A 56,478-nucleotide genomic window follows, 5' to 3' on the forward strand; every position below is an offset into this window, starting at 1 on the left:
ATCATTTTTGGCATAATAAATGGCAGAAACGTCGACTATTTTTGGGTTTATGAAGTACGTTTCTGCCACAGATATTCTATCAGATTTTAAAAAGACTGTCGACAGTCACTTTGTCAACAGTCTGAAGGATGGTACCTATACCATCCTTGCGGACAGTGACACCTATGCCAGAGCGAAGGTGCTTTATACGCTGCAAAAGCGCAGCTATGACAATCTCGCAATCACCTATGGCAGCAGCTTCCTGAGTCTGGAGCAGGGCGTTGTGGAATTTGCGACAGCCAAGGACTGCACGCTGAATATCACCTACACCAATGATGCAAACAAGGAGGAAGGCTATACCAACGGCTGCTATGGCATCGATGCGGCATTTCTGGAATACAATCCTGGAACGCAAAAGGTAAAGTTTCGTCTGTCCGGTGTTACCGGATGGGCAGATGCAGCCGATGTCACTATCTATCCCATTGAGCAGGTTCCCAATGTTTCCTCGTTTACGGTAAAGAACGGCGTTTTGCAGCATCAGCTGAAATCCTCGCTTGCAACCGCTGCCTATGACAACATCCTGCAGCTGGGAAGCGCCCCGCAGCAGCTCAGCGAGGGGGTTACCTACTATAGCTATGATACCCATTATTTCTATGATAATTACGCTGTGATGATTGAAGATTATCGAAACAACAGCTTTGCGCATGCAGTCAATGCCAATGCCCCCTACTATAATTATTATCAGTATCTGAACCATCGTTCCACCAGCGCCTATTCGCAAAAGGATGTGGACGATTATCTGAAACATACGTTGGCTCTGCAGCATACGATTACCGCCTTTTATGATAAGGACAACTATATCCACGACGTGCTCACACAGTCCCTGCTTTTACAGGCGGAAGCTGCCTTCTTCCAGTATCAGAATCAATTCGGAGCACATGCACTGATGATGCTCTCTCTGGCGGAGAATGAGAGTGCTTTGGGAAGAAGCTACCTTGCCTATACCCGCAACAATCTGTTTGGACATGCCGCCTATGATTCCGCTGTAGAGGAAAACGCCTCCCGCTATACCAGCACCGCAGGCAGCGTTTATTCCCATGCTCTGCATTATCTGTCCAATGCGTATTTGAATCCCAGCCAGTTTCAGTTTCACGGCGGCTTCTTTGGAAATAAGGCGGGAGGCATGAATGTATCCTATGCCTCTGATCCCTACTGGGGAGAGAAAGCAGCACAGTATTTTTATGAAATGGATCATGCCATGGGGGACAAGGATCACAACCGCTATGCACTGGGCATTGTAAAAAACACCGGTGTTTCCATATACAAAAACGCAGACAGAAAAAGTGAGGCTGTCTACAGCATCAAAAAAGGCTATGATGCAGCTTTGATCCTGCTGGAAAAGCTGGAGAACAAGGATGGCGTCTGGTATCGGGTGCAAAGCGATCCCTCACTTGACAAGCAGCAGAAGCAGCTGGAGGGCGGCTACAGCTTCAAGGATAGCTACGGCTTTGTGAAAGCGGAGGATCTGTCCACCATATGCAACAGCAAATACATACAGGATAAGGCCTATGTGGATATCACCTTTGATGCCAACGGCGGGACCTTTTATCCCGACGATAAGAAAATCGTTTTGCAGGTGGAAACCGGAAAGACGCCGGTCGTACAGGCACCGGTCAAGGATCACGCCCTCTTTGATTCCTGGGATATCAAGCCCGAGCCCGCAAGGGAATCACTGACCTACAAGGCAACATACAAGGATGTCAAGCAGATCGTATTGACACAGATGCCGCTTACCACCTATGATGTAAACGAATCCCTCGATGTCAGCGATGGCAAAATCCGCGTGGATTTTGCGGATGGTACAAGCAAGGAGGTTTCCATGACCACCGATATGGTGGAGGGCTTCTCCAGCAAAAAGACAGGAACGAAAACACTGAAGGTGACCTATGCCGGCTGTACACTGAATTATGAAATCAGGGTATCCGATGAGCTGACAAAAAAGCAGGAAAACATGCAGCAGCGAGCTGCGGCGATCATCAAGCTGTACGATGGAAAAACCGATTTGAACGATGAGGCACTGCAGGAGCTGGAGCAATTCCGCAAGGATGTGACCGCATTTCCTCTCACACCGCTTGCAACGGAACAGATACGCCTCATCGACCGTATTCTGCAGGAAAATCTGAATCCCCGCTACAGTGTCATCATCAAGGATAACAGCCATGATTTGCAGGTATCCGGTCTGTCGATGGCACGGACACAGGAAACCAGCTTCCTCAATACCCTTCTGCCGAAAACTATCGTCATGAAGGTAAAGGATTCCATAGATGAGGAGCAGAAAGCACTCGCAACGAAAGTAGCCAAGGCAAATGGCACCAAGGTCGAGCAAGCCTTCTCTATTGAAGGAACGGATGATTTCTCCTCCCTGAAGCTGAAGCAGGAGGCAGTGTTCTCCATCAAAAAGCCGAAGGACAGTAAAAACAAACGGTATCGTATATATTATGTGGATGGTCAGGATGTCTATCAGATTCCTACCGAGCAAAGTAAAAGCCGTATTCGCTTTACAACGGAAAAGCTGGGCAGCTATGTTGTGGTATCCGCGAACCAGCGCAGCATACAGGAAGCAGACGATATGACAGAGGTAAATACGATTGCGCTGAATGGAACTAATTATATCCTGCGCTATATACTATTGCCGTGTCTGTTGCTGGCACTGCTCGTATGCCTGTTAATCACGGTGTATGTATACCGCAGACGGCATCCGAATCTGCGCTTAAAAAAGCCATGGAAAAGGGGGAAGCTGAAAAAAGCGCAGCATAAAGCAGATACAGAGGATAAGCAGTAGGAAAGAAAACAGAAGAAATCACGTGCTTCCTTGTGATTTCTTTTCATTTGACATACAATACTATATGAGGTGATCACACATGAAACGTAATGAAATAGATGCACAGCTGACCTGGGACCTGCGCTTTCTCTTTGGAAACCAGGAAGCCTTTGAAGCCCAGTATGCACAGGCACAAAAGGAGGTCGGGCTGCTGCAATCCGCCCTTCCCTCCCTTACGGTTGACAAGGACAGCTTCATCAGCTTTATGGAGCATCAGGAAACACTGGAACGCTATCTGGATAATCTTATCAGCTATGCGAAGATGAGCTGTGATGTAGACCCTGAGCACACACAAAATCAGGAAAATCTGGCACGCAGCTATACCCTGTATCAGCAGGTGAGTCAGGCCTTATCCACGCTGCCCCTGGTGCTGATTCAAAACAGGGAACAAATCGAGCAGTGGCTGGAAACCGAGGAATGCAGAGACTTCCGTTATCCGATGGAAGAGGTGTTTCGTACCATACCACACCGACTCAGCGAGGAACAGGAAGAACTGCTTGCACAGGCGGGAGAGCTGATTCGCAACCCGCAGGAAACCTTTGAGAGCTTCCGTTTGCAATTCGAGCCTGTCCATGTGGATGGAAAAGAGGAATTTTTGAATGAAGGAACCTATCAGCAGTTTTTGAAAAGCCGTGATCCCATGGTGCGAAAGGAAGCCTTTGAGCATTTCTTCACCGCCTATAAGACCTATCAGAATGTGTTTATGAATCTGTTGAGCGGTCATGCCAGAGGTCAGATATTTGAAGCCAGATTACGCAATTTCTCAAGTGCACTGGAAGCCTCTTTGTTTGCGGATGGTGTTGACCAATCGCTGTTTGACAAGGTGCTTTTCATGGCAAACGAAAAGTACATCGATGGCATTCACCGTTATTTTGCTGTACGCAAGCAAATCAGCTCGCTTGCAGTACAGCATGTGTACGACATTCAGATTCCACTGGTGGATACAGTGGATATCAGCTATACCATCGACGAAAGCTTCGATATTCTCAAGCATGCCCTTGCACCGCTTGGCGAAGACTATGTGCAACTGCTGGATCAGGCAAGAGAGGAGCGCTGGATTGACTTTCTGCCATGTGCCGGTAAACAGGGCGGAGCATATTCCGGGGGAACCTATGATTCCCGACCATATGTACTGACCAATTTCACAAACGATTATCCATCTTTAAGCACGCTGGCTCATGAGCTGGGACATTCCATGCATTCCTGGTATTCCCGTCACCATAACCGGCCAATGCTTTCCCATTATACGATTTTTGTCGCCGAAGTGGCATCCACGGTTAATGAAATCCTGTTGAACCGCTATCTGCTGGATCACAGCGATCGTGAGGATGAAAAAGCATATCTTCTTTCCAACCTGCTGAATCAGCTGGTTGGTACGCTCTATCGCCAGCCGATGTATGCGGAATTTGAAAAACAGCTGTATGCCATGCTGGAAAACAAAGAAGCGGTTTCTTCACAAAAGCTGACCTCCCTGTACATGGAGCTGTCCAAGAGGTATTATGGAGATGCCGTGGAGGTGGATGATCTGCAACGCTATCATTGTTATTATATACCGCACTTTTATTACAATTTCTATGTATATAAATACACTCTGGGAATGTCTGTAGCGATTAGCTTTGCGAAGAAGATTCTTGCCGGAGAGACAAAGGATTATCTGGAGTTTCTTACGAAGGGCGGCAGTGAGTCACCGCTGGATGAGCTGATGCATGCCGGTGTTGATCCAAGAGTAGACAGCGTATACGATGATGCCTTCACCTTCTTTGAAAAAACACTGGATGAATTTAGTGATCTGATGAAGATCAATCGATAATCCTTCCAAAGCATCGCATCGCAGAAACCCTTGACGCTTTTCACTGCTATACCGATTCGCTGAAAATGATTCCTCTATAAAGCTGAAAAAGAATGCACAATCCATGGATGGTAAGCGTCCTGCAGGATGTTGCATTCTTTTCTTTTGCTGTATCGTCGTTATGTTTCTCTTTGCCTCTGCTTCAATTTAATATATAAATATCGGCTCAAGGTGCTCTTTGATGAAATCCATGCTGTCTTTTGCTCTTGGATTGAATCGGCACATGAGAGAAACAACAAGCTGCTCTTTGGTATTTACATATATGATGTTTCCCCCATCCCCCATTGCCGCAAACACATCTTTCTGCTCATCGATCCACCACAAATAGCCATATGGCAGATTGTGCTTTTTCCAGCGGCTGTGTTCCTTTGTACTTTGTTCAATCCAGTGTTTTGATACTAACTGCTTACCTTCCCATACACCGCCATTCAAATACAGCTGACCGATGTCCGCCATCTCCTTTGCCGACAATGCCAGTCCCCAGCCTGCTGATTGCAGTCCCTTCGCATCTGCTGCCCAGCCACTAATGGAATCTGCCTGATTAAATGCCATCTGTTCCTCCTTGCTTTTAAAAATCAGATCCCTTTCCACAGAGATATGCAACGGGGCAAACAGCTTCTCCTGTGCAAACGCAAGCACAGATTGTCCGGTCGCCTTTTGCAGTATGCCGGTTAGAATATCCAATCCAATCAGCGGTGTGTATCGAAATTGCTTATTCCTTCCCTTTAGCTGATCGAGTGAAAATTGCAGCCAGTCATCACTTGTAAAATATTTTATATACGGAGGAATTCTGTATTTGTATGCCGCGGTCATAGTGATGATATCCTCCAATGTTACCTCTTTTCTGGCACTGTCCTTTTCCTGTGCTACATCTGGAAAAAAATCCAGAACCCGCTTTGTTACATCGTCGATATATCCTGCATCTATTGCAATACCCAGCAATATGGATACGATGCTTTTGGTCACAGAATACACATGCATTCTGCTTTCAAAGGTACATCCCTGAAAGTATGCCTCATACACACGCTCTTTGTTTTTCAATACGTTTATACCGCAAATATTCTTGTATTCACGGTTGATCAATGCTTCCATTTCTGTTATTTTCATCTGCTTCATCCGATTCCCTCCATCTGCTTCTGTCTCTATCTTACAGCCTTCCCTCAGGGCAAGGTCAAGGGGGATACGGTGGAAAGCTGCAACAGCGCATCAGGAAAGTATTTCGTTACCTCATCAACGAATTCGCTTGTTTTCTTATTAAAAGCCTTATAGAGATACCCTTTTTAGATTGTGCGAAGCTCTTTCAGCCTATCCTTCCTACACAAGACTTTTGCGCAATACTGTATACTCTATTGGCTTGCTGTGCTAAGGAAAGGCCCCAAAGCGTTTTCCCGCAACTCTTTTCACAAGCCGCAACAGCTCTACTATATCGAATGAGCAAAGAAAAGAAAAGCCTGTGGTACACAGCATACGCACAGGCTTTCCTTCATAATCAAAAGCAAAGAAATTTACGTTTTATCAGACTGCCTCAATATGAGAATTTATCATAGTATTCCATATCCTCAAGAACGGTGATATCCTCAATCGGATTTTCATCCAGACGAAGCTCATACAGATTCTTCAGCTTACTCAGCGGTGTCACATCCGTGACATAATTCGCCTTTAGGGTTAAGGAGCTCAGATAAATGCATTCCTCCAACGGAGACAAATCCATTACGCCATTGTGATCGAGCCGCAGGGAGCTTAAATTGATCAGCTTCTTCAGCGGAGAAAGATCAGTGATGACATTGTTGTATAAATCAATCGTACTCAGATTCGTCAAATCCTTTAACGGCGTCAGATCAGAAATATTGTTGTGGGAAAGCCCCAGACATTCCAGATTGATCATATCCTCAAGAGAATCGATATTGCGAATATCGTTGTTTCCGACATCCAGGGTCGTCATATGCTCACAGCCCTTTAAAACCTCGATATGCTTAATATGATTGTTGAAGACATTCAGCTCCACCAAATCCTTTGCATTCTTCAAGAATTCAATATCCTTCAGGAAACAGCAGCTGGCCTTGAAATAGCGAAGCAGCTTCATTTCTTTTAAGATTTCCGTATGCTCCACACGGTTTTCGCTGATGTCCAGCTTTTCCATTTTTATCAGGCCCTTTAGATTGCGCAGGTCCAAAAGACCGCTTTGTGTTGCGCGCAGATCCTTTAAATTCTTCAGCTTCTTTAAGAATGAGAAATCCTTAATGTGATCAAAGGATATATCAAGAACCTCCAAATTCGGAAATTCCTCCAATATACTTAAATCACGCAGATATTCACAATTTGAAATATTCAGCGTGCGCAAGGAATCCTTCATATACTGCAACGGAGATAAATCACAGAACAGATTGGTCGATAAATCCAAAACCTCGATGTGCTTCAAATAGGTCAGATCGGCAATGTCATACAGCCACATCTTGTTCATATGAAGCTCCTTCAGCTCATCCAGCATACCGAGAATGCTGAGTGGGAACGGACCGTTTTCAATTCCGACATACAGCTTCTTCAGCTTCTTAACATTTTCCAGATACACCAGATTGTCGACCTTGCTTCGTTCCAGATTCAATTCCTCCAGATTGATCATTCCTGCCAGTGCACTGATATCCATCGTATACAGGTTATTGCGCGAAATGTCCAGCCGCAGCAGCTGCCGGAATTCTCTTAGCGCCTGAATGTCACGCAGCATATTCTTGGACAGATTCAAAACTTCAATCTCTCGCAAATCACGGATCGGTGTCAGATCCTCAATGGCATTTCCGCAAAGGTCCAGATAATTCAGATTAGCCGCATATTGCAGTCCTTCCAGAGAGATGATTCCACTGCTTCTGGCAGAGAGTGTCGTCAGCTCTTCCAGCTTTTTTTCTGTGATATCCGCTTCCTCGATCTGCAGGGTTCTGGCGATTGCAGCTCGCAGCATTTCATCCTGTATGATCATAAACATTCCTCCGTTTCTTTTCTTGTATGCCTATATTATACCCCAAAAGATTAAAATCTGAAACAGCTTACACAAAAAAACACGAATCATGAAAAAGAGAAAAACAAATCCTTCCAATTAACGAAATAATGATTGACTTTCGGTTTTGAAAGTGATATTGTTTAAGAGTAATAAAAAGCAATAATTATGATTTCACAAGTCTGGAATTGTATTTATGTGTTTCAATGTACGAATATCCAGTTTTGTGATTTTTTTATACATTGGAGGGCTTCTTATTGACACACGTATAGGAGGTACTAAAATGAGTACAGGTAAAGTAAAATGGTTTAATGCAGAAAAAGGTTATGGATTCATCACTTCTGATGAAGGTAAGGACATCTTCGTTCATTACTCAAGCATCCAGAGCGACGGATTCCGTACACTGGAAGAAGGACAGGCTGTAAACTTCGACGTTGTTGAAAGCGATCGTGGACAGCAGGCTGCTAACGTAACTGTAGCGTAAGCAAAACCGTTCTTGGATCATGACCTCGTGCATGATCCTTTTTTTTGACTGTGCATATCCTGTACGGAAATGATACAATAGAAGAAAGGATGTGATGTCATGGATCGCTTAGAACTTATCCGTGAACAAACGGATGCCGTTATTCAAAAGCTGATCAAGGAAGAGGAACGCAAATTTGCATATATCCACACGTACGGTGTTGCACAGGCTGCTGCCATGCTGGCTACTTTGCGAAAGCTGGATGTGGAGCTGTGCTGTATCGCGGCTATGCTGCATGATATAGCGCTTTATGCACTGAATTGTCCGCATTTGGGGCACGCACAGCGCAGTGCGGAATATGCGAAGCAGCTGCTGGAACAGATGGAGGTATTCAGTGAAGAGGAAATCCGAATACTGACTCATGTGATTTCCGTGCATTCCGATAAAATGAATCGGCATGACGGGCCAATTTCAGAGCTGCTGAAGGATGCGGATGTTTTGCAGCATTATCTGTATAATCCGAAAATTGAGTTGTCGGAAAAAGACAAGGTACGGCTGTTTTATCTGCTGGAGGATTTGAATTGCGCACAGGCAGAAAAATAGCTGTCTATAACTGCAAAACAGATTACGTGAAAAAGGAGTATTCATAGGGGAATGTCCCTTGCATACTCCTTTTCCTATTCTAATCTCCCTTATTCTCCCCTGATCGATTCCTTTATAAGCTTCTTTCCTGTATACAGGATTCCTGCTGCTTTCCTAACGCTATAAGCTCACCTCTGTATTTTCGTGCTTGTGGCGGTAACAGATCGAGCATTTCTGCATGAGAGGAAAGGAAGCAGCCATGGTATTCCCCAAAACAAGCATACTGATCCAGGTACCCTCGCGCAGCATTGTGAAATCCAGAGAGTACACAACAATAAGCAGCAGACTACAGCTGACAAAGACAGCATCTGCACTGCAGCGCAGAAAATTGAAGGGCTTTTGATATTTCTTTGAAATCACGGTAATCAACTGTTCAAACGGTTGCTTCACAAGATCAGCTGCCATGGTGAGTGCCACACCGAAGGACACAAGGAGAATCCCCACAGCCAGAAACACCCATTGCATAGGATACGATGCAGGCCGAATATCTGCAAGAAACGCTATATCATAACAGGTGAGATTGATGATGATTCCCTGCATCCAGCACACCGGAAGCTGCAAAACCTGAAGCTTATCAAATTCCTTTTGCTGTATCAGCAGCTGTAATAAAACACATAGCAGATAAAAGCACATAAGAAGTGTACCGCTTTTCATGCCACTGATAAGTGAGACACATTGTAGAAAGGCTGTCAACGCAGTTTGTCCAAGACCGGATTTCATCATGAATGAAAGTCCCAGAGCTACCCCTGTAACACCGAGCAGCATTTCTGCGAATTGCTCTATTTTCCAAACGTAAGCCATATACACCCCAAGCTAATGGGGTATGAAATCGATATTTTCATCCGGGCAGCTTTTCAGCATCGCATATACATGGGCACTGCTTTCCATTTCTTCAACAAGATCAAACGCATGATACACATCCTCGGCTCCGGCAACGATTCCGTGATTTTTCAACAGCAATATCCTCGGCTTCGTCCCTGTTTTATCCTTGAAATGACGAAACAGTGCATCACTTCCCGGCGGCGCATACGCAACACATGGGATATTTCCTTTTGTTTGCATATACAGATAAGGTGTATATGCAAACAGGTTTTTGACATGAGATTCTGTATCTGTATAACAGGACAGTACGCTAGCATAGAAGCTGTGTGTGTGAATCACCGCCTTATATTCCTCGCTTTCCCGATACAATGCCAAATGCATGGGATATTCCTTGCTTGGCTTTCCATACAGAATTGTTCCCTGCATATCCACCTGTGCGAAATCTTCCTGTCGCAATCTTCCAAAGCAGCTTCCGCTCCTTGAAATATACATACGATGCTCATGGAGAAAGCTGATATTTCCTGTTGAGCCGCTAACCAGTCCTTTCTGAAACAAGGTATGCGCACTCCAGATAGCGGCATCCAGCTTTTCCTGTAATTCACTCATGTGTGTTTCCTCCGATCGCCTTGATGAAGAAATCCTCTGCACCGAAATTACCGGATTTCAGAATAAGAGTAAGGCGCTCATTCTTCAATGGAATCAGTTCAGGAACACCGGGATCAACACTTTTTCCGATATGAAATCCATCAAAGCCCAGCTGCTGTATGACAGCCCCGGAGGTTTCTCCGCCCGCAACTACGATACGTTCATATCCGAACGACAAAGCAGCACTGCTTATCTCCCCCATGATCTGTTCTATGCACTTCGATGCTTGATCGAAGGCTTCATCCTTTTTTAGCTCACGCATATCCTGTTCCACCGCATCACTGTATATCAGCACCGGCTGTGCCTGTTGGTTTGCATATGTCAGAATGTCTTGGGCGGTAAGCTCTTTATTCATCACACGGTTTGCATTTACAGGATAACAGCAGCCATGATGCTTTCGGAAATACGCAATCTGCCTTCTGGTAGCAGCCGAACAGCTTCCACATAGCAAAATCGTCCGTCCGTGCCTCCGTGTCTGATTTTTTTCCGGATGCAGCAAAGCATCGTTCTCTAAAACATAGGGAAGCAGGCCGGATCCCCCGGTAAGAACAGGCAGCTCCTTAAACGCTTCCGCTATCCGTATTCCATCCTGCTCTGTTTCATAATCCGGTACGATATAAAACCTCTCATATCTGCATTTCAACGCATGTATCGTTTGTTTCCATTCTCCCTCACAAAGCTCCTTCTGCCGCATAATAAAGCAGGGGTATTTGCTTTGCGGCTTCATCAGATTGGGGATATAGGAATCCCACATTGGATTCAAGGGATGATTTTTCAACGGACTATCACTTAATTTTTCACCATTGACGTACAAATTTCCATCCTTTACTATGCGCTGATTCACAGGTAAGGAGGGGCATAGAATTGTAAAGGGCTGTGCTAGATATTCCAATAAGAAATCAGCTACAACTCCGATATTCCCCTGAGGAGTGGAGTCAAAGGTTGAGCAGTATTTGAAATATATTCGTTCACATCCGTTTTCCTTTAGGAAATCAACAGCCTTTTTTACTTCCGCAACAGCCGCATGGGGAGTAACGCTCCTTGTTTTTAAAGCGATAACAGCCGCATCACATACCTGCAGCTCGTTTGGAACTGCATTGTACATGATGGTTTCAGCACCGCTTTTTTCTAAAAAGCTGGCTGCGTCCCCTGCACCTGTAAAATCGTCAGCGATAACACCGATTTTTATATTTTTCGTTTCCATATATAGCTCCTTTTTCGGTAAGAAAATGCTTTCCCGTTTACAGGAAACAGTTCCCAGTTCAGGAACAACTTCCATACTACGGGAACTGCTGTACGCTTCCTTTACCCCCAGGCCTTTCCAGCCTGATCAAATAATTCAACATAATGAGCCAATCGATCCTTATACCCTTTTTTGAAGGCAGGAATCAGCTTCCATTTATCAAAATTCGGATCCTTGATGAAGCCCTCCAGCTCCTCTTTTCCTGCAACGATCAGCTCAGTAGCCAGATTAACCTTCTGAATTCCTGATCGAACTGCTTTTCTGAGATTTTCATCCCCTGTTCCACTTCCGCCATGCAGAACAAGCGGTGTATCTCCACATGCTTCAACGAGCTGTTTTAATCGCTCGAAGTCAATATGTGGTGTCCCTGTGTAACGTCCATGTGCAGTTCCTATGGCAACTGCCAGACAATCCACACCGGTTTCCTTGATGAAATCTGCCGCTTCGTTTGGAACGGTAAGATTATTGACACCGTCTACAGCATAATTGTTTCCCATACCGACATGCCCCAGCTCGGCCTCTACACTGATTCCCAGCGGTTTGCACATTTTTACGACTTCCTTCGTCTGTTCCACATTTTCTTCATAGGATAGGCTGGAACGATCAACCATGATGGATGTAAACCCGGAATTGATACCGAGCATGATATCCTCATAGGATTTTCCATGATCCAGATTGATTGCGACAGGTACTGACACCTTTTCTGCAAGGTCTCGTATCATATGTATAAACCAGGGAAGATCCGTGTGAATAAACGCATTGACATCTACAATCATGGGCGCATGGTATTCCTCAGCCACCTCCAGCACAGCCCTTACCGTATCCTCACTTTGTACATTGGGGGCGGTAACACCATAGCCTCCTTTCTTTGCATGATCGAGTATTTCTTTCATTGTAACTAACATAATAAGCACCCTTACCTTTCGTTATCCTCCGGCCTGCAGTTATCACCCTGGCCATATATAAAGACGATTTCTACGCATCCTCCTTCATCATAGTGGAAAGCATGCCATTCATTTTCCGGAATATGCAGAATCATCCCCTCCTCTAATGCAATGGTTCTTTGCAAATGATGCGCATCACTCCCCCAGGATACATACCCGTTCACCGACTTTGTGATGATCACGGTTTCCTCTGCATGTGCATGCGGCTCCATGATGCCATACTCTTTTTTGTATAACGCATATCCCACTGTCATTTTATCGCTGTCAAAGCAGCTGTTTTTACCAACTGCGCGTATCAGTCCACGTCCGCAAAGTGCATCCACGGTGATGCTATTTTTATTTATATACTCCATACAGACTCCTCGCTTTCCCTACTCATATCTCCTGCAGCTGCTTAAGACCCAATGGCAGACTCGTTACTATTTTCTCTCTGCCCTGCGTGATATACTGTATCGCATTCGCCATACTTGCCTGTGCCAGTACGATCACATCATATGTGTTCCAGTGCTCCTGTATCACTTCTGCGATTTTTTGATCATGCCGTTCTCTGTCAATTTCATATAGTTCAAACACATCGGGTATCAGGATACAGGTGACACTTTGCTCCTGTGACTTCCGCTTGCTTCTAATCAAATCGGATGTCGGCTCCAGCGTACTTTTCACCGTTCCCAGAACGAGGATGTTATTTCCTGACTCCACCGCTTGATCTGCCATTGGCTCATCGATTTTATATAGCGGTATATCCAGAAGCTCTCTGGCGATATCCGCTGCTTTGCCAAGCGAAGAACAAGCCAGTAAAAGCGCATCGCTGCCATTGTTTTTCGCAATACATGTATATTGGATAAATCGCTCTATTACGGATGCACTCATTCTCCCGCTGCACTTTATATCATTTAGTAAAGAATCATCCAACATGTTCACAATATCAAATTTATCTGGATACAGCTCCCGTATCATTGCGGGTATCGTAGTGGTTGTCGCAAGGGTGGTGTGCAAAATCGTCAATTTCTTTCGCATATAGATTTCCTCCTTTTCCCGTCATGAATATTTCATTTTGAAGTCTAAACGATATGCACCACAGCCATCATAAGGGAAAGAACAAAGATTCCGACCATGATCCAGTTGATATTTACATTTTTATCAAGCAGTTTTTTACAACCGAACGTCAGCAGGAGCGGAATAAGTCCTAAAAATAAGGTATCCAAGGAGGACTGTAATGCGACCGCTTCTCCACCAGGAATCGGAATGGAAATCGCTGTTGTAAATTTTACAGTAGATGCTGTCATTGCGCCAACCATAATCAGACCAAGTATACCGGCGCATTTTGTCAATATCTTTAGGGTACCATTCTGATACATATTCGTGATAAAGCTGGAACCGCTGATAAAGCCGACATATCCCAAAGAGAAGCGCAGTGCCATCGTACAGCCGTTATAAATCAGAAAGAAGAGAATCGGCCCAAGAATAGAACCCTGCAACGCAAAGCTGATACCAATTCCTGCCGCGATGACACGTACGACACTGAACAGCAGGGAATCTCCGATTCCTGCCAGCGGCCCCATAAGCGCTGCTTTGATTGCGACGATAGAGCTTGTATCAAAGTCATCTACTTCACTGTTTTCTTTTTCCATGGAGGCGACAAGTCCTGCCAGGAACGGATAGATAGCATTGGATACATTACAAAATTGAACATGACGGTAAAGTGCTTCTTTTTTCTTTTCCGGCTGATCTTTATAATAACGGTTCAGTGCCGGCATGATCTGCCACAAGAATCCGATTGCCATCTGTCTGGCCTGCCCGCCTACCCGTGAACAATGTGCATTTAGTGAGCGCCAGCAAATGGAGTTGATCATTTTCTTATCTTCTCTTGATAAATTATTTGTTAGTTTCATTGTAAGAAATCCTCCAGTTCCTCATTTGAATCATTTGTGTCAGCACATGCGACCGGGTGCTGTTTCATTCTATTGATTTCAAAGTCACGCATGGCTGTCGCTACCACGATGACAATACCGATTACTGCAATCGCGATGATTGGCAGCTTCATATAGATAAACATAACGAAACCAAGCAGATAATAAATACCGATTTCCTTTGTCCAGATCATTTTCATCAACAAAGCCAGACCAACTGCTGGAAGCAGCTGTCCGCAAACGGTAAGTCCGGTCATGACAACATCCGGGATGGAATCCACAAATGCTTCAACTGCATTATAGCCAACATATACACCGAAGAATACGATAGCAGCAAAGAACAGATTTTTAACCAGCCAAACGCCAAAGTTCAAGTAGATGAGAAGTCCTCTTTCATTTCCCTCAAGTGCCCATTTATCCATTAAGGTTGTGAATACAGTCAGGAAAATATTATTTACAAACATTGTTACAAATCCCATCAGAATCCCGATAGGTACAGCAATCGTCAAGGCAGCCTGCGGATCCAGTGTAGCGTTGGTTGCGAAGGCTACTGCAAATACGGTTGCTGCAGAATGGTCCGCTGATATCTGTCCACCGATATTGACAGATCCCATAAATACAGCCTCCAGTGTAGCCCCGATAATCAACCCCTGTTGCAAATCTCCAAGCAAGAGTCCTGTAACCGCTCCGATAAAGATTGGACGATCGGACATACTTTGACCAAATATCCAGTTTCCGGCATAACAGATAAAATAGGACAATGCAGATAATAAAGCGACGTTTAACATATTCAATTCCCTCCTTTAGTTGTTTTCCAGCAGCTTTTTCACACTGATTTTAGGGTTTGTCGGTATAACCCAGTGAATGGTTTCCATATCAAGCTTGGCAATTTCCTTTAATGCTTCCAATTCCTTTGGTGTACAGCCAACATCCGCATTCAGCTGCTTCTTTTCCGATGCTGCTTCAAAACGCCCAACATTCGCTACGTTTATCGATTCCACCTTGCAGCTAGTAGCGATTTTCAGGGCATCCTGAATACTATTGGTTAAAACAAACATTTTGACTGTCTCTGATTTTGGATTATTAAACACCTTGATGGCATCATCAACACTGCGAATCAGAACCTTTACGCCATTGGGAGTTGCCATTTTCAATGTCATCTGCTGTACCTCGTTTTTTGCCGCCTGATCATTTGCTACTACCAGATGGGTGGTAGCGAAATGCTTTGACCATACGACTGCGATCTGCCCATGAATCAAACGATCATCTACACGAATTTGAATTATCATACGTTCCTCCTTAGATGCAGCTTTTATAAATCGCTGCTAAATCACCACTGCTTAAAACACAGGGTGAATTGACAAGCAGCCGCTGTTGTTTTTCATACACGCTGACTGCCCAAGTATCACAGATCCCCTCGTGAATCCCCAATGCTTTGAAATCCGGACATGGATAGATTTCAGATAACAGCTCTTGTAACCCCAGAATGGATGAAGGACCTTCCGGCAGGCTCTTCAAAACATTTTCCAGCTTGCACAATGGTATATGCTTTTTTTCATAGTATCGCAGAGTTTGTGCAAATACCGCATAGACCGCTTCCCCATGAGCAAGCTGACAATTCGTTCCCAAGGGGAAGGACAATGCATGCATCGTAGCACATCCTGCTATGCTGAAGGCAATCCCTGCCATATTGGCACAGATTAAACTTTTCTGCAAAGCCTGCGGCAGCTTCTGTGTTCCTTTCACCTCCTGCAGATTTTCCAAAATGCCAAGAATCGCACTTTTTGCATACATATCTGTATAGGGGTTTGCTTTGGGTGAAAGCAATGCCTCAATCGCATGTGCCAAGGCGTCAATGGATGTGAGTGCAAATGTCTTATAGGGCAGGGATAGCAGCAGCTCTTCAATCAGAATCGCTTTATCCGGGAAGAGTGCATCCATCTGCAATCCAAGCTTGCTGTGCAGGGAAGGAAATTCCACGACTGAAACATTGGTTATCTCACTTCCGGTACCGCAGGTAGTCGGCATAGCAATCAGTTCCCGTGTCTTTCTTAACTTCTCTTTATCGTTGTACAATTCCTGTACAGTGCGACCATCCCCGAATACGCAAAGCTTTGAAACATCAATTACTGCACCTCCCCCGATTGCGATAATGCGCTCATATGGATACGCATTTGCTTCTTTTAATATTTCATCCACCCATTCCTCTTTGGGCTCCTTTGTACCGTATGCATCCATATTCAAAAGAACTGCCTTTCCCAATGCATTTGTCTCTTCGATTTTTTTCATCTGGGAATTACTTGTGATCACCAAATCAGTTTCCTGCAGCTTTAATTTCTTCAGGCAGGCTTTCAGATCAGGTTCCTGATAGATTTCTCCTTTTATACGAAATAGCCGATGCAGCGCAGTCTCATGCAAAGAACGCATCCTCATCACCCTCCTTAAACGCACATGAGGACAGCTTTACAAGCTGCAGCTGACACTCCTTCAGCAAGCTTTCCACCCGTTCAGCAGTTAAACAATCATCTGTCATAGCCACTGATAAAACAATCGGCAGATTCATACCGGTAACAACCGGAATATCCTTACCACTTTCCATCACCATTGCACTAACCTGCTGATTCACGCTCCCTCCATAAATGTCCGTGAATATGATTGCTTCCCCCACCTCTGCAGAATCCACAAACCTCTGGAGCTTTTGCAGATAATCACTGGAAGTATCTACATAAGCATCCACAGCATCAATCATTTCTGATTGTCCCAGAAAAAACTCCAAGGTATCCTTTAATCCGGAAGCTAATCTGCCATGCGACGTTAATAAAATCCTTTTCATTTCATCACCTCTCGTTCACTTTATACATCTATATAACCACAACTTAACAACAATTTCAACATATTTTTAGTATTTTATTGTTATTTTAGTCATTTTTCATTTTCATATTCTGGATAAATTTGTATTTAAAACAATAAATTTGGTTATTTTATAGGTAAATCATTGTTATTTTAACATCAGTTTGCTATAATATACTCAGCAAATGCGTAAATTTATACAATCTATAAACTGGAGGGAAGGATTGCTTATGATAAACAGCCAAAGAAAAAAAGAGATTATAGAGTATTTAAGTGATACAGATTATCGCACACTGAAGGATATTGCGGAGAAATTCGGCATATCCATGAATACTGCACGAAGAGATATCAATGAATTAGCGGATGAAAACCTGGTTAAGAAATTTTATGGCGGTGTGAGTCTGGCAAAGAAAAAGGACAGCTCCTTTCAAAGCAGAATCGCCTCACACATCGAGGAAAAGCAACGAATTGCAAGATATGCCGCTGCATTGGTGAATGACAACGACTTGCTGTATATCGATTCCGGATCGACGACTTCTTTATTAACAGATTATCTGCACAGGGATTTTCATTTAACAATCGTCACAAACAACATCTATGTCATTACAAAGGTGATTGAGGTTGAGAACTGGGATTTGATTGTTGTGGGATCAAGATTGAAGCATTCTTCCTGTTCCCTTATAAACGTATATGATTGGGACTATCTGAATTCTTTAAATGTAAACAAGGCCTTTTTGGCTACAACCGGATTGACCATTCAAGCCGGTGCTACAAATCCGGATAATGCGGAAACAATCATCAAGACAAGTATGATGAAAAGAAGCCAGGAGAACTTTCTCCTGACAGATTCATCTAAATTTGATCGAACGTCCTTAAGAACCTTTGCCAACATTGAGGATTTCAATAAAATTATCACATCCGGTTCTGTGCCGAAGCATTATGTAGAATACTGTACTGCCAGCAGCACACAGCTGGTTATTGCATAAGGAAGGAGGGTGCTGTATGAGAATAGGCTGCTGCATCGCCGTAAGGTATATTTCCTTGGCTAAGGAATTCGGATATGATTATGCTGAATTATCCGCAAGAGAGATTATGGAAATGGATACGGATATCTGGAACGAAAAAAGAAAAGAGATTCTGAACGCGGGTATACCGGTATTGGGCTTCAGTGCTTTTGCAGATGAGCATACACCCTTGATTGGCCCGTCTGCACAGGAGAAAGTCTGGAGTGCTTATTTGGATATATTATTGGAAAGAGCCTCACAGCTGCATATAAAAAACATTGGAATCGGCGCTCCAAAGGCCAGAATGATACCACCGGAGTATGATTACGAGCTGGCAACACGGGAAATGGAGTATTTTCTATATACGGCTGCTAGGAAAGCAAGCTCTTATGATATCACGATATTGTATGAAGCGCTGCATCCGAAAGAATGTAATTTTGGTAATCATACGCAGGAGTGCTATCAAACTGTAAAGCATATCCATTCTTCAAATCTAAAGCTGGTATATGATGTATATCATGCGGTAAACGCCGGTGAACAGTATGCAGACAGCCGAATGTGCTTTGATGAGATACGACATATCCATATCAATTCTTGGGATCAAAGACTGCAACGATATTTCTTATTTGAAAAGGATTTGCCCTATGTAAAAGACCTTTGTGTATTTTTGCAATCCGTAGGATATGATAACACGATTTCTGTGGAAGCCTTTGATGCGGATTTCCCAGAAACTGGAGCTGCTTCGGTTTCTATTATAAAAGAGGCGTTACACGAGGCAGAAATCAAAAATCCAGTATCCCGTACAGCAGCTTTTTGACAGAGCTTCAACATTTTCTGCTTTCATACGTTTATCAATCCTTTGATGAGCTATGAACGCCGTATGCATCAATTTCTACGAAGAATCAAATACAGCATGCAATGTATACTTATAAGCTGGTAAAGCTTTTCTGAGGATGTTGTGTTTGCGCATTGTTATAAAATGATGAAGAAGAATGATCCGCATAGATGGTTCACATAGCATTGCAATCTTTATAAAAAAAAGGTATTCCGCTCGATTGTACATACAATAAGCTAGAATACTTTTTTTCTCTTAGCCGATAGGACGCTCGTATTTTGAAGATTGTAAGGTTGCCTGCAAGCAGCCTTTGCGTAGGCTCTTTTTGACTATCAAATCCTTCCTATATCTGCTGCAGAGCCTGTTCCCCATGCACCTGCGCCTTTCTCTGACTGCGCAGCATACACCATATACTGACCACCAGTGTACTGCTTTCACACACAAGCGTTGCATACCAGATACCTTCCCCCTGAAACAGTTCTCCCATAAGCCATATAGATGCCGCAATCAGCACAAAGCCGCGCAGCAGCGATATGGTAAAGGAATAGCCGCTTTTCTCCACAGCCGCAAAATAACCACTGCACACGATATTGTAGCCGATAACCAGATAGCACAGAGAATAGATGCGAAAGGCATGAACAGTATAAGCAAACAGCTCGGTTCTTGATGCATCGATAAAAATCGAGACAAGCGCCGGCGTCATAAACAGACAGATTGCCAGCGCCAGCAATGACATCGCAAACGTGGAGTACAGGGCATAGCGCAAGAATAATCGGCAGGTCTTTTCCTCCCTGCGCCCTCGATAAAAGCTGACCAGTGGCTGCATCCCCTGCGATATACCCGTAAAGGTCATCATGACAATATTGTAGATATACGTGATAACCGTATAGGTCACCACACCGTTATCTCCGATATGCTTTAAAATTGCATGATTGAACAGAAAGATAATCGTACCGGCAGACAGCTCTGTGATAAAATCCGCAGTTCCAATCGGAATAATACGCTTGTAAACCGATAAATCCAACGTCGTTTTACACCAGTGAATCGTTCCTCTTTTTCCCAGAAAATGAATGGTAAACACGGTAAATGTCAAAACCTGAGACAGCCCAGTCGCAATCGCCGCTCCCCGGATTCCCATCCCCACTTGCACGACCAGCACATAGTCCATGACGATATTCGTCACCGCACCGACCGTTACAGCCGCAGTTGCCAGCTTTGGAAATCCATCCGTTTTGACAAGCACCTCCATGGAATAAGACACGATAAAGAAAAACGTAAACCAGATCAGCACGCCCAAATAATCATAGACATAGGGCAATGTCACTTCACTAGCTCCCAGAAACAGGGCCAGTTCATTTTGAAATACCAGTGCCAGCAGCGTGATGATCAAGGCACACACGGTCAGAAAAATCGTATTTCTCGTAAATGTTTCATTTGCGCTTTTCATTTTGTTTTCTCCACGGAAGATGGCTACAACAGTACTCGTTCCAACGGAGAAGAGAATGGAAAATGCAAAGATGAAATTGACATACGGCATGGAGATATTTACTGCGGAAAGCGCATGCTCGCCAACAAAACGGGCTACGTAAATACCGTCCACCATCGTATACAGATTGAAGACCAGCATGGATACCACGCTGGGAATTACAAATTTAAAAAACTGCTTTCTATGATTCATAGTATAACCTCACTTGCATATCCATCATAAACCCTGGTATAATACCAGAGTCAAGAGGTAAATATGAAAACTTACTATAAAATCAATGAAATCTCAAAATTATATAACATCGGGCAGGATTCACTGCGTTATTATGAGGAGCTTGGAATCCTTCATCCCATGCGGGACAAAAATAACTACCGCCAGTATACCACCAGTGACATTCACCGTCTGAATGTGATTCGCGATCTTCGTAATCTGGGGTTTTCCATGAAAAGTATTCAGGACTATCTGGAAAACCGAACCATCGCCAACAGTTTGTCCTTCATGGAGGAAGAGGAGCGCATCATCAATCAGAAGATTCAGGAGCTTTACCAGCTAAAGGTCGATATCCTGCATCGCAAGGCGTCCCTAAAGGCGTGTCAGCAGCTGCAGATGGAGACGATCGAGCTGATGCGGCTGCCTCAGCGCAAATGTGTGGCTTTAACAACGGATGCTGTTCATGATGATGTGGATTATCAGCTGATGAAGCTGTCGAAGGAATACGAAAAAAATATTTATACGATTGCGAATTTTAATACCGGATTCTTTCTGGATGTATCTGATCGTGAACATATTCACGCTTCCTCTGTTTTTATTGCGGGGGAATCCCTGCAGGACTGGGAATTCACACTGCCTGCTGGAACCTATTTGAATCTATATTATCAGGGTGCACGCGATAAAGCACATGAACATTTAAAAAGCATGCTGAAATATTGTGATGAAAACGGATATGCCATTGGGCGCCATATCATGGAATTCTTTGTCATTGATACGCATGAGACCCGTGTACAGGAGGAATATATCACGCAGCTGCAAATCGAATTGGAAACTATATAGACGACTGCTATAAAACCGTACAGGGCACACAGCTTTGTACGGCTTTTCTTATCTTCTTTTCCTTCAGCATGTGACGTCATACAGGAAAAACTTCATCGGTGCCTGTTGTCCGGACAGCTTCGCAACCATATCGATTTCTCCTCTACGCTGCATGCCACAGTGCTCATAAAAGCCGTAATTACAGCTAATGTCTGTAAACAGATAAAAGCTTTGGATATTCTCCTGGCGCATATAAGTAAGTGCAGCATTGTAGAGCTGTTTGCCGATTCCCAGACCACGCACAGCTTCATTCAGGACAAAAAATGACAATTCTCCTCCATAGGTTTTCCCGCTGCCGTCTAGCAGCTCCTGATCAACATTATGAATCTTCCCGTAAAAGGAACAGATTTCTCTGCCCTCTCTTTTTATGAGCAGACGCACGATCGCAAGAAGGCTGTGCAGCTTTAGGGAAACCGAACAGCGATGCTTCTGTATATGTTTAGCCATAATGATACCGCAGGGCTTCCCGTCGACGAGCGCCACGGCAGTAAAGGTCTGATTCGCAAGACAGGAATACAAATATACATGTGCCAGTCTGGCTGCTGTTTCAGAAGAACAGAAGGCATCATACTTCCAGGTTTTGCGAATCACATCCTCCAGAGCGGGTGCATCCTCCTTGTAAAATCTACGGATATTGACAGTTTTGTTCATGATATTCACTTCTCCTTTATTCTCCATTTCTTCTGGTGTATAATCATCTTAAAGTATCCAGTAACTGTAAAGTCAAGAAGAAGCATACCAATTTCCTATATATTCGGATGATAGAGAATATCGCCTTTTATAATAAAAGCTATTTCCGGATATAAACGGTTGCAGATCGGATACTGAAGGAGGAATTGTATGAAGCTGCCACCATGGAAAATGACAACTGCACAATTTGCGAAGCTGCATGGTCTGAACAAACGGACACTGCATTACTATGATGAGATAGGATTGTTTTCACCTGCCTGTAAAGGTGAGAACGGATATCGCTATTACGATTACAGACAAAGCATGGAGTTTGAATATATCCGCATGCTGAAAGATCTCCATATGAGTATTGAAGAAATCAAGGAATATGAAAGGAATCCAAGCAGTGCCAGCTTTTTAAAAATTGCGGATACCAAGCTTACCGAAATTGAGAAGGAAATCCAAAGGCTGCGAATGATAGCGGATTCTTTACAGAGAAGAAAGGAACAGCTGCTCCTTTGTGAACGTGTAGAGAGTCTGGAAATCCGCTTGGAAAAACAAAACGAATGTACAGTTTCAACGATACCCTATCCTCATGGCGATGCTTCCATAGCCGTTTTATTTCATCATATGATGAATGCCTTCGGTGCACAGCAGCTGCGTGATTTGAATATGGGCTGTTTTCTATCCCTTGATAAGGTGCAGAATAGAAATCTGGACAGCTATGACGGTTTATTCACCACAGCGATTCTTCCGGACACAGAGCCTATGGTTATTCCAAAGGGAACCTATTTATGCGGCTATATAAAAGGAGACTGGCAGCGAATTCCGCAGCTGTATGAAGCCATGTGTACCTATGCAGAGCAGCATGACATCATGTTATCAGGTGCTGCATGGGAAATCGGTCTGAATGAATTTGCGATTTCCTCAATGGATGCCTATGTGACAAAAATCATGATAAAAGCAGACAATGCTTGACTTTCCACCTACTGTACACTATACACAGAATAGGAAAAGGAGGGGCCGAATGAATTTGTCGAGATACTTATAATCAATCTTTTACGGTGTTCTTGTCATATTGTTTCTGCTGCTTTGCTTCTGGCTGAAGCAGCTCTTTCCTATGAGGGAGGATGACTGGAACAGCTGTTTTTTCAATATGTCGAATACTGGATATCTCATCCGATTTACCGCTGTTTCATCACTATACAAATCATGAAGTTATCACAAAGAAAAACAGCAGTTATGTAGCTGCTGTTTTCATTTTCGGATGATAGGAGCCCTATTGCCCTTCACCGTATAAGGAAGCTTAGCGACTGCTTCCAGTGTTTCCTGCATACAGCTGCGTATATCCTCGCAAGCATAGCCCTGCTCTTCACATTCCGCAAGGAATTCTTCTATGACTTCATCATAACGGTTTTTATGCTCCGTATTGCGTTTTTTCCAGTTGATTCCAGCAAAGGCAGGTAGAATTTTCCAGTTCACAGAAAGAATCCCCAGCTTCATCCATACTGCAAGAATAGGATAGCCTGGATAATGCTGCCAAACCGTCGCATTGTCATTGCTGGAAACCTCATCATCATGAAATCTGACAGTATACGTCTTTGCATAATCGCTGCTGTCAACATGCGCTTCCTGTTCCTGAACAAGGATACGCGCATCCGCCAATGCACTGTATGCCTCATATACCTTCGCGATCGGGGGGAGTTTTTCCACATCATCACCTTCCTGCTATTAGGATACCATGATATATATCGTTTATAAAGAGGTTTTCCACTTTTCCACACCGTTTTCCACAAACGGTGGAAAACGAAAAAAAGACCGGTAGTTGTGATGACATACCGATCCACAGCGATTTCCTTTCCATAAGGAAAGAAAGCATCTTTCTTTCCTATTCTTTATACATTCCCATACACCGCCATACCATACAATATCCGGCTGCCAGACACTGTATGATATGGAGGCTCAGCCGTACAACGTTTCTGAAAGAGGAGGGATGAATGCACTGCACGGCGTGCATGTGGAATGCCTGCATCCCATAAGGGATGAAAGAATCTAAATAATTGTTTCTTCTGTTTCCTTGTCGAAGAAGTGAACCTTACTAAGATCCATAGCCAGTTCAATATCCTCATGTGGTCTGGCTTCAATGCGTGCCGCTACCTTTGCCTCAAGACGCTGTTTTCCAAAGCGTCCGTGCAGGATAAATTCATGACCGAGCAGCTCGCTGACCTCAACATCAAACATGAAATGCGAAGTAGGATAGGTGTCCGCAACAATTCCTTCACCATGCAGATCCTCCGGACGGATACCCATGACAACCTCTTTGCCATCATACGGCTTCATAGCCTCGTGGAACATATCCGGCATTTCGATGCGCTGATCATTGCAGATAAACGCATTTCCCTGATAGGTTCCCTGCAGGAAATTGGTTGCCGGTGCGCCCAGGAATCCTGCAACAAACATATTCTTTGGATTGTTGTAAATCTCCTTCGGTGTACCGATCTGCTGAATATAACCAGCCTTCATCACAACAATACGATCCGCCATGGTCATCGCCTCAGTCTGATCATGGGTTACATAAATCGTTGTCGCATTGATGCGCTCATGCAGCTTGATGATTTCACTTCTCATCTGTACACGCAGCTTGGCATCCAGATTGGACAGTGGTTCATCCATCAGAAATACCTTCGCATTACGAACGATTGCACGCCCCAGCGCAACACGCTGACGCTGACCGCCGGATAATGCTTTCGGCTTACGATCCAGATAGTCTTCAATTTCCAGTATACGGGCAGCTTCCCGTACACGCTTGTCGATTTCTTCCTTTGGTGTCTTTTTCAGCTTCAAACCAAACGCCATATTATCATAAACACTCATATGCGGATACAATGCGTAGGACTGGAAGACCATGGCAATGTCACGATCCTTTGGTTCTACATCATTCATCAGTTTGTCATCGATATAAAATTCTCCGGCGGAGATATCCTCCAGTCCTGCAATCATACGCAGAGTTGTTGATTTTCCACATCCGGACGGACCTACGAATACAATGAACTCCTTATCCTTGATTTCCAGATTGAAATCAAAAACGGCCTGTACATTATTATCATAGATCTTATCTATATGTCTTAATGATAAATCTGCCATTTTACTTCCTCCTTCTTATTTGTACTTTCGATTGTATACATACAGCTCTGCGAGCAGTCCGGCCAGTCCGGCAATCTCCAATCCCAGATTTCCCAAACCAACGGTTTTCTGTCCGATGACGATCATGCCAAGGAACACAAAGAACAGAACTGCCATGATGATATTCTTCACAATATTGGTTTCCATTATTTCATCACCATCCATCGTATTTCCCCAGGCTGCAGTGTCGCATGAACACAGTTTCCTTCTCCGTCATACACACCGGTTTCCTGGATTTCATTTGTATTATTCAAAATTGCATACTGCTTGGACTGCGGATACGCATGTACCTCACAATACAGGTTATCCGCATACCATTTCTTGAATGCTTCCTCTTTGTTTGCCGCATAATAGAGGGAACGCAGCAAGATTCTGGTATTCTGCGTGCTGTATGGAAGTCCTGCGATATATACACAGCGTCCTTTTCCATACGCATGAGCCGCCATGTTTACTTCCCCATCGTTATACGCGATGATTTCCGTATCCTCATACAGCGCATAGATATTTTTCATACCTTCTCCGAAATTCAGCGGCTCCACAACATCCTCGGTTATGAAGTGATTGTCTATCGGTGTATGGAAATATTTATCTGTATGCAATGTGAAGCCAAGCTCCTTATCCACACCGAACGCATCTGCCATCTGGAAGAAACGTCCGCCATGCTCACAGGCCGTCGGCTCTCCGATTCCTACCAGACCATGTCCATTGTAGACCCATGCACGCAGCATACTTACCAGTGCTTCGTTTTTCCATATATCCCCGCCGGAGAATGCCGTATGCGCATCTCCTGCATTGATGATAACATCGATATCCGCAGGTATGCCATGCTCCAGCAGCTCATCAAAGCTGATAAAGACAACATCGACGCTGGCTCCGCTCAAAGATTCCAGCATACCGTTATAGGAGTAAATCTGTTTGCAGTACAAACCATGCGCCACCATGTAGGCATGCCAGCTGCGCAGCGCACCCCAGTGATTCAGGATTGCCACCTTCAGCCCACAATACGGTGTCTGATCATGTACAATATCATAAATCTGACGGAATTCCTCGCATACCTTTTCAATGTATTCGACAAATTTCGGAAACTTATAGGCAAGGCTTGGATAGCCGCCATAGCCAATGCGGTCAATCGGCTTACGCATGATGGCACGTCTGGCACTCAGCCAGTTATCCACTGCTTCAATCACCGGATCATTTCCTTCATGGAACGTGTCCGGGAAGAAATAGGGAAGGAATCGTCCTTCGTGATACCTTACGCCGGGAATATCGGAAATCAGGCGAAGGGTTGCACCGCCGCCGACACTGCCCACCACGGCATCCAGTCCGATGGAAGGAAAGTATTTTCCATACGGCTCGGTACCAATCCAGTTATCACCGAGAAACATCATTGCTTCTTTACCCGCTTCATGTACCAGATCCACCAGTTCCTTTGCCTTGGCACTTACAAACCGTTGGGTAAAATCAATATACTCCTGATATTCCTTTGTCGGAACACAGAACGTGGAATTATAATAGCCGTTTTGTACAAAAACCTCCGGGCGCAGGCGATAGCCCTTCTCCTGTTCAAACGCCAGTATCGCTTCCGTAGATACACTGGCACCATAGCCGCACCAGTCTACAAATTTTTCCTTCGCATATTTATTGAAAATCAGCGTGAAGTGATAGAAGAACGTTGTGAAGCGTACAATATCACAGCGCTTATTTTCTTCCTCCTGCAGCCAGTGCTTCAAATATTCCACAACATAGCTGCTGCTGTACGGCTTGCGTACATCAAACGGTATTTCATGAGGCTTATCGCCCCAGTCATTGGTGATATGATTGTACATCTGTGTCGGATCCCAGAGAATATATGCCAGAAAGCTGACCGTATATTCGTGGAACGGCTGTGCATGATGCACGATAACCGTATGCTGCATTTGATCCAGCTCCCAGTCATCTGCGGCAATCACAGCCCCGCTGGTACGGTCGATAACCTCCCACCATTGCTTGGGATCATGGTCATAATCCGGTGTGACCTGCTGATCGAAGTATTCTTCCGCAAATGCAATACAGACATCAGCTTCGGTTGCCAGCGTATATGCACTCATCAGATAAATCTGCTGGCATTCCTCCATGTGCTGTTCAGCGAATTCATTATGCCCTCTGGCTACGAAATATGTGGTATATATCTTCGCATCCAGATTTCGGATTCCTTCATCAAGCTTTGTGCCGTCGCTGTCACGAATCGCATCCGCACCCCAGCGCTCCAGCAAATCCTTTGTTTCTTCCAGAAAATTGCTTTCTCCAGGCAATGTTACTCTGCCGAATGTTTTTTTCATAGTCGTGTAACTCCTAATCTTTCAGACCTCCAAGGCTCATACCCTGGGTCAGTTTCTTCTGTACACAGATGTACAGAATCAAAGTTGGTACCATAACGATAACAAGACCGGCATACATGACACCGTAATTCGCCTGCGAGCGCTGATCTGCCATCAGGAATTTCAACCCGACAGCCAGTGTCGCATTATCCTTATCCATCAGGGTAAATGCCATGATATACTCATTCCAGAACGCCAGGAACTGGAACAGAATAACGGTAATGATACTCGGTCTGGCCATTGGAATCATAATCTTCGTCATTGTCTTGAAATAACCGCAGCCATCAATCAATGCTGCTTCCTCATATGCCTTCGGCAGCGTCTTGAAGTAGCCGCTCAGCAGATAAATCGTAAACGGAAGACTGGTTGCCGCATTCACTAATGCCAGCATGACCTTATTATTCAGGAATACCTCCACACCGAGCAGCTGATCTGCCTGAAACAGCATCAGATAAATCGGCAGCACAATATAATTTACATTGACAAACAGGCCTGCCATAAACAAGGCATTGAAGAATTTCTTACCCTTGAACGGATATCTTGCCAGAACGTAGGATGCAGGCAGTGCCAGCACCAGCAGGAAAATCAGACCAAGCACGGTAACAAATACGGAATTGATGAAATACTCTCCCATGCGGGCCTTTTCCATCGCATCAACGAAGTTACTACAGAGGAACTGCGTCGGCATGGACCATGGATCGCCAACCAGATCCAGCTGTGATTTCACACTGGACAGGAATACCCAGGCAACCGGTACAATGATGCTGATGGCGAATACGATCATCGCCACATAGACGAATATCTTATACCAGGCATGAGAAGACATTTTTTTCTTATTCATAGCTCACACCTCCTAGAATTCCAGAACATCACGTTCTGTGATTTTGTTCAGTAAACCGGACAGGGCGAAGGAGAAGATAAAGGTGATGACACCGATTGCCATACCATAGGAATAATTTCCTCCAAATGCCTTGTTGTACATATAGTTCAGCGGTACTTCACTTCCAAGATCTCCATTCGTATTGATCTGAATGAACATGAAGCTTAGATTGATCGTGGAAATAACGAAGAAGGTCAGTGTCGTTCGGATATTGTTCCAGATGAGTGGAAGTGTAATCATGAAGAACTGTTTTACCTTTCCTGCCCCTTCCAGAGCAGCCGCTTCATACAGGTTTTCCGGAATCGATGACATGCTGGCCATATACATAACCATATAGTAGCCGATTGCCTGCCATACCAGTGCAAAGATGATGGAATACAATATGATACCGGAATCTCCCATCCACTGCTTCTGCAGCATACCAAGACCGATCATTTCAAGGAAGCTGTTTAACAATCCATTATCAGGTGCATAAATTGCCGAGAAGATACCGGCGATAACGACAATACTTAAAATATTAGGAATATAGAAGATGACACGGAAGAAGTTTTTTCCTTTGAATTCTTCCCTGGTCAGCAAGGTCGCAAACAGAACAGCGAGTACAACGGTAAACAGCGTCACCATCACAATGATCAGAATCATGTTCTGCATGGATTCAATAAAACGTGAATCGGTAAATAAAATTTTAAAATTGTTCAATCCTACAAACGGGGCATCGCCGACGATTCCCGTTTTCCCGTACAGAGAGTAACGGAATACGTTGAAGGTAGGAATCACCATAAAGAGAATCACAAGAATAACGGCCGGTGCCAGACAGGCAAAGACAAATCTTCTCTGTGCTTTCTTTTTATTCATTACTTAACCCTCCTTTTCTAAAAAGCAGTGAGCGATTCGCTCACTGCTAGTTCAATAAATCATGCTCACAAATTTATTTTACTGGATGCTCACTAATCGTTTTCCAAGTTTTCACTAATTCACTGTTCCACTTTTCAGCAGTAGTCTTACCAGTATTGATATCATCAGCTGTGAAACATAATACTTTCTTCATGTCTACATCAGGGATAGCTGCAGAGTCAAATGGTGCAAATGCGCCGATAACTGCAGTAACATTCTCGTCATTGTATACATTATACAGCTCTTTGTTAACGCCTGTCAGCTTGTCTGTGATACCGTTTACAGGTACAACACAGTTGTATTTCAGCATGATGTTTGCGCCTTCTTCAGAATAGATAAATTTCAGGAATGCTTTTGCATCGTCCTTGTTCTTAGCTTCGGAAGGGATCCAGCACTGTTCTGTAAAGGTTGTGATGGCTTTCTTTCCGTCTTTTGTCAGTGCAGGCACTGCGCTTACGCCCCATTTGAAATCCTTTGGAGTTGTAGCTTCCATTTCACCAACTACCCAGCTTCCGTTTGGCATGAACAGAGCCTTACCGTCGATAACAGCCTGCTGGTTCTTTGTAAATCCGTCTTTTACGTTAGCATTTGCAACCGTATTTGGTTCCATGTAATCTTTTACAAGACGTCCGATCGTATCGGTAACTGTCTTACCTTCTTTTGTTTTCCAAGCTTCAGAATCGTAGTTCAGCAGCTTGCTCAGCAGATCCTGTCCGCCGGCTTCCTGAATAACGGAAAGGATCGTGTTATCCAGATATCCTGCTGTTGCATACGTAAACAGAGAAACCTTGCCTTCTTCTTTCAGCTGGTCACCAAGCTTGAACATATCATCCCAGGTCTGAGGAATTTCATATTTCTTTCCTTCTCCAACCAGATTTGCATTGTAATATAAACCACCAGGTGTATACATGATTGGTGCCAGATAGTTCTTGCCGTCACCGTAGAACTGAGATACCGGGTTGTTTACGAAATCCGGGTTGATGTTTTTCTTCACGTTTTCATCTGCGAATACATCAGAGATGTCTTCCACCTTTTTGCTGTTCAGCTGCGTTTCTGTAAACTGACTCTGCTGTCCCAGATTGTAGTAGACGATATCAGAATATTCCCCTTTGCTGTTTTCTTTGTTCAGAACTGCTGGTAAGTCCTTTTCAAAACGAAGCTCTACCTTAACATCTGGATTTTTCTTTTCAAACGCTGCTGCCATTTCCTTCCAAACTTCTTCACCGTTTCCTCCAGAGAACGCATCAAATTTAACGATACGTTTTTCGCCGTCACCGCTAGAAGACCCGTCATCCTTCTTGCTGCTGCAGCCTGTAACAACGCTTGCGGCCATTAACCCAACACAAGCAAGTGCTACCATTTTTTTCATAATGAATTTCCTCCTTCATCTGGATATGTTTTCCATACCTAAATATTACTGAATGTAAGCGTTTTATGCAATGCATATATTGTTCTATTTTTTATAGATATTGCTTTTCAAACGCTAAAATGCAAGATTTTGAAATTCTTTTCAAAAATAACATTTCTTACATTTGTTTACAATCACAGACAACCATAATTATATAAGATAAATCGAAGAAAATAAACATCATTTAGAACAATATTCTTCTATTTCTTGAAAAATACAAATATTTCATCCAAAATATGCCAAAATACAAGAATTATATATAAATTAGAAATCTGTATTCTCCCTCTGCGCTATGTAGGAAAAGCGATGCAGCATTCCTCTGTTTTATGATGGAAATGAGAATAAAGAAGAAAAAGCGGGCTCCCCTTGCTCTGTTGTATGCATATACATCCCTTGTTATTCTGCAACTAAAGATACGCCTTCTCCATAGCGCCTGAACCTTTTGATAAATTCTTCCTCTGTTTGCGATTGCATCCTATTAAAATGTTATACTATAGATAGAGAAAGGAGGAATTTTCATGAAATACATCAGTTATCTCTATTATCTTCTATATCCTTACCTGCTTCTGCTTATGCAATCCCCCATTCATGCGGCGTACAACAGGATGACACAAACATATGATCTCATTGACTATCAGATCGTCTTCGGCACAATTTATACCCTGATCGGTATTTCCGTGTTCCTCCTGTACCGCTGTTACCAGTATATACAGCCGCGCTTTCGCTATGGGATAGAGCTTTTCAATTTCATCATTCTCGGATTATACTATTACAGCTTTATCAGTGGGAATCAGCTGCTGCCTGTATTTTCCATGCTGCTCAGCACCAGCTACGCTCACGGACTGACCTTCATCTATGCAGGCTTTATTCTCTGTGACTTTATTCAGGCCGCGATCACAAGGCTTCACCCTGCTGCCTGATGCACACACCCTGCAGATTTCTTGTCCTGTTTTTTCATATAATTGCCGGATCGCTCATTTCACATTTTCTTTTTTTCAGCTTTCCTATATAATGAACGGGTAGAAGGTGAAAAAATGAAACAGAATATGAACGTATTATTAGTCGTCTGCGATCAGTTTCGCGGAGATGCTTTATCCTTTGCGAATCATCCGGATGTAAAAACCCCGTATTTAGATTCCCTGGCAGCGGACGGCGTCTTTTTCTCTCATGCTTATTCCGCCACGCCAAGCTGTATCCCTGCCCGCGCTGCCCTTATGACAGGCAGAAGCCAGGAACGACATGGACGTGTCGGCTATCTTGATGAGGTGGAATGGCGCTATCAGCATTACATGGCGGAGGAATTTTCAAACAACGGCTATCAGACACAATGCATAGGAAAGATGCATGTACATCCGCCCAGACTCACCTGCGGTTTTCAGGGACTGCAGCTTCATGACGGCTATCTGCGCTGTTATCGCAATCTGCATATCCCCCATTGGATGCATCAGGACGTCAGCGATGATTATTTACAGGAGCTGCGCAATGCGCTGGGGGAAGACGCAGACATCAATGCAAGTGGTGCGGAATGCAATTCCTGGGTGACGCATCCCTGGATATACGAGGAACGCCTGCATCCGACCAACTGGGTGGCTGATAAAAGTATACGCTTTTTAAAAACACGAGATCGCACCAGACCATTTTTCCTCATGTCCTCCTTTGTTCGTCCGCATCAGCCCTTAGACCCTCCAAAAGCATATTTTGATATGTATAAGGACAAAGACCTGCGCTCACCGGCAAGCGGTGACTGGGATTGCCAAAATGGTAATGGTTTGGCTGGCAGAATTTCAGACTCCATTTACGGATGCTGTGATGCCGCTATGCGTAAGGATGCCATGGCCGGCTATTATGCAGCAATCACCCATGTCGATCATCAGCTGGGGCGCATTCTGACAGCGCTGAAGGAAGATGGCAGCTATGACAATACGATCATTTTGTTTACCAGTGATCATGGAGAGATGCTGTTTGACCATTCTTTATGGCGCAAGGTCTTTCCATATGAAGGAAGCATCCATATTCCGTTCCTGCTGCATATCGGAAAAAATATCGCAGATATCGTACCACATACCGTTAACGGCATCACAGAGCTGCGCGACGTCATGCCGACCCTGCTGGACCTGTGTAACCTGCCGATTCCTGAAACCGTGGATGGCAGCTCCTTAAAGCGCTGTATCCTACAGGAAGCGGAAGCTGTACGAAGCTATTTGCATGGAGAGCACAGCTTTCATGATAAGCTCTCCAATCATTACATCGTCACAGAGCAGGATAAATTCATCTGGTACAGTGAAACCGGAGAGGAACAATACTTTGATCTGCGTCAGGATCCGCAGGAAACACACAATGCCATACAGGATGTGAAATATCAGACACGCATCGCACAGCTTCGTGATATTCTCATTCAAAAGCTGCAGGATCGCGAAGAGGGATACAGCGACGGCACAAGGCTGATCTGCCGCAGGCCACAGGACCTCCTGCAAAATGTTCATGATTACTAACCGCATCATGCTGCGGTTTTTTTTATGCCTTAGCGAAATCAGCCGCTGTAATCCCCTTTTTCGGACAGCTACCGAGAAAGCATACCTGTGCACAAGGCGGTCATCCCTGCACATCCTTTAACAAGTAACAATATACTGTGAATATTTACAGCCGGTAAGCAGAGGACACATAAAAAGCTCTGCCGCTATCCAAGGTGCGATCCTTTCTATAATTAGAAGCACACGGTCTTCAAAGCATACCGAGACTAAATTATATACAAGCTCTTGAAGCTGCCGATAAATGGGATATTTTTTAGCATTGAACATGTATCCTCTCACCCTTCCACAATTTTTCTACCATGCAAATAAATGGATGGCATCCTCCTTTCGACATATAGCAATAAAAAAGGGAGGCTAATTTCAAGCTCTCCCAATGTTTGCTTTTCGTATCTTTCCAGCAGCCACACAGCTATCTTCCTTTTTTCACCGGCTTTTTCGGCTTATAGATACGGAAGATTACACCCTCAGCCATATTTTCACCGACAACCTCATAACCGTTGGCACTGACTACCTTTGCCACAATCGACAGACCAAGGCCGAATTTTCCACCCTTGCCCATTTCATATGGCTTAAACAGCACCTTCAGACGATCCTCATCCATACAAGGTCCGTCATTGGAAATCGTCAGACCCTCCTCCTCGCTCAGATGAATATCAATCGTAGTTTTCGCATAGCGCAGCGCGTTTTCTATGATATTCTCCACAACAACACGCCACGGCTCTGCCAGTCCGTCAAAATAAACCTCCTCCAGATCTGTCAGAATCTGAATATCCGAACGGATGAATCTGGTGTTCTGTACAACTGTTTCCACGATTTCCTCCATATTGGAGCCGATCCCCTCACAATCCTGGGAAATCAGATATTCCACGCGATTCATGAACAGCAGAGAATGTACCTTCTGTTCGAGACGGTCTGCATTTTCAATAATAACATCGACACTTTTCTCCAGTGTATCATAGGGATAAATGCCATCCTTGATGCTTTCTCCATAGCTTTTGATTGTCGCAATCGGCGTTTTCAGGTCATGCGAAATATTGTGTATCATTTCTTCCTTCGTCTTTTCCTGCTTACGCAGCTCTTCCCGCATACTCACAAGTGCATCCGCCAGCTCACCGATCTCGTCACGACGGTTTACACGCAAATCCGCATCCTTGCCAAGCTTGACACGCTCGATGTAGTTACGTATCTGATTCAAAGGATGAATCAGTGTCAATACCCACATCATCATAATGATGAAGAAGAATCCGACAACAATGACGGTGATATAGACAACACTGTTGATCAGAGAGTTTTCCAGCTTGCCCATATTATCACTGTACATCTTGCTAACCAGCAGCTGGTCATCCGCCACCTTGTAAATACTGTAGTAGGCATCCCGATCTCCACTGACCTTCTTCACGATACCATGATGAATCTTATCCCCTGCTGTATAGCGGGCATTGACATTCAGAATGTCCTGTGCAATGGATTTCCATTCTGTACTTTCCAAATCCATATCCGAGGTATTCTTTCCTGCCAGCGTGACATGCGTTGTACCATCCAGCGTCCTGTTTACCCGCACCATAAAAATATCAATACCGGCTGCAGAATTGATCAGCTGCCGCTGCTCATCACTGGTATCGTCGCTTATTGCCCAGCTTTGCAGCGTGGAATCCAGTGTACCGTACATCTGTTCACGAATCACCGTTGTAACATTGCCGTTGATATAGACAAAGAAAAACACCGCAAAAAATGTCACAAAGAAAAAGATCAATGCAAACAGCTGCTGTGTCAGTGACAGCCGTTTGACAAATTCATTGAAACGCTTCATTATCCTAAACGGTATCCGTAACCGTAAATGGTATGAATGTTCAGATTCGGAAGCTTCTTACGCAGTCTTCGCAGGGTATCATCCACAACACGGTCACTTCCGAAATAATTTTCCTCCCATACACTTGTCAGAATCTTATCCCGGTTGAACGCCATTCCTTTGTTTTTGATAAACAGCATCAACAAATCGAATTCCTTTGTTGTCAGATCGATTTCCACGCCGTGATCAAACACCTTGCGCTGTTCCTCGTCCAGCTCATAGCCGTCAACCATGATCCGGTTATTGTCATCCTTATAGACACGCTTGATGACATTGTTTACACGCAGCACCAGCTCCTTGGGAGAAAACGGCTTCGTGATATAGTCATCACTACCTTTTTCCAGACCGATGATACGATCAAATTCCTTATCTCTTGCAGACATGAAAATAACAGGGATATCCCTCCCCTGCAGGCGGATTTCCTCAATCAGATCAAAACCGCTCTTGTCATCCAGCATGATATCCAGAATCCATAAATGCACATCGTCATCCATCACATGCGCACTCGCTTCTTCATATGTATAATAAGAACGTACTTCATAGCCTTCCTTTTTCAAATACTGATTCACCAGGTCGTTGATGGCCTTTTCATCCTCGACAACGCAGATTACTTTCTTCATTAACATCACCTCATACTCCTATTTTAGACTAAATTATGTGAAAAAAAAAGCTATTTTTCAAAGTAGCTGCTTTTCACATGGATTTCTCACATTTGCCGCTGTGTTTCCGTTCATTTTCCGACAATTCTCGACATTTCCCGGGAAACATAAAAGGACCCTCCCAATGGAAGATCCTTTCACACAGTAAGCTATAGTCCCTTTTCTTTGATAAAATCTACAATACGGTTGACATATTCCGCACACAGTTCATCTGTTTTGGCCTCAACCATGACACGAACCAGCGGCTCCGTACCGCTTGGGCGAACCAGGATTCTACCTTCATCCCCCAGCTCCTGCGCTACCGCATCCACCGCCGCAAGCAGTTCTTTATCTTCCAGTGCCGCATGCTTGTCATGAACCGGTGTATTGATCAGCAGCTGCGGATAAATAAACAGATCCGCACACAGCTCTTTCAAAGACTTCTTCGTATCCACCATGATTTCCAGCAGCTTCATTGCGGTCAGAAGCCCGTCTCCGGTGTTTGCATGTGCATTGAAGATGATATGGCCACTCTGTTCACCACCGATGGAATAATCATGCTCCTTCATACATTCAAACACATATTTGTCACCGACAGCCGTCTGCTCATACTTCAGCCCCTTGGCCTTTAGTGCGTGATACAAACCAAGGTTGCTCATCACCGTGGTTACGACAACATCATCATGCAGAATTCCCTTATCGTACATATAGCAGCCGCAGATATACATCGTGTGGTCTCCATCAATCAGATTTCCATCCTCATCGACAGCAATCAGACGATCCGCATCTCCGTCAAAGGCAAAGCCGACATGATAATTGCCTTCCTTCATCATGCTCTGCAGCTCCTCTGGATGTGTAGAGCCGCATTTGGTATTGATATTGATACCGTTTGGCGCAGAATGAATCACCTCTACCGTTGCCCCCAGCTCGCTTAACGTTTCCGCAGCACAGCTCGTTGCACTTCCGTTTGCCAAATCCAGCAGAATGTTCATGCCGGTAAGATCCATCGGAACGATTTCCTTCAGCCAGGATTCGTACAGCTCCAGCCCCTCATCCCATTCGATCACACTCCCGATTTTTTCATTGTGTGCGACTTCAATGGACACTTCATGGTCGATATACTTCTCAACCTCCAGCTCAACCTCCGGATTCATTTTGCAGCCGTCTCCATTAAACAGCTTAATTCCGTTGTCATGGAACGGATTATGACTTGCGGAAACCATGATTCCACAGTCGAAATGCTCCTTCTGAATCAGATAGGAAACCGCAGGAGTCGGACAGACTCCCAGCAGATATACACTGGCTCCGCAGGATGTGGCACCAGCTGCCAGACCCATTTCAAACATGTCACTGGAAAGACGCGTGTCCTTTCCAATCAGAATCTTCGCATGGCGGTTTTTCCCGTAGTACCATCCCAGGTACTGTCCGATTCTCACCGCCATATCCAGTGTCAGTGTATCATTGGCGCGTCCTCTGGCACCATCTGTTCCAAAATACTTTCCCATATGTGTTACTCATCCTTTCCTATTCGTCGGCTACACTGCCTGTTGCAGTCACCTTAACACTACCATTCTTCAATACGTAGGTTGCCAGCTTATTCTTGCCCTCTACGATCAAAGGCTGTTCATACGTACCTGCCTTCTCAATCTTTGAAAGATCGACATACACCTGCAGCTCCTCTTTCTTGATTTTGCTGATGACATCCTTTGCTCCCTTTACCGTTACATCGACACTGGAGGAGCTTCCCTGCGCTACCGTGAAATTCAATCCGTCAATGCTGTTTTTAAAGGCAATCGGTACATCCTTGATGACCCGCTCCTTGGTATCCGTCAGCTTGATGGATATGTTGGCGATATTGCTGGAAATCTTCGTTACCCCGTTTGGCATGATGATCGGCATGGAAATCTCACGATCGCTTGTCAGCGTAGATGCCGGTATGGTAATCGGTATCTCATCGATGTTATCGAGCACAGACTGCTTCGCATAGATTGTCACATGATCCTTATCCAGTTTATAGGATTCTATTGATTTATCATTTGGAATCACACCAGTTGGATTCAGTGTGATCGGTACGTCCTTGCTTGGTTTGGTTACCTTAACACTGGCTTTCAGTGTATCCGGTATAATGTCCACCTTCATAAGGTTTCCATCTGCATCATATGCAACGATGTTCGCTTTGGTTTCAAAATCTGTTTTCACATCCTTATCCACCTTGATCAGCGCCTTTACAAATGCAATTTTATCCAGGGTATCACTATCGGAGCGAACCAGGACCTCTCCCTGCTGCAGCTGTGGTTTCCCCAGGTCATATATGGAGTCCATCTGCTGACGGTTGACGAAGTCATAGCCGACGGTAAAACGCCGTATGGATTTTTTCTTTATCGTAACAACGACGGTGGAAGGCTCTAATACAACCTCGACACGGGCAGGCATCGCCTCCGTTGTCAGCTTCACCTCATGCGTGCCCTCGGTCAGATCGGTCATATTTGCTATCACCTTAAAATTTTTCTGCTGCTTAACGCTCTTGATATCCGTCAGATCACCGATGATTCGTACCTTGACCGTCTCCGGCAGACCGCTTACCTCATAGGCCTGATTGGATAAGACCTGAGATACTGGAAAATCGCCCAAATCCTCAGCACTCTTCACATTCTCAAGAAAGTTTGCCCCCTGAGAATTGAAGGTCACATAAAACAATACAGCCAGTATCAGAGCAACGACCTTGCCGTGCTTCTGATTAAACAGCAGCTTATCCAGCCAGCCGCTGATCCAGCGAAAGAATTTGCCGACCTTGATTTCCACATTTGCATAGGTTCTGGCAAACGTCTGGCTCTTTTCGGCAATCGCCTTGGCTAGTTCCGTCTTGCCCTCCGAGCTTAATTGTGTTTTCTTCTTTTTCTTTGCCATTAGGAATCTCTCCTTTCTGTAGCTTTATCAGGAGTTTCTTCATCCTCATCCGCTTTCTCATAATGCAGAACGATTGCCTCCGGTTCAATTACATCATTGAACAGATCACTTGCCATATTCGTCATGATGGTTTTGCCGGTTTCCTTTTTCGGCTGTTCTGCCTTAGGCTCTGCTTTTTTCTTACGGCGTGTTTTCTTTACCGGCTTCTTTTCTTCCTCTGCCCCTTCCTGCATTTCCTCTTTTGCAGGAGAGACCGTCTTCTTCTTAGCAGCCGATTTTCGCTTCTTCGGCTTTGCTTCATCCGCTTCCTTATCCGGCTCTTCTTTCTTCTCCGAATCGGTTACGATATTTTCAAACAGGGCATCCAGCTTCTCATCCTGCTTCTGCGTAAGGTCCTCGATATGCAGTCGATCCACTTCCTGTTCCACGACCACAACATCCTTTTCCTTCTTATCCTGTTCCTCACTCTTCTTCTTTTTCGTATAGCGGTTATCTGCCGCTTCCTTTTTTGTCCGTTTATTTTTCCCCTTAAAGTAATGCGCAAACACCCCCGGCTTCTTGCCATCATAGGATGGCGGAGTACTTACCTGCTCAGCAGGCTCCTCCTGCTTGTCATGTACGGTGGCACTTTGCTGCTTGCAGACAACATTCATCAAGAATTCCCGCAGACTTGCTTCGGAAATCACGGTCAGCTTACCGCCCTCGGCAATGGATATGTTTCCCGTTTCCTCACTCACAACAATGGTGATGGAATCGGTGATTTCGCTGATTCCAACTGCAGCGCGATGTCTTGCCCCGTAGCTTGTCGGAAGCTCTCTGGTTGTCGGTGGAAAATAGGCAGCCGCACAGGCGATTTTCACACCCTGAATGATAACGGCACCATCATGCAGCGGCGTTCCGTATTGAAAGATGGAGCAGAGCAGCTCGCTGGATACAACGGAATTCATCGGTGTACCGGTCTTGATGTAATCGCTGAGGGAATGTCCCTGCTCGATGGAGATCAAAGCACCAGTCTTGGTCTTCGACATTTCCGCACAGGCCTTGACCAGCTCATCCACCAGATTTTCACGTTCATTGATTGTCAACGTGGATATCCGGGAGAACACATTGGTTTTACCGATTTTCTCCAGAATACTACGAATTTCCGGCTGGAAGATGATGATGACCGCAACCACACCCCAGTTCATGATGGAATCCGCAAGATTTGCGACGGTGTGAAGCCCCAGAAAGCTGGCAGCGGAACGTACAATGACTATGAGCAGTACCCCCTTGAATATCTGGATGGTACGCGAATTGTTTTTCACGATTTTCAGACAGTAATAGACAAGTGCCCAGACACAGGCGATGTCCAGCAGCTGCTGAATCAATTCCCGTAAATTGTTCAAAGTGAAATAATTGAGCATAAAAACACTCCTCTCGTATTTTATATTATAGCACAAAGTGCTTCGTCTACCTATAGTTTTCTGTCCATGGTAAAGCCTTTCAGAAGCATTTTTACGCTTTGAAAGGCTCTGTTTTTTATAGATACAAAAGAAGTTGGTTAAAACGGGCTGGTCTTCTGTTATATACTACGTGCTTTTCGATAATGCACACACTGCCAAATGACACGCTTAAATCAATGCCATTTACAATTCAAAGCAGAAGGTTGGCCGATACAGACACCTGTTGGCAGATTGATGCTGTAGGTGCTTTCGATTGTCACATCCATCACGACTTTATGTACGACGCGCAGTATCCTTTTGTATGCCTTGATACAAACGAAACTGCTTATGCAACAGAAAATGATAGCCAATCCACGAAAGAATGCAGCTGACTGCCAGTAGTGCAAGCAGCCAGAGTGGTATGGAAAGCATCCCTGTGGAAAAATGAAAGCAGGAACTGAGTAGGTAGAGAACAAATTTGATACCCACAGCTAAAACGCCATATGCGATCAAATATGTGTACCATGCGCCCAGAATACGGTGAAAGCTGTGCCGGTTATGCCATTGTAAGAGCACAGTGCTTCCTAGAATGATCATGATATAAAACATGATGGTCTTCCATGACACAAACAGCATACCGTTTTTCACATATTCGCTTTCATCGATTCCTATCCCGATAACATCAAGCAGCGCCCACAATACCATAAGGGAGGACAGCATTCTCCACCAGCGCAGCAGCTTTTCCAGCCGTGTTTCCTGTACCGCATTCGCACAGACGGCATCACAAAATTTCCGATAATCGCCAAATACCTCCTCTACCTTGCGTCCGCGCATTTGACTTTCCAGTGCCATAGCCAGAATATCGTCTCGAATATCCCTTGCGACCAGCAGGGAAATGTCCTTACTGCTCAGATAGCGCAGCATATCCTGATATACGATCATGTATGCATGATTGAGATTTGCATCGTTATATTCATTACCAGTCATCGTTCACACCTCCTTCAAACAGCCTGTCAATCGTTTTTGCCAGCTTTCTCCATTCCGTATAAAAATCCCGAAGATACACGCGGCCTTCCGCTGTGATCTGATAATATTTGCGTTTAGGTCCCAGTGGAGAATCCCTTTTCTCCGCCTTGATATAGTGTAGCTTCTCCAACCGCAGCAGAATCGGATACAGCGTTCCTTCCGTGACATCGATCCAGCCGGCTTCCTTCATATTGATCAGAATTTCATAGCCGTAGGTCGTATGCTGTTCAATGATTTTCAGAATACAGCCCTCCAGACTCCCGCGCATCAGCTGTGTTTTATCGTACATGGACTCACCTCTACTTTGCGACACAAGGTACTTCTTCATCTATATTGTACCACAGGCTAGTTGACAGTCAACCGTAATCGTAAAGGCAGGAGCATCCATATGCATGCGTAAATACATTTACGATTCCGCAAAGCACATGCACATTTTCATAATACATATAGGATATTGTGCATAGGTACAAGCGTTATTGTCAAATTGAGAAATGCATAGCATACCGTTTTCCCCTGCCGTATTTTTACGCTGTAAAGGCAAAATTTGTGCAGGATTGATTCCATAGCATCATGCAAAGCCCACAAAAAAAGAGCACACGATATGCCCTTTCTGCTAAGCCTGATCATACACCGGATCCCCCGCCTTTCACAGGATCAAACATCTGCACCGCTGCTCTTTCTAACGCAAGCTATTATCTTATATATAATATAGAGAGAAAAGCCTCTGCCGCTGTCTTGTTACTGCTTCATCAAATAGGCAATGCATTCCTCTATACTGATAAACACATGCTCTGCCGGTTTTACGATGGCACTTCTTGCATGCATCATGGCACAGCCGTGAAATTCCTCAATCATCGGAATATCATTAAAGGAATCACCGATGGCATAGATATCATCATGCTCCAGTCCCAGATGCTGTTCGATAAAATACAAGCCCTCTGCCTTGGAAACACCCTCCGGCACGATATCCACACAGTTCACATTCACATAAGCAACAGCGTAGCCCTTGAAATTCGTATTGATGTAATGACTGATCTCCTCCGCAAGTATGGTATCATTCAGTGAAACAACAAGCTGGGATATCTTCCCACGGTCCAATATTTCCTCCTCGTGCTCCTTTGTATCCGGCATATTGCCGTATTTGTGATCGATTTGATTCTCATCCACAGAAAATTTAAACCGATGAAAGCCGTCATTGATGACATACGATACGCAATCCAGCGTTTTGATATACGCGATGATATCCAGCGCCTTGTTGAAATCCATATACAGCACCTGCAGTTTCTGAAAATCACGATCATAAATCACCCCGCCGTTATTTGCCACGATGAAGTCAAATTCGATCTTATTTTTTTGAATCTCCACCTGTATGGACTCCATACTTCTACCTGTCACCAGACCAAACATGTTTCCCGCTGCACGGAATTCATGAATCGCATGGATATCATTTATATCAACCAGCTCCTCCGTACGGAGCGTACCATCATAATCACTCGCCAGAATTTTCATACTCATATCCTCCATATACTTTCATTTTACCAAGTTTCAACAAAAAAACAATGTTTATGTATAAGATTCGTAAGCTTTTCCCATACTACTATCAGGAGGTGTTAGAAATGGCACAGAAGAAATACCGCCCAGGAATGAACTGCGAGAAAACCGGAAAGTACACATGCTATGACAAAGATGGCAACGAAATGTACGGTGACGTAGACGTTGAAAAGGGTAGACGTTTTCCTCCTTCACAGGAAGAAGGATGCTACTACGAAGAACAGTAGTATCTGTTCGGCTCTGTAGAACTTATACATCGGTATAAGAAAAAAAATTCCCATTCTCTTTCTGAGATCGTGGGAATTTTTTTATTTCACCTTCGCTCTGCAATAAAGGCGAATTCTGCTTCCGGCTGTTCCATAAGCTTTTGGGAATGCTTTCTTTGTTTATATGTGCTGCATAAGGTGCTGTTAACGGCTATAAATCCGATATACAAGCAGTTTTTTCACAGCTCCCCTTCTGCATATCGCCTTGTTCATTTTATAATCCAGGATTTCATATACAAGCACAGTATTATGACGCTTTCTTTATGTATGGCAAGCAGTCATGCAAGCCTTCATGAAGCAGATTCACATGATGCTTGGATGCACGCACAGCTTTCCTTCATATTCCAGATTCCACAATCACCATACTACACGGTTACTTGCTTATTCGCTATCCTTTGCTTTTTTCGGCACATCCACCAGACGATAGACAGCACGTCCATTCCGAACGCCCAGCTGCAGCACCTTAATGATTTCCTGCTCATTCTCCTTCAGCTTCACCAGACAATACTTATCCTTTAACAGCTTTTCCGCCATAGGCAGCGTAACCTCTTTTCCAATCGACTGAAAAAAACGGTCTTCCTTCCACAAAGCGAATTTACACCCATTGCGGTAATTCACACAGCCAAAGCCCTTGCTGTTTTCGACGATTTTGTTTCCACAAAGCGGACAGATACCAACAGCCTGACGATCATCATCAATTTCCACCTCACCGGATACACGCAGGTTGGAATAATCCTTTTTCAAATGCGGGACGAAGGCCTCCAGCACACTGTCCACCAGCGTTTTCACATCGGCATTGCCTTCCTTGATATCCTCCTGAATCACCCACCATTTTGCGGTCAGATCCGGCTTTTTGATCTCCTCCGGCAACAGATGGTAAAAGTCCTTCCCCAGCTGTGTAGAAATAATGTTTTTCCCCTTCATTTCCACATACCGGCGTTTGATGAGTGTTTCCACAATCTGTGAGCGGGTAGCACTCGTACCGATCGAGCCGTTCTCTCCCTTCTTATCCTTATCCTTCTTCTTCAGAATATCCTTTATTTCCTTATCCTGCACATACTTGGCAATACTGGTCATATCACGAATCAGACTCGCCTGCGTATAGCGCTTCGGCGGATTGGTCTCCTTTTCCTGGATATCGCTGCTTACCAGTTGAATCGGATAGGTTCCCTTCGGTAAATCGAAGCGGCCGTCATCCTCTTCCTCCTCCTGGCTGTCCTCCTTCTCCGGAGTAAAATATTTCTTATAGCCCTCATCCAGCACATACGTACTGGTCGCGCGCAAATCCCCAGCCTCCGTTTTGATGACTGCACTCAGCTGCCGTTTACGAATCGGTGGCAGAAACTGCATGATATAGTACCGGCAGATTTCCTCATACACCCTTCGCTCATCTGGAAGCAGCTGTGCTATATTGAAATCCGACATCGTTGGAATAATGGCATGGTGCGCCGTCACATATTTGTCGTTAAAGCATTCGGAATGCAGCTTATAATCCACCGGATACTGCTCATTCAGCTTGCTCATAACATGCGGCAGCACCCTGTCAGCCTCCTGAAAATGCTCTTCCTTCAAATACTGGGAATCACTTCGATTATACGTGATTGCCTGATAGCGGTCACGCAGGGTCTGGGTAATCTGATCCGTTTTACTCAGATCGAAGCCATATCTGGCATTCATATGCGCCTGTAGCTTTGCCAGATTAAACGGCAGCGGCGGCTTTACGTCCATGAATTTCTCATCCACCTTCACCTTCTGATCCGGCTTGGACATGATATTTTTTTCGATATCCTCCATACTATTGCGATGCAGAATATGCTTTCCATCATCCAGCAGATCACTTTTCGGCTTCAGCTGAAAGCGGATAGCTGTATCTGGCTCTTCCATATGACCATCGGTATGCAGCTCATAATATTTCTGCTTCACATGATTGTCAATAGCCTCATCACGCATGACGATCAATCCCAGCGTCGGACTCTGCACACGGCCTACACTCATACCCTTTCTGCGTAAAAGCAGGGAAAACAAACGGGAATAATTGATTCCCACGACATAATCCGCAACAGCACGGGCATAGGCACTTCTTCCCACAGCACGCAGCTTTTCATCATTATCGATCAAATCATGAAAGGCCTTTTTGATATTTGCCGGCGTATTATCATTGATATATACCCGCTTCACCGGCTTCTCATTCTGTGCGTAATCCAGAATTTCATCAATCAAAAACTGTCCCTCATCATCCGGGTCACCTGCATGTATGATCTGGTCACACTCCTGCATCAGCGCCATAATCTGTTCCACTCGATCCTTTTTATTTCCATCCGGAACCAGCTTCCAGTTTTCAAAGCAGATAGGAAGATCCTCTTTTTTCCATTTTTTATATTTTGCATCATATTCATCCGGCTCGCACAGACGCAAAAGATGCCCATATGCCCAGGTTATGATGACATTCTGCTTACGTATGACGCCGCGGACTTCCTTACCGTTGCCATCAATCGCATCCGCAATCGCTCTGCCCAGCTCCGGCTTTTCCGCAATGATCAAAGAGCGCATAGAATTCCTCCTTCGCACGATCCTAAACAAATACCTAAAATTATAGCAGAAATCTCTGAAAATTTCTAATATTTTTCATACAGCTGCGATTTGCAGGCAGGACATATGTTCACAATTCCATATAGTATGTTCGCCTATATCATATATCACATATAAGGGATGCAGCATGCTTTTGTCTGAGATACAAATAGAAAAGCACGCAGCATTGACACGTGTCTCCTTTGCTGCATCGGGGATATTATTTCTGCATTATGCTGAATCAATTCCTCCTGCCTTACATCGAATCAGACCTGTGGAATGCTTTCTAGCTGACCATCAAAAAAACAACGGGAATCAGGATTTGACCTAGATGATTTTTCTTTTTCATCATCAATTTTCATAATGTCTTCTAAGCAAAATGTTCTTCTTGGATACTATTCTGGCTTTTTTCTTTTAACATCCTGCGGGAAGAGCTTTCCGATTAAAGAAAAGCACCCCTGTGAGGTGCTTTCCGTTATTTAAGCCTTTGCTGTAATCAAACGCGCATTGATAATACCTTCCCGGCTGCGCAGCCGCTCCATCAGCTCTTCACTGACTTCATCATTGGTATCAAGGATCATATAGGCATAATCCTTTTTCCCCTTGTTGGCCATATTCTCGATATTTACGCCGACATTGGCAAGCGCTGTGGTAATGGCACCAACCACATTCGGCACATTCTTATTGATAATGCAGATTCTGTATTTGCATTCCTGTGCAAGCTGCATATCCGGAAGATTCACAGAATGCGTGATATTTCCCGTTTCCAGATACTCCATAATTTCATTGGCAGCCATAACCGCACAGTTTTCCTCGCTTTCCGGAGTGGAGGCTCCCAGATGAGGAACTCCGATCACCTGCTCATACTGCAACAGCTCCTTTGTTGGAAAATCTGTTACATAAGCAGCAATTTTTCCTTCATCCATCGCCTTCATCATTGCTTCATCATCAATCAGACCGCCGCGTGCAAAATTCAAAACACGCACATCGTTCTTCATTGCCGCAATCGCTTCCGCATCAATGATATTTGCTGTTTTATCATTGAATGGAACATGGACGGTAATATAGTCACATTCCTCAAAAATCTGTTTCAGATTTTGTACATGGTGCACCCTTGCCTTTAAGGTCCAGGCTGCCTTTACAGAGATAAACGGATCATACCCGAAGACCTCCATATCCATAGCAGCGGCCGCATTGGCAACCAGTACGCCAATCGCACCAAGTCCGATGACTCCCAGCTTTTTCCCTGCAATTTCCGGTCCGACAAAGTTGCTCTTTCCTTTTTCGACAGTCTTGGAAATATCTTCACCATCCAGCGTCTTAACCCATTCAATTCCTTTTGTAATCCTGCGGGAAGACATCAGCAGACCTGCCATCACCAGCTCCTTAACCGCATTGGCATTGGCTCCCGGCGTGTTGAATACAACAATTCCCTGTTCGCTGCAGCGATCCAGCGGGATATTGTTTACACCTGCACCGGCTCTGGCTATACATTTCAGATTCGCAGGAAATTCCACATCATGCAGCTTCGCACTACGCACCATAATGGCATCATAGCTATCAAAATCCTCAGAAAATTCATATGCGTTCGGATCAAACTGATGGATTCCGGCATCCGCAATCTTATTAAACAGCTTTATTTTCATAGTAATCTCCCTTATTTATGTTCCTCTTCAAATTTTTTCATAAATGCAATCAATGTCTGCACACCCGCAAGCGGCATTGCATTGTAGATGGATGCACGCATTCCGCCAACTGCACGATGCCCCTTCAGGTTACTCATACCGGCTGCGGCACTTTCCTTGGCAAACAATGCATCCAACTCTGCATTCGGCGCACGGAAGGTTACATTCATCAAAGAACGGTCCTCCTTACGCACGGTGGTTGTATAGAAAGCACTGTTGTCCAGATAGTCATACAGCAGCTTCGCCTTTTCTTCATTTCGCTTCTGCATTGCCGCAAGTCCACCCATTTCTTCTATCCATTCCAGAACAAGTCCCAAAATGTAAATTGCATAGGTAGGCGGTGTATTGTACATGGAATCCTTGTCGGCAAGAGGAGCATAGTCCATCATCACCGGTGTGAATTCCTTTGCATGTCCAATCAAATCCTCACGAACAATCGCAACTGTCAATCCGGCACATCCCATGTTTTTCTGTGCTCCGGCAAAAATGATCCCGAATTTGGATACATCCACCGGCTTGGACAGAATATCACTGGACATGTCCGCTACAATCGGTACTCCGTTCGTTTCCGGAACATATTTCCATTCTGTACCATAAATCGTGTTATTTGCACATAGATAGACGTAATCCGCATTCTTGTTCAGCTGCAGCTCCTGCTGTGCGGGAATATAGGAATAATCCGCATCCTTACTGGAGCCAGCCAAAACGATATCCCCGTATTTCTTTGCTTCCGCATATGCCTTGTTCGCAAAATATCCGGTCACGACATAATCTGCCGTACCCTTTTGCAACAAATTCAGGGGAACCATGGAAAACTGAGAGGTCGCTCCTCCCTGCAGAAACAGCACCTTATAGTTATCCGGTATATTCATGATGGAACGCATTCGTTCCTGTGTTTTTGTAATTATCGCATCATAGGCTTTGGAACGATGACTCATTTCCATAACCGACATGCCACTTTCCTCGTAATTCAGCATCTGCGATTGCGCTTTTTTCAACACCTCCAGTGGCAGCATGGATGGACCAGCTGAAAAATTGTAAATTCTGTTTTCGGCCATAATCAGGCACCTTCCTTTCCTCTTTTACTTATTCCAACAGCATGTTTTTCTGTTAGTAAGCACTATTATAGCACAAATGAAATAAAATGAAAGTTAAAATGAAAAATTGATGTAACATTTATGAAAGAGTTTTCTTAACGCAAACAAAGTGAATACATATGTTCACAAATTAAAGACACTTGTTTTCCTTTCGCTCTTCTTTTATTCGTGGTATACTTACCTTACAGAAATTGGGAGATGAGAACATGCTGGATTTTCGATTATATACATTCCTTACGCTGTCTGAAACATTAAATTATACGAAGGCTGCGGATATCTTATGCATTACACAGCCTGCTGTTTCACAGCATATTAAATATATGGAAAAGGAATATGATTGTAAATTGTTTTTTTATGACGGAAAGCAGTTGAATTTGACGGTTCAGGGAAAGCTGCTTGCGGAAAAAGTACGTACCATGGTTGCGGATGAGAAAATGATTCGCAGTCTGTTGAAGCAAAATCAGAAAACACCTGCCCTGCGCTTTGGTGCCACCCTGACGATTGGGGAGTTTATCCTGCCGCAGCGCTTAAACCGCTTTCTCACTGCACATTCGGAAACAGGTCTGTGCATGATTGTGGAAAACACGGCTACCCTGCTGCAGATGCTAAACAGCGGAGATATCGGCTTTGCCTTTGTCGAGGGGTATTTTCCAAAGCAGACCTATGATTGGCAGCTGCTGTCCCAGGAGCGTTATGTCGCAGTGAAAGGAAAGAAGTATCCTTTGCAAAAGGAGGTTCACTGCCTAAAGGATCTGGTACAGGAAACACTGATTGTCCGGGAAGAGGGCAGCGGCACCAGAGAGATTCTGGAGCGCGGCATGCAGGAAATCAACCTGTCCATCGCATCCTTTCAAAGGGTGATAGAAATCGGCAATGTACAGGCTATAAAAACACTTGTCAAAAACAACCAGGGAATCAGCTTTCTATATGAAGCGGCCGCAAGAGAAGAAATAGAAAAAGGAGAGCTTGAGGTGATTGACCTGTACGATTTCCATATTCTCCATGAATTTAATTACATTACCCTGAAGGATTCCGTATTCAAGGAACAATACGATGCTTTCTTTGCATCTGTGCAAAAGCCATGAGAATTGTCGTGGCTTTTTATATGCGCTTTCTTCATGCTTGCTAGTGCTTGCGACTCTGAAATTCCATGCCTGACAGCTCTTTCATTCCCTGTTGGACATCGAAATCGGATATACAGGCTGCTCGATGTAAAGAATATGATGCAGGCACATTGCGGTATAAGAGTCTTTCCTTATCCTTGGCGGCTCAGAAGAGACTAGCACTGGAAGCATGCAAATAAAGACCACCGTCATATACAGCTATTTGTCATATACATGCAATTCACAAAAAAAAGGCGCTCCTGCACAGAGCTGCCTCTGTATAAGAACACCTTATCATGTTGTTGGACTATGAAGTATGCTTCAAAAAAAGCAAATGATTCCCCCTATATTTCCAAATTACACAAACACCAGCTGTACCAGCATCATATAAAGCAGGGTACCCCCAAGGATACTGATCATATTGTTTCGCTTCCACACATGAAGAAGCACGACACTTCCAATGCCGAGCAGCTCCGGCAGACCGTACGGATATTGAAAAAACGCCGTATTGCGAACACAATAGACAATCAGACAAAGCATGATCGCCATTGGCAGAACATTTCCCAGATATACAATTTTCCGCGGAAGTGCTTCTGCATTTTTGAATATCATAAAGGGAAGCGCACGGGTCAGAAAGGTGCAAACCGCCGCTACTGCAATAATCAGCAGAGTATCCGTTATACCAATCATGATGCATCCCCCTTTCCCTCTACCTTATCCTGAAAAATGATAAGCAGAATAACGAGCAGTATAAGCGCTGGCAGCAAAAAGTTAGCTAGCTGAAATAGCACAGCTGCAATAAGAATCGCAGCTACCGCGATATAGACCGCCCCATGCTGCTTCGCAGCAAGCCATTGTTCCACAAAAATGACAGTAAACAATGCTGTCATCGCAAAATCAATTCCAGTGGTGTCAAAGGCCAGCAAGGAGCCGATGGTTGCACCGAGAACAGAACCAATAATCCAGTACAGCTGATCAAACAGCGATATGCAGAACATCAGCTGCTTTCCTTCTTTGCTCTCCTTATTCGGAATAGCACACAATAAGGAGTAGGTTTCATCTGTCAGGGAAAACATCATATACCAGCGTTTCTTTCCCATTGCAGGGAAGCTTTTCAGAAATGACAGCCCATAAAACAGCTGTCGTGCATTTACCGTAAGCGTAACCAGAGCAACCTCTACAAGTGAAAATCCGGCATGAAAGAATGTCAGTAAAACAAACTGCATACTTCCAGCGTATACGCTCAGACTGATCAAAAAAGCCCAGATCATGGAATAGCCCTGCTGCTGGCAGAGAATGCCGAAAGCGATTCCCAGAAACACATAGCCGACCATCACAGGAAAGCTGAGCCGCAATGCCTCCCTTGCTATTTTCATACAACATCACCCCTCAAAAAAGTTTTCTTATATTTTAGACGATTTCTCTACGGCTTGCAATCCCCTATATTTTTTACGGATTTAGACGGATATAGAATATCAAGAATTCATTCTGCTTTTTATAAGGTGATTTGTATCGGAGAAGGTACTGGCGGATTATTCTTTTTTAGTGGACTTCTTTTTTACTAGGATAACATTGCGATACCATGATTTTTAAACATAACAGGATAGTCTTATCGAAAATTCTTATGTGTGCGCCCAGACTACAGCTTCCCCCTGCTGTTTGTCATTCGGAATATAGAAATGCATCAAAAAGAAAAGATATCCAATAACAACAAAGCTTCTCGATGAGAGATAAAAGTAAAAATCACAAATCCTTATGCTTTGAAAATATGCAGCTTCATTCTTTTAGAAAAAGCTAAATGACCATAAGTAAATACTGTAGAATTCTATCCGTCATGAACATTTTTCCAAAAAGCAGCATAAATAATTAAGAAAATGCGGATTTTTTAGGAATTTCGCAGTTTTTTTTCGTATAGAAGTATGTAAGTAATAAGCTTACAGAAGGAGGTTTTCGTCATGGTCAAAACGAAGGCAAATAATGTATTGAATTACTGTAATGATTTATTTTTTAAGTACACACTATCCCGTGAGGATACGGAATCCGTGTATGCACGTAACACCATCATACAACGTGTTACCGGGATCAGAGTCAAGGAAAGCAGGGTGCTGAATCCGAATCTCGATCCAGGCGTTATCGGCAAGAAGAGAATTATTCTCGATGTCCACGTGAAGGATGAGGCAGGTCGTTTCTTTAATCTCGAGATGCAGACCACGTACGCAGGAATTGCGGAAATGATGCGTTTTGAATTTTACGGAGCACGTGCCTTAAACAATCAGCTGAAAAGCAGTGAGAAATACAGGGATTTGAAGCCGGTATACCAGATTATTTTTATTGAAAAATACGCTTGGAATAATAAAAATCTGATCAATCACTATCAAATGCGCAATGAACAGGGGGAAGCGGAGAGTGAATATCCGCTGATCAGAAGAACCTTCGTTCATCTACCGGTCATTAATGACATCGCAAAGAAAAAGGAAATCCAGCAAATGGATGACTTCGAGCAGCTCTGCTTTTTATTTAAAAATAACGCAAAAAATGATATACTGAAATCAAAGGAAAGGCTGGTGAAAGTATTCATGGACAAGTACGAGGAAATGCAGAAGGATGAGGAGCTATGGTCAACGGCAATGGCGATTCAGATGGGAGAAGCACGTTATCGCTATGGTCTGGAGGACAGCTTTGAAGAGGGGATGAAGGAGGGAATCATAAAAGGAAGAGAAGAAGGGAGAGAAGAGGGTGAAAAAGTAGGATTAGTGAAAGGGAAAGCAGAGGGAGAACGATTATTTTTAAACCGCATGATGGAAAGCAAGTATCATGAAGACTGCTCAGCGTGGCTGTGCACCTTGTCAACAGCACAGATGGAACAAATCGCCCACCTTCTATTAACTTGTGACACATTGGAGGACATAAAAAATCAAATCACCCCCGCAAGCAATACCTAGTAATTGTAAGTGAAAAACTATTCCTATACTTTGAACGCTTTGCTCTCACATAGGAAAAAGTAGATTACGCAGCATGTTGTACATTTATAGCTGGGGATTGCATTTTATATTTTTGAATATACATACCATAGAGAAAAGCAAAGCCACCTTTCCCTGCAAGGATGGCTTTGTCATTTAGAAAATTTAGCAAGCTGAGATATTTATCAAAAAATGAAAAAAAGCATTGACAAAGCTGCTCTGTACATGATATATTTATTAAGCAATCGAGATGGGGTGTTAGCTCAGCTGGGAGAGCACCTGCTTTGCACGCAGGGGGTCATCGGTTCGATCCCGATACGCTCCACCATGATAGATCAGAAAAGATTCCTAACGGAATCTTTTTTTGTACTTATTATATGTCGGAAGCCGCATTCTTTGGCTAATAGAATACGGCTTTTTACTATATCGTCTTATATATACGATTTTGTGTCTGTGCATCAAACACAAATACATGCTCCCACACAAACCAGAATTGAATATTCTCTGTGCGCTGACGAATATGGGAAGCATCCCCCTTCATAATAACGATTCCCTCCTCATATTGGATATGATAATACACCTGTTCACCGGACTGTTCAACTAAAACAATCCTGCCACAGATACCGCCTGTTGATACCTCAATAATATGTTCACAACGTGCTGCTAGTATTACCGATAGACTCTCAGCCTCCGCAAGCCATGGTATCCGCTGATTATGAAAATGAAGTGCTCCCTGCACAAGGGCAGCCTGAAATTGATTGATATCATACAATCCTAAAAAAGAGGCTGTAAACAGATTGATTGGATCGCGATAAATTGTAATCGGATTGCCCATTTGCTGAATCTGTCCATCCTTCATAATAATCAGAATATCCGCAAGTGTCATTGCCTCCATCTGATCATGTGTAACATAAAGAAAGGTTGCATCGTTTTTCTGATACAGCTGAGCGATTTCAATTCGCAGCTGTGTCTTCAGTCTCGCATCCAAAGAGCTCAAAGGCTCATCCATCAGAAACAAGGACGGTTTTCTTACCAGCGCACGGGCAATCGCACAACGCTGTCTCTGTCCACCTGATAAATCTCCTGCTTTGCGTTCCAGTAGGTCGCAGATACCCAGCAGTTCACATATCTGATCGACCGCTTCCTTAATATCCTGCTGCTTCATCCCGCTGTGGGCAAGACCAAATGATATATTCTCAAAAACGCTCATATGAGGGAACAAGGCAGCTTCCTGAAACACCATGGAGATATTTCGCTGGGCAGGCGCTTTCTGATTGACGAGTTCATCATCAATATATATTTCCCCTGAATCGGGGGAAAGAAATCCTGCGACTAGCTGCAGCAGTGTCGTTTTCCCGCAACCGGATGGTCCTGCCAGTACAACAAAGCTTTTATCCGACAGCTCCAGATGAAAATCCTGTACAGCCTTTATATCTCCATAGGATTTTGTTATATTTTTCAGAACGAGTTTACTCATGCACATCTCTCCATATTCCCCATTAAGTTTAGCCGAAGAATGCAAAAAAAGCAACCTTGTCGAACAAAGCTGCTATCCTTGCAAATCCCCCATTCGTATTGATCTCGTAAACAGTATCAGTTGATTTACTAAGAGTGTACATGAGAATAAACGGGCTTGGGGAAGACCATTTTCACAATCTCCATCAATACGAATCCCATATGATCACCGAAGTGATCCCCAGTGTCTCGAAGCCCACCCTCTTCAAGACACCTATATGTTACTAGAAATAGTAAATTTATACAATGAATTTCATGCAAGTTGACATTTAATAAAAATTTTGATGATTATCGCAGTTTTTCAAGAAAACCGTCAACTCGGAGCATAAAAGAAAAAACTTCTTATGAAAAGAAGTAGTTTTCAAGTATTACATTCTGACGTGCAAATATCCACCATTTCCACAAACATTCATGTTCGCATCATTAGCAAATGCTACACAGCCAAGCAATAAACTCAAGCCACATAAACCAGCAAGTAAAGCCTTTTTCATTTTTTATACCCACAAAACTTAGAGACCATATGCATATCATCGTTCAACACGCATATGATAAATGAATTCTGAGTATTACTCAATAAATTATCTTCAACTTGCTATTAATGTATTAAAACACGTGATTAGAGTCATTTTTCAAAAAAACCGTCAACTTAAGTATACAATTATCTATTGTGTATTTTTTTCTGTATTTCTCTTTCAAATACAAGGAAATTCTTATACTGGCCTGTTATATCAACAATTCTTCCTAGTTCATATTTAAAAATTTCTATATTAACCTCATTTTCTAAATGGGGCAATATTTGCTTCATAATATAATTTTGTTTTACAAATACGGGTATATCATCTCCTAATGTAAAATATTTATACATCTTGATCAACTCGACAGGATAAGATGAAATATCTTTATCATTTAGGATTGGTATGTTTATATCTAAACCAAGTCTATTTTGACAGTCCGCCATATACAATATAGTGGGTAGATAACTATCTCTATAATAACTAAATGATTTTTTATAATACTCAAGTGATAATATATAATTCTTATCATTATGAAATGCAGATCCTATATTAGCAAATGTTTCACTTAATTTTATGTCTGGATACTTATATTTTTTTGATAAGTTCCTCAATACGATCTATAACAATATTTAAATTCACTTTATTATTATAACTATTTAAAGATACTCTACAGTTCAATATATCAAGTAATCTAATTTTATTGCCTTCTTCTAGAAAAACATGCTCTAGATCATCAATTATATTATTCATACTAATGAAATCGCCTATAGAAAGGTAATAATGTATTAGATTAATTTTAAGACAATGCAAATCAACATCAACCAAATCAATCATATCTACAATCTTGGTATAAAGCTCCATGTCAAGAACACAATACGATGATGATTTAGAATATATCAATAGTTTTAATATATCATTGATTTTCAATAATCCTTTACTTAAGATTACTAGGTACTTCTGTAAATCTACTTCATCTATTTGGCTATCATAATTGTAATACTCATACAATTTATCCAATATTTGATAAATCTCTGAATAGTATACATATTCCTTTACTTCATATAAAACACGTTTACTTTTATCAATAAGGATTATTACATCTTCTCTTTCATAAAATTCGATAGCTTTGTAAAGTCCTTTCATCAGTTTATCAATAGCCTCATCGATTACTGGAAATTCACCAAACTTCAAATCCAGTTTATCTAATAATTCAATATAAACATCCTCAGATCTGCTCAATCCGCCAGCCTCAATATTCTTCAAAGTATTGATACTGCAAATACCCTCGCAAAATTTCTTCAGGGTAAAACTATTCTGTGTATTCCCCCGACGCTCTTCTCTATAAATACCAATTAGTTTGCCGATAACTGATAATCTATCTCTACTAACATTCATATATATCCCTGCCTTTAACTTCACTCTCTAGTAATGCTACTCATATATTATAGAGGTAATTTCCAATATTTGGAAGTTAAAATCACATAAATGTCACATTCTTACTTCTTTCCTATTACTTTTCCCTAATCATTGTCAAAAAGATTAAAAAAATTCTTATGAAAAAAGGTAGCTAATGTCTCATATCGCTTTTGTGAAACTTCACAAAAGCATTGAATTGCAGCCTTTACAAAATGTGTTTACTGAAGCTGCAGGCTTTTTAACAGTGAGTCAAATGAAAAAAAAGAGCTGTATAAACAGCCCAATGGCATCAACCTAAGGAAATTTGGTTGATGCTATTTTTTATTCCTATCAGAAATCACTTCATTAATCGCTCACTATCGTTGTAGTTAAGAGTATATTATATAAATATTTTTTAATATATATTAT

50 protein-coding genes and 1 tRNA gene are annotated in these 56,478 nt (G+C 43.5%); 14 read left to right on the forward strand and 37 right to left on the reverse strand.

The features are described from left to right. Positions 1–19: 19 nt before the first annotated feature. Together NE665_RS14930 and pepF are read left to right on the forward strand one after the other, a co-directional pair. Positions 20–2,821 (forward strand): glucosaminidase domain-containing protein, encoded by a 2,802-nt coding sequence (locus tag NE665_RS14930; RefSeq protein WP_256302565.1) that lies wholly within the window; start codon positions 20–22, stop codon positions 2,819–2,821. Positions 2,822–2,900: 79 nt separating this feature from the next. Next, positions 2,901–4,670: an oligoendopeptidase F gene (gene pepF / locus NE665_RS14935; protein ID WP_117443670.1), complete on the forward strand. Its 1,770-nt coding sequence runs from the start codon at positions 2,901–2,903 to the stop codon at positions 4,668–4,670. Between the two features lie 186 nt (positions 4,671–4,856). On the opposite strand, the gene NE665_RS14940 is transcribed toward pepF, so the two are convergent. Together NE665_RS14940 and NE665_RS14945 are read right to left on the reverse strand one after the other, a co-directional pair. After that, positions 4,857–5,825, reverse strand: coding sequence for a serine hydrolase (locus NE665_RS14940; protein WP_117443669.1), 969 nt, complete (start codon positions 5,823–5,825; stop codon positions 4,857–4,859). Positions 5,826–6,234: 409 nt separating this feature from the next. Beyond that, entirely contained in the window at positions 6,235–7,680 is a 1,446-nt protein-coding gene (locus NE665_RS14945; RefSeq protein WP_117443668.1) for a leucine-rich repeat domain-containing protein, read from the reverse strand. 301 nt (positions 7,681–7,981) lie between these two features. Here NE665_RS14945 and NE665_RS14950 point away from each other — a divergent pair, with 301 nt between their 5' ends. Beyond that, positions 7,982–8,182: a cold-shock protein gene (locus NE665_RS14950; RefSeq protein ID WP_002609517.1), complete on the forward strand. Its 201-nt coding sequence runs from the start codon at positions 7,982–7,984 to the stop codon at positions 8,180–8,182. 99 nt (positions 8,183–8,281) lie between these two features. Continuing rightward, complete coding sequence (locus NE665_RS14955; protein WP_117443667.1) at positions 8,282–8,764, forward strand: HD domain-containing protein; 483 nt, start codon at positions 8,282–8,284, stop codon at positions 8,762–8,764. 159 nt (positions 8,765–8,923) lie between these two features. On the opposite strand, the gene NE665_RS14960 is transcribed toward NE665_RS14955, so the two are convergent. From NE665_RS14960 to NE665_RS15010, 11 genes are all read right to left on the reverse strand, one after another. Next, the gene (locus NE665_RS14960) at positions 8,924–9,604 is read right to left on the reverse strand and encodes a hypothetical protein (RefSeq protein WP_233104720.1); all 681 of its coding nucleotides are present in this window, start codon (positions 9,602–9,604) and stop codon (positions 8,924–8,926) included. A gap of 12 nt (positions 9,605–9,616) precedes the next feature. After that, positions 9,617–10,231: a class II aldolase/adducin family protein gene (locus NE665_RS14965; protein WP_117443666.1), complete on the reverse strand. Its 615-nt coding sequence runs from the start codon at positions 10,229–10,231 to the stop codon at positions 9,617–9,619. Then, on the reverse strand, positions 10,224–11,474 hold the full coding sequence (gene otnK / locus NE665_RS14970) for a 3-oxo-tetronate kinase (RefSeq protein ID WP_117443690.1): 1,251 nt from the start codon (positions 11,472–11,474) through the stop codon (positions 10,224–10,226). Before otnK ends, NE665_RS14965 begins: the two co-directional genes overlap by 8 nt. Before the next feature lie 101 nt (positions 11,475–11,575). Beyond that, positions 11,576–12,418: a class II fructose-bisphosphate aldolase gene (locus tag NE665_RS14975; protein WP_117443665.1), complete on the reverse strand. Its 843-nt coding sequence runs from the start codon at positions 12,416–12,418 to the stop codon at positions 11,576–11,578. Positions 12,419–12,429: 11 nt separating this feature from the next. Continuing rightward, complete coding sequence (locus NE665_RS14980) at positions 12,430–12,810, reverse strand: cupin domain-containing protein (protein ID WP_008816855.1); 381 nt, start codon at positions 12,808–12,810, stop codon at positions 12,430–12,432. A 22-nt stretch (positions 12,811–12,832) separates the two neighbouring features. Further along, positions 12,833–13,474, reverse strand: a complete 642-nt coding sequence (locus NE665_RS14985; protein WP_055200320.1) for an aspartate/glutamate racemase family protein — start codon at positions 13,472–13,474, stop codon at positions 12,833–12,835. A 44-nt stretch (positions 13,475–13,518) separates the two neighbouring features. Then, complete coding sequence (locus NE665_RS14990) at positions 13,519–14,349, reverse strand: PTS system mannose/fructose/sorbose family transporter subunit IID (protein WP_117443664.1); 831 nt, start codon at positions 14,347–14,349, stop codon at positions 13,519–13,521. Continuing rightward, positions 14,346–15,155 carry a PTS sugar transporter subunit IIC gene (locus NE665_RS14995; protein ID WP_117443663.1) on the reverse strand — a complete coding sequence of 270 codons (810 nt, stop codon included), beginning with the start codon at positions 15,153–15,155 and terminating at the stop codon, positions 14,346–14,348. Before NE665_RS14995 ends, NE665_RS14990 begins: the two co-directional genes overlap by 4 nt. 15 nt (positions 15,156–15,170) lie before the next feature. Further along, positions 15,171–15,656 carry a PTS sugar transporter subunit IIB gene (locus tag NE665_RS15000; RefSeq protein WP_117443662.1) on the reverse strand — a complete coding sequence of 162 codons (486 nt, stop codon included), beginning with the start codon at positions 15,654–15,656 and terminating at the stop codon, positions 15,171–15,173. A 10-nt stretch (positions 15,657–15,666) separates the two neighbouring features. After that, a complete protein-coding gene (locus NE665_RS15005) occupies positions 15,667–16,794 on the reverse strand; it encodes an iron-containing alcohol dehydrogenase (protein WP_233104721.1) in 1,128 nt (375 codons plus the stop codon). Next, entirely contained in the window at positions 16,778–17,200 is a 423-nt protein-coding gene (locus NE665_RS15010) for a PTS fructose transporter subunit IIA (RefSeq protein WP_117443660.1), read from the reverse strand. The genes NE665_RS15005 and NE665_RS15010 overlap by 17 nt, the downstream gene beginning before the upstream one ends. A gap of 247 nt (positions 17,201–17,447) precedes the next feature. On the opposite strand from NE665_RS15010, the gene NE665_RS15015 reads away from it, so the two are divergent. Both NE665_RS15015 and NE665_RS15020 read left to right on the forward strand, forming a co-directional pair. Continuing rightward, positions 17,448–18,203 (forward strand): DeoR/GlpR family DNA-binding transcription regulator, encoded by a 756-nt coding sequence (locus NE665_RS15015; RefSeq protein ID WP_117443659.1) that lies wholly within the window; start codon positions 17,448–17,450, stop codon positions 18,201–18,203. 16 nt (positions 18,204–18,219) lie between these two features. Continuing rightward, a complete protein-coding gene (locus NE665_RS15020) occupies positions 18,220–19,038 on the forward strand; it encodes a sugar phosphate isomerase/epimerase family protein (protein WP_117443658.1) in 819 nt (272 codons plus the stop codon). A gap of 361 nt (positions 19,039–19,399) precedes the next feature. Here NE665_RS15020 and NE665_RS15025 read toward each other — a convergent pair whose 3' ends face one another. Next, positions 19,400–20,734: an MATE family efflux transporter gene (locus NE665_RS15025; RefSeq protein ID WP_117443657.1), complete on the reverse strand. Its 1,335-nt coding sequence runs from the start codon at positions 20,732–20,734 to the stop codon at positions 19,400–19,402. 63 nt (positions 20,735–20,797) lie between these two features. Here NE665_RS15025 and NE665_RS15030 point away from each other — a divergent pair, with 63 nt between their 5' ends. Then, complete coding sequence (locus NE665_RS15030; RefSeq protein ID WP_117443656.1) at positions 20,798–21,592, forward strand: MerR family transcriptional regulator; 795 nt, start codon at positions 20,798–20,800, stop codon at positions 21,590–21,592. Positions 21,593–21,655: 63 nt separating this feature from the next. On the opposite strand, the gene NE665_RS15035 is transcribed toward NE665_RS15030, so the two are convergent. Continuing rightward, complete coding sequence (locus NE665_RS15035) at positions 21,656–22,282, reverse strand: GNAT family N-acetyltransferase (protein ID WP_117443655.1); 627 nt, start codon at positions 22,280–22,282, stop codon at positions 21,656–21,658. A gap of 189 nt (positions 22,283–22,471) precedes the next feature. On the opposite strand from NE665_RS15035, the gene NE665_RS15040 reads away from it, so the two are divergent. Continuing rightward, the gene (locus NE665_RS15040; RefSeq protein WP_233104722.1) at positions 22,472–23,278 is read left to right on the forward strand and encodes a MerR family transcriptional regulator; all 807 of its coding nucleotides are present in this window, start codon (positions 22,472–22,474) and stop codon (positions 23,276–23,278) included. Positions 23,279–23,557: 279 nt separating this feature from the next. On the opposite strand, the gene NE665_RS15045 is transcribed toward NE665_RS15040, so the two are convergent. The 7 genes from NE665_RS15045 to NE665_RS15075 form a co-directional block, all read right to left on the reverse strand. Next, positions 23,558–24,013, reverse strand: a complete 456-nt coding sequence (locus NE665_RS15045) for a hypothetical protein (protein ID WP_117443653.1) — start codon at positions 24,011–24,013, stop codon at positions 23,558–23,560. A 339-nt stretch (positions 24,014–24,352) separates the two neighbouring features. After that, positions 24,353–25,444, reverse strand: a complete 1,092-nt coding sequence (gene ugpC, locus NE665_RS15050) for a sn-glycerol-3-phosphate ABC transporter ATP-binding protein UgpC (RefSeq protein ID WP_008816868.1) — start codon at positions 25,442–25,444, stop codon at positions 24,353–24,355. Between the two features lie 15 nt (positions 25,445–25,459). Further along, positions 25,460–25,630: a hypothetical protein gene (locus tag NE665_RS15055; protein WP_002609472.1), complete on the reverse strand. Its 171-nt coding sequence runs from the start codon at positions 25,628–25,630 to the stop codon at positions 25,460–25,462. Beyond that, positions 25,630–27,801: a 1,3-beta-galactosyl-N-acetylhexosamine phosphorylase gene (gene gnpA / locus NE665_RS15060; RefSeq protein ID WP_117443652.1), complete on the reverse strand. Its 2,172-nt coding sequence runs from the start codon at positions 27,799–27,801 to the stop codon at positions 25,630–25,632. Before gnpA ends, NE665_RS15055 begins: the two co-directional genes overlap by 1 nt. Positions 27,802–27,814: 13 nt before the next feature. Beyond that, positions 27,815–28,681, reverse strand: a complete 867-nt coding sequence (locus tag NE665_RS15065) for a carbohydrate ABC transporter permease (protein ID WP_117443651.1) — start codon at positions 28,679–28,681, stop codon at positions 27,815–27,817. Positions 28,682–28,693: 12 nt separating this feature from the next. Further along, on the reverse strand, positions 28,694–29,575 hold the full coding sequence (locus NE665_RS15070) for a sugar ABC transporter permease (protein WP_002609468.1): 882 nt from the start codon (positions 29,573–29,575) through the stop codon (positions 28,694–28,696). 73 nt (positions 29,576–29,648) lie between these two features. After that, complete coding sequence (locus tag NE665_RS15075) at positions 29,649–30,983, reverse strand: carbohydrate ABC transporter substrate-binding protein (RefSeq protein WP_117443650.1); 1,335 nt, start codon at positions 30,981–30,983, stop codon at positions 29,649–29,651. Positions 30,984–31,540: 557 nt separating this feature from the next. Here NE665_RS15075 and NE665_RS15080 point away from each other — a divergent pair. Next, positions 31,541–31,942 carry a hypothetical protein gene (locus tag NE665_RS15080; protein WP_117443649.1) on the forward strand — a complete coding sequence of 134 codons (402 nt, stop codon included), beginning with the start codon at positions 31,541–31,543 and terminating at the stop codon, positions 31,940–31,942. Positions 31,943–32,056: 114 nt separating this feature from the next. After that, positions 32,057–33,514, forward strand: a complete 1,458-nt coding sequence (locus tag NE665_RS15085) for an arylsulfatase (RefSeq protein ID WP_117443648.1) — start codon at positions 32,057–32,059, stop codon at positions 33,512–33,514. Positions 33,515–33,962: 448 nt separating this feature from the next. On the opposite strand, the gene NE665_RS15090 is transcribed toward NE665_RS15085, so the two are convergent. The 8 genes from NE665_RS15090 to NE665_RS15125 form a co-directional block, all read right to left on the reverse strand. Next, positions 33,963–35,363, reverse strand: coding sequence for a HAMP domain-containing sensor histidine kinase (locus tag NE665_RS15090; protein ID WP_117443647.1), 1,401 nt, complete (start codon positions 35,361–35,363; stop codon positions 33,963–33,965). Continuing rightward, complete coding sequence (locus NE665_RS15095) at positions 35,363–36,028, reverse strand: response regulator transcription factor (protein ID WP_347285930.1); 666 nt, start codon at positions 36,026–36,028, stop codon at positions 35,363–35,365. The genes NE665_RS15090 and NE665_RS15095 overlap by 1 nt, the downstream gene beginning before the upstream one ends. A 182-nt stretch (positions 36,029–36,210) precedes the next feature. Beyond that, entirely contained in the window at positions 36,211–37,545 is a 1,335-nt protein-coding gene (glmM, locus tag NE665_RS15100; protein ID WP_117443646.1) for a phosphoglucosamine mutase, read from the reverse strand. A gap of 19 nt (positions 37,546–37,564) precedes the next feature. Then, complete coding sequence (locus tag NE665_RS15105) at positions 37,565–38,947, reverse strand: CdaR family protein (RefSeq protein ID WP_233104723.1); 1,383 nt, start codon at positions 38,945–38,947, stop codon at positions 37,565–37,567. Continuing rightward, positions 38,947–40,350 (reverse strand): diadenylate cyclase CdaA, encoded by a 1,404-nt coding sequence (cdaA, locus tag NE665_RS15110; protein WP_117443644.1) that lies wholly within the window; start codon positions 40,348–40,350, stop codon positions 38,947–38,949. Before cdaA ends, NE665_RS15105 begins: the two co-directional genes overlap by 1 nt. A 312-nt stretch (positions 40,351–40,662) precedes the next feature. Beyond that, positions 40,663–41,355, reverse strand: coding sequence for a hypothetical protein (locus tag NE665_RS15115; RefSeq protein WP_117443643.1), 693 nt, complete (start codon positions 41,353–41,355; stop codon positions 40,663–40,665). Continuing rightward, positions 41,345–41,683 carry a PadR family transcriptional regulator gene (locus tag NE665_RS15120; RefSeq protein ID WP_117443642.1) on the reverse strand — a complete coding sequence of 113 codons (339 nt, stop codon included), beginning with the start codon at positions 41,681–41,683 and terminating at the stop codon, positions 41,345–41,347. The genes NE665_RS15115 and NE665_RS15120 overlap by 11 nt, the downstream gene beginning before the upstream one ends. A gap of 449 nt (positions 41,684–42,132) precedes the next feature. Continuing rightward, positions 42,133–42,903: an HAD-IIB family hydrolase gene (locus NE665_RS15125; protein WP_117443641.1), complete on the reverse strand. Its 771-nt coding sequence runs from the start codon at positions 42,901–42,903 to the stop codon at positions 42,133–42,135. 107 nt (positions 42,904–43,010) lie between these two features. Between NE665_RS15125 and NE665_RS15130 the strand changes: the two genes are divergently transcribed. Then, positions 43,011–43,172: a hypothetical protein gene (locus NE665_RS15130; protein WP_008816879.1), complete on the forward strand. Its 162-nt coding sequence runs from the start codon at positions 43,011–43,013 to the stop codon at positions 43,170–43,172. Between the two features lie 420 nt (positions 43,173–43,592). Here the strand turns inward: NE665_RS15130 and NE665_RS15135 are convergent, their stop codons facing one another. The 3 genes from NE665_RS15135 to serC form a co-directional block, all read right to left on the reverse strand. Further along, on the reverse strand, positions 43,593–45,761 hold the full coding sequence (locus NE665_RS15135) for a DNA topoisomerase (protein ID WP_117443640.1): 2,169 nt from the start codon (positions 45,759–45,761) through the stop codon (positions 43,593–43,595). 497 nt (positions 45,762–46,258) lie between these two features. After that, positions 46,259–47,425 (reverse strand): phosphoglycerate dehydrogenase, encoded by a 1,167-nt coding sequence (locus NE665_RS15140; protein ID WP_117443639.1) that lies wholly within the window; start codon positions 47,423–47,425, stop codon positions 46,259–46,261. Positions 47,426–47,436: 11 nt separating this feature from the next. Then, complete coding sequence (gene serC, locus NE665_RS15145; protein ID WP_117443638.1) at positions 47,437–48,522, reverse strand: 3-phosphoserine/phosphohydroxythreonine transaminase; 1,086 nt, start codon at positions 48,520–48,522, stop codon at positions 47,437–47,439. 245 nt (positions 48,523–48,767) lie between these two features. Between serC and NE665_RS15150 the strand changes: the two genes are divergently transcribed. Further along, positions 48,768–49,646 (forward strand): LysR family transcriptional regulator, encoded by an 879-nt coding sequence (locus tag NE665_RS15150; RefSeq protein WP_117443637.1) that lies wholly within the window; start codon positions 48,768–48,770, stop codon positions 49,644–49,646. A gap of 375 nt (positions 49,647–50,021) precedes the next feature. Here the strand turns inward: NE665_RS15150 and NE665_RS15155 are convergent, their stop codons facing one another. After that, entirely contained in the window at positions 50,022–50,354 is a 333-nt protein-coding gene (locus NE665_RS15155) for an AzlD domain-containing protein (protein ID WP_117443636.1), read from the reverse strand. Continuing rightward, on the reverse strand, positions 50,351–51,040 hold the full coding sequence (locus NE665_RS15160; RefSeq protein WP_117443635.1) for an AzlC family ABC transporter permease: 690 nt from the start codon (positions 51,038–51,040) through the stop codon (positions 50,351–50,353). Before NE665_RS15160 ends, NE665_RS15155 begins: the two co-directional genes overlap by 4 nt. Positions 51,041–51,619: 579 nt before the next feature. On the opposite strand from NE665_RS15160, the gene NE665_RS15165 reads away from it, so the two are divergent. Both NE665_RS15165 and NE665_RS15170 read left to right on the forward strand, forming a co-directional pair. Next, complete coding sequence (locus NE665_RS15165) at positions 51,620–52,606, forward strand: PD-(D/E)XK nuclease family transposase (RefSeq protein WP_256302566.1); 987 nt, start codon at positions 51,620–51,622, stop codon at positions 52,604–52,606. Positions 52,607–52,876: 270 nt separating this feature from the next. Beyond that, a tRNA-Ala gene (locus tag NE665_RS15170) sits at positions 52,877–52,952 on the forward strand. A 93-nt stretch (positions 52,953–53,045) separates the two neighbouring features. On the opposite strand, the gene NE665_RS15175 is transcribed toward NE665_RS15170, so the two are convergent. Together NE665_RS15175 and NE665_RS15180 are read right to left on the reverse strand one after the other, a co-directional pair. Next, positions 53,046–54,101, reverse strand: coding sequence for an ABC transporter ATP-binding protein (locus tag NE665_RS15175; RefSeq protein WP_117445084.1), 1,056 nt, complete (start codon positions 54,099–54,101; stop codon positions 53,046–53,048). 1,138 nt (positions 54,102–55,239) lie between these two features. Continuing rightward, positions 55,240–56,049 (reverse strand): hypothetical protein, encoded by an 810-nt coding sequence (locus NE665_RS15180; protein WP_233104857.1) that lies wholly within the window; start codon positions 56,047–56,049, stop codon positions 55,240–55,242. Positions 56,050–56,478 lie beyond the last annotated feature (429 nt).

Origin of the sequence: Clostridium sp. DFI.1.208, from assembly GCF_024463855.1 — a bacterium.
In the GTDB taxonomy this organism is placed as follows: domain Bacteria; phylum Bacillota_I; class Bacilli_A; order Erysipelotrichales; family Erysipelotrichaceae; genus Clostridium_AQ.

Bases quoted from the DNA above. Each gene is read 5' to 3' on its own strand.
- otnK (WP_117443690.1), bottom strand. From the start codon at position 11,474: ATGGAAACGAAAAATATAAAAATCGGTGTTATCGCTGACGATTTTACA.
- NE665_RS14930 (WP_256302565.1), top strand. From the start codon at position 20: ATGGCAGAAACGTCGACTATTTTTGGGTTTATGAAGTACGTTTCTGCC.
- NE665_RS15165 (WP_256302566.1), top strand. From the start codon at position 51,620: ATGGTCAAAACGAAGGCAAATAATGTATTGAATTACTGTAATGATTTA.
- NE665_RS14995 (WP_117443663.1), bottom strand. From the start codon at position 15,155: ATGTTAAACGTCGCTTTATTATCTGCATTGTCCTATTTTATCTGTTAT.
- NE665_RS15000 (WP_117443662.1), bottom strand. From the start codon at position 15,656: ATGATAATTCAAATTCGTGTAGATGATCGTTTGATTCATGGGCAGATC.
- NE665_RS15005 (WP_233104721.1), bottom strand. From the start codon at position 16,794: ATGCGTTCTTTGCATGAGACTGCGCTGCATCGGCTATTTCGTATAAAA.
- NE665_RS15040 (WP_233104722.1), top strand. From the start codon at position 22,472: ATGAAGCTGCCACCATGGAAAATGACAACTGCACAATTTGCGAAGCTG.
- serC (WP_117443638.1), bottom strand. From the start codon at position 48,522: ATGGCCGAAAACAGAATTTACAATTTTTCAGCTGGTCCATCCATGCTG.
- NE665_RS15010 (WP_117443660.1), bottom strand. From the start codon at position 17,200: ATGAAAAGGATTTTATTAACGTCGCATGGCAGATTAGCTTCCGGATTA.
- NE665_RS15020 (WP_117443658.1), top strand. From the start codon at position 18,220: ATGAGAATAGGCTGCTGCATCGCCGTAAGGTATATTTCCTTGGCTAAG.
- NE665_RS14950 (WP_002609517.1), top strand. From the start codon at position 7,982: ATGAGTACAGGTAAAGTAAAATGGTTTAATGCAGAAAAAGGTTATGGA.
- glmM (WP_117443646.1), bottom strand. From the start codon at position 37,545: ATGGGAAAGTATTTTGGAACAGATGGTGCCAGAGGACGCGCCAATGAT.
- NE665_RS15150 (WP_117443637.1), top strand. From the start codon at position 48,768: ATGCTGGATTTTCGATTATATACATTCCTTACGCTGTCTGAAACATTA.
- NE665_RS15025 (WP_117443657.1), bottom strand. From the start codon at position 20,734: ATGAATCATAGAAAGCAGTTTTTTAAATTTGTAATTCCCAGCGTGGTA.
- NE665_RS15090 (WP_117443647.1), bottom strand. From the start codon at position 35,363: ATGAAGCGTTTCAATGAATTTGTCAAACGGCTGTCACTGACACAGCAG.
- NE665_RS14945 (WP_117443668.1), bottom strand. From the start codon at position 7,680: ATGATCATACAGGATGAAATGCTGCGAGCTGCAATCGCCAGAACCCTG.
- NE665_RS15120 (WP_117443642.1), bottom strand. From the start codon at position 41,683: ATGTACGATAAAACACAGCTGATGCGCGGGAGTCTGGAGGGCTGTATT.
- NE665_RS15175 (WP_117445084.1), bottom strand. From the start codon at position 54,101: ATGAGTAAACTCGTTCTGAAAAATATAACAAAATCCTATGGAGATATA.
- NE665_RS15035 (WP_117443655.1), bottom strand. From the start codon at position 22,282: ATGAACAAAACTGTCAATATCCGTAGATTTTACAAGGAGGATGCACCC.
- NE665_RS14980 (WP_008816855.1), bottom strand. From the start codon at position 12,810: ATGGAGTATATAAATAAAAATAGCATCACCGTGGATGCACTTTGCGGA.
- cdaA (WP_117443644.1), bottom strand. From the start codon at position 40,350: ATGCTCAATTATTTCACTTTGAACAATTTACGGGAATTGATTCAGCAG.
- NE665_RS15075 (WP_117443650.1), bottom strand. From the start codon at position 30,983: ATGAAAAAAATGGTAGCACTTGCTTGTGTTGGGTTAATGGCCGCAAGC.
- NE665_RS15125 (WP_117443641.1), bottom strand. From the start codon at position 42,903: ATGAAAATTCTGGCGAGTGATTATGATGGTACGCTCCGTACGGAGGAG.
- NE665_RS14955 (WP_117443667.1), top strand. From the start codon at position 8,282: ATGGATCGCTTAGAACTTATCCGTGAACAAACGGATGCCGTTATTCAA.
- NE665_RS15055 (WP_002609472.1), bottom strand. From the start codon at position 25,630: ATGGAAACCAATATTGTGAAGAATATCATCATGGCAGTTCTGTTCTTT.
- NE665_RS15115 (WP_117443643.1), bottom strand. From the start codon at position 41,355: ATGACTGGTAATGAATATAACGATGCAAATCTCAATCATGCATACATG.
- NE665_RS15065 (WP_117443651.1), bottom strand. From the start codon at position 28,681: ATGAATAAGAAAAAAATGTCTTCTCATGCCTGGTATAAGATATTCGTC.
- NE665_RS15135 (WP_117443640.1), bottom strand. From the start codon at position 45,761: ATGCGCTCTTTGATCATTGCGGAAAAGCCGGAGCTGGGCAGAGCGATT.
- NE665_RS15140 (WP_117443639.1), bottom strand. From the start codon at position 47,425: ATGAAAATAAAGCTGTTTAATAAGATTGCGGATGCCGGAATCCATCAG.
- NE665_RS15085 (WP_117443648.1), top strand. From the start codon at position 32,057: ATGAAACAGAATATGAACGTATTATTAGTCGTCTGCGATCAGTTTCGC.
- NE665_RS15095 (WP_347285930.1), bottom strand. From the start codon at position 36,028: ATGTTAATGAAGAAAGTAATCTGCGTTGTCGAGGATGAAAAGGCCATC.
- NE665_RS15030 (WP_117443656.1), top strand. From the start codon at position 20,798: ATGAAAACTTACTATAAAATCAATGAAATCTCAAAATTATATAACATC.
- NE665_RS15105 (WP_233104723.1), bottom strand. From the start codon at position 38,947: ATGGCAAAGAAAAAGAAGAAAACACAATTAAGCTCGGAGGGCAAGACG.
- NE665_RS15160 (WP_117443635.1), bottom strand. From the start codon at position 51,040: ATGAAAATAGCAAGGGAGGCATTGCGGCTCAGCTTTCCTGTGATGGTC.
- NE665_RS15180 (WP_233104857.1), bottom strand. From the start codon at position 56,049: ATGAATGTTAGTAGAGATAGATTATCAGTTATCGGCAAACTAATTGGT.
- NE665_RS14960 (WP_233104720.1), bottom strand. From the start codon at position 9,604: ATGGCTTACGTTTGGAAAATAGAGCAATTCGCAGAAATGCTGCTCGGT.
- NE665_RS14990 (WP_117443664.1), bottom strand. From the start codon at position 14,349: ATGAAACTAACAAATAATTTATCAAGAGAAGATAAGAAAATGATCAAC.
- NE665_RS14965 (WP_117443666.1), bottom strand. From the start codon at position 10,231: ATGAGTGAATTACAGGAAAAGCTGGATGCCGCTATCTGGAGTGCGCAT.
- NE665_RS14940 (WP_117443669.1), bottom strand. From the start codon at position 5,825: ATGAAGCAGATGAAAATAACAGAAATGGAAGCATTGATCAACCGTGAA.
- NE665_RS15015 (WP_117443659.1), top strand. From the start codon at position 17,448: ATGATAAACAGCCAAAGAAAAAAAGAGATTATAGAGTATTTAAGTGAT.
- NE665_RS14975 (WP_117443665.1), bottom strand. From the start codon at position 12,418: ATGTTAGTTACAATGAAAGAAATACTCGATCATGCAAAGAAAGGAGGC.
- NE665_RS14985 (WP_055200320.1), bottom strand. From the start codon at position 13,474: ATGCGAAAGAAATTGACGATTTTGCACACCACCCTTGCGACAACCACT.
- NE665_RS15155 (WP_117443636.1), bottom strand. From the start codon at position 50,354: ATGATTGGTATAACGGATACTCTGCTGATTATTGCAGTAGCGGCGGTT.
- ugpC (WP_008816868.1), bottom strand. From the start codon at position 25,444: ATGGCAGATTTATCATTAAGACATATAGATAAGATCTATGATAATAAT.
- NE665_RS15080 (WP_117443649.1), top strand. From the start codon at position 31,541: ATGAAATACATCAGTTATCTCTATTATCTTCTATATCCTTACCTGCTT.
- NE665_RS15130 (WP_008816879.1), top strand. From the start codon at position 43,011: ATGGCACAGAAGAAATACCGCCCAGGAATGAACTGCGAGAAAACCGGA.
- gnpA (WP_117443652.1), bottom strand. From the start codon at position 27,801: ATGAAAAAAACATTCGGCAGAGTAACATTGCCTGGAGAAAGCAATTTT.
- NE665_RS15070 (WP_002609468.1), bottom strand. From the start codon at position 29,575: ATGAATAAAAAGAAAGCACAGAGAAGATTTGTCTTTGCCTGTCTGGCA.
- pepF (WP_117443670.1), top strand. From the start codon at position 2,901: ATGAAACGTAATGAAATAGATGCACAGCTGACCTGGGACCTGCGCTTT.